The organism is Mesorhizobium sp. LNHC252B00, assembly GCF_000502955.1.
Lineage (GTDB): Bacteria > Pseudomonadota > Alphaproteobacteria > Rhizobiales > Rhizobiaceae > Mesorhizobium.
This window is the reverse complement of sequence record NZ_AYWO01000016.1, coordinates 57672-115342: the sequence shown is the minus strand read 5'-3', so window position 1 is coordinate 115342 and position 57671 is coordinate 57672. Positions and strand designations below refer to the sequence as shown.

The following is a 57671-nucleotide window of genomic DNA, read 5'->3' as shown; positions in this document are numbered from 1 at the left end:
CAAGCGCTCCTTCCGCTTCATTTCCGGCCCGATCTTCGCCCAGCTGCTGATGGCCGACGAGATCAACCGCGCTTCGCCGCGCACCCAGTCTGCGCTGCTGCAGGCGATGCAGGAGTACCACGTCACCATTGCCGGCGCCCGCTACGACCTGCCGGCGCCCTTCCACGTGCTGGCGACGCAGAACCCGCTGGAGCAGGAAGGCACCTATCCGCTGCCCGAGGCCCAGCTCGACCGCTTCCTGATGCAGGTCGACATCCTCTATCCCGAAATCGAGGCCGAGCGCCGCATTCTGCTGGAAACGACCGGCGTCGAGGACGCGAAAGCCCAGAACGTTCTGCAGCCGGCGCGGCTGAAGGAAATCCAGACACTCATCCGCCGCATGCCGGTACCCGAAAGCGTCGTCGAGGCGATCCTTACGCTGGTGCGCTCAGCGCGTCCGGGCCAGGGCAATGCCGAGACCGACAAGCACGTCGCCTGGGGCCCCGGCCCACGCGCCAGCCAGGCGCTGATGCTGTGCACCAGGGCGCGCGCACTTTACGATGGACGGCTGGCGCCGTCGACCGACGATGTCCGCGCGCTCGCCGAGCCGGTGCTGCAGCATCGCATGGCGCTGACCTTCGCCGCTCGCGCCGAAGGCACCAGCGTGCGCGACGTTGTGGCGAAACTGGCCAAAGGTATCTGATGGCGCATATCGGCGAGGTCCAGGCTCCGGCAGCGACGCGCGACGCGCTCGCCCGTGGCCGGTTGCGGGCCTCTCTTGTGCCCGACCTGCTGGTCGAGGCGCGGCGCATCGTCAACACCGTGATCGCCGGCTGGCACGGCCGCCGCAAGCGCGGCATCGGCGAGAATTTCTGGCAGTTCCGGCCTTATGTCGAAGGCGATTCCTCGCGGATCGACTGGCGCCGCTCTGCGCGAGACGACCACACCTATGTGCGCGACCGCGAATGGGAAGCCGCCCACACGGTCTGGCTATGGGCGGATCCTTCGCCGTCGATGCTCTACAAATCGACCGCCGCCAGCGTCTCCAAGCAATCGCGTGCGCTGGTGCTGGCGCTGGCCATGGCCGAGCTGTTGTCGCGCAGCGGTGAGCGTATTGCCTGGCCCGGTCTCACCGATCCGTTCACCGCCCGCAACGGCGCCGAGCGCATCGCCGCCCAGCTCATGCATGCCGGCGATTTGCCGGCAAAACCCGATCTTTCCGACATCCGCCGCTTCTGCGACATCGTCATTGTCAGCGATTTCCTCGATCCCGTCGAGGAGACGATGGCCTGGCTCGACGTTCTGGCTCGCCACGGCGTGCGCGCCCACCTGATCGAGGTTGCCGACCCGGCCGAGGAAACCTTCCCCTATGCCGGCCGCACCGAATTCACGGACCCCGAGACCGGCGACAAGCTGACCGCCGGGCGCGCCGAAATGCTGGGCGATGAGTATCGCCTGCTCTACACCGCCCGCCGCCACGAATTGGCTGTCTGGTGCAAGCGCCTCGGCTGGAGCTTCACCGTCAACCACACCGATCGGCTGGCTTCCGACGCGCTGGTGCGCCTGCACATGGCGATGACCGCCGATGGCGCCGCTGCCGGAAGGGTCAGCGCATGAGCTGGCTGCCGCTCTCCTTTGGCGCCCCCATGGTGCTGTGGGGTCTGCTGGCACTGCCGGTGATCTGGTGGCTGTTGCGGCTGACACCGCCCAAACCGCAAACCGAGATCTTCCCGCCGCTGAGGATCCTGGCGCGCGTCCTGAAGCGCGAGGAGACGCCGCAACAGAGCCCGTGGTGGCTGACGCTGCTGAGACTGCTGATGGCGGCGCTCATCGTCGCCGCATTGGCCGACCCGGTCTTCAACCCGCGCGAGAAACTGCCGGCCGAGGGTGCTGCCCTGGCCCTGGTTATCGACAATGACTGGGCAAGTGCCGCCGACTGGGGCAAGCGCGTCGCCACCGCCGAGCGGCTGATCAACGATGCTGGCTCGAACGGCGTGCCCGTCATCATCGCCTTCACCGCCGAAAAAGCCAATGCCGAGATCGGCCCGTTCGATGCCGCCGCCGCGCTCGACCGGCTGCGCGCCGCCAAGCCGCGGCCGATTCCGACCGACCGGCCGGCCGTCTATGCTCGCGTCGCCGGCGTGCTGGAAAGCTTGCCCGGCGCCAGTGTTGCCGTGCTTGCCGACGGACTTGCGGCAAAAGGCGACGAAGCCGCCTTCAACACGCTGTTGTCCAGGAATGCCGCCCGTGTTGTTTGGGCAACCGCCGACAGGCTGTCGCTGACCGGCCTGACCGCCGCCGACAATCAGGTTGACGGCTTTGCGCTTACCGCCATTCGCGCGCCGGGCGATCCTGCCCCGGCGCAGGTCACCGCCGGTGCCTTCGACGACAAGGGCCGGCGCATCGCCGATGCGACGCTGACCTTTTCACCTGGCGAAACCACTGCCACTGGCATTATGGCGGTGCCGTTTGAACTGCGCAACGACTTCGCCTCGGTCGCGCTCGACGGCGAGCGCCAGGCCGGCGCGGTGCGCGTCCTCGACGAAAGCTCCAAGCGGCGGCGCGTCGGGCTGTTGTCGCAGGCCGAGGCCGACCAGGCGCAGCCGCTTTTGTCGCCGCTCTATTACATCAGGCGCGCGCTGCAGCCCTTCGCCGATCTGGTCGAGCCCTCAAGTGCCGATCTCGCCGATGCCATCCCGCAGATCCTCGACCAGAAGCCGGCGATGATCGTCATGGCCGACATCGGCACCATTCCCGCGCAAGTCCGGCAGAGGTTGGTCGACTGGGTCGACAATGGCGGCACGCTGGTGCGTTTCGCCGGATCGCGGCTGGCCGCCGCCGGCAATGACGACGACCTGCTGCCGGTCCGTCTGCGCACCGGCGAACGTTCGCTCGGCGGCGCGCTGTCGTGGACGTCGCCGCAGCCGGTCACCGAATTCCCCAAGGCCGGCCCGTTCGCCGATCTTGCGCCGCCGACGGAGGTCACCGTCAGCAGGCAGGTGCTGGCAGAACCAACCCCCGACATCGTCGAGCGCACCTGGGCGGCTCTTGCCGACGGCACGCCGTTGGTCACCGGACTGAAGAAGGGGAAGGGCACGCTGGCGCTGTTCCATGTCACGCCCGAGGCGACCTGGTCGAACCTGCCGATCTCGGGCAGCTTCGTCGAGATGCTGCGCCGCATCGTGCAACTGTCGCGCAACCAGGGCGCGGCGATCGCCAATGCCGAAGCCGCCGCCACCTCGCTGGCGCCCTATCGAATGATTGCAGCCGACGGCTCGCTGGTGCCGCCGACGCCTGACGCACGGCCGCTGGTGCCGGGCGCAGGCGCGTTGCCAGTGACGTTCGAGAACCCGCCCGGGCTCTATGGTTCCGAGACGGGTGTGTTTGCCCACAATCTGCTTCAAGCCGACAGCACGTTTGCGCCGCTGGCGCGGCCGCAGATCACGGTTCCCGTCACATCGATCCAGTATGCCTTCGACGAATCGCGCAATTTGAAGGGCGCGCTGGTCGCGGCTGCCCTGGTGCTGATGCTGCTCGACACGCTGGCGGTGTTCTGGATAGGCGGCCTGTTTACCCGCCGACCGCGCCGCTCAGGCGCCGTGGCAACCACTTCTGCGATCCTGATTGCGCTTGGTGTGCTGTTCGGCCATGCCGACCTCGCTCGCGCCGATGACGCCAAGGCGGGCGACGAGGTTGCAATAGAGGCGATTTCAAAGACCCGCATCGCCTATGTGCTGACCGGGGTGCCGGGCGACGATTCGATCAGCCGCGCCGGGCTCGAAGGCCTGACCCGCTTCCTGATCGAGAAGACGGCTCTCGAACCGGGCGCGCCGACCGGCGTCGACATCTCCAAGGACGAGCTGTCGTTCTATCCGCTGATCTACTGGCCGATCGATCCAGCTGCACCGATGCCGAACCAGGCCGCGATCGCCCGCATCGACGCCTATATGCAACAGGGCGGCACGGTGCTGTTCGATACGCGCGACCAGTTCGCCAACGGCATCGGCGCCGATTCGACCAGCCCGGCGACGGAGCGGCTGCGCGACATCCTCGGCAATCTGAACGTGCCGCCGCTGGAGCCGGTGCCATCCGACCACGTGCTGACCAAATCCTTCTTCATCCTGCCCGAATTTCCCGGCCGCTTCAGTGGCAGCCCGCTCTGGGTCGAGGCTTCGCTCGACGCCAGCAATGTCGAGAACCGGCCGGTGCGCACGGGCGACGGCGTCTCCCCGATCATGATCACCGCCAATGACTTCGCGGGCGCCTGGGCGGTCGACGAGAATGGCGACCCGCTGCTGCCGACCGTACCGGCGGATCCGATGCAGCGCATCTACGCGCTACGCGCCGGCGTCAACATCATGATGTACATGCTGACCGGCAACTACAAATCCGATCAGGTCCACGTGCCGATACTGCTCGAACGGCTGGGGCAGTAAGATGATGTCTTTTGTTGCACCTCCGCGGATCGACCCTCCCAAATGGGAGGGTAAGGAATGAACTGGTCGATCTCCTTCGAACCGCTGATCTCCTGGCTTTGGCTGTTCTTGGCGCTGGTGCCGCTGGCGCTGCTTGCGCTGGTCGGCCTGTGGTTTCGTCAGCGCGGCTCGGTCTTTCGTTTCATCGCTCTGATGGCGCTCGCCGCCGCCCTGTTCAACCCGGTGTTCCTCAACGAGGAGCGCGAGCCCCTGAAAAGCATTGTCGCCCTCGTTGTCGACCGCAGCCAGAGCCAGGATATCGGCGACCGCACGAAACAGACCGACGAGGCGCTGGCCGGGCTGCAGGAGCGTCTTGGCCGCTTCAAGCAGTTCGACGTGCGCGTCGTCGAGGCCGGCAAGTCCGAGGCCGCCGAGGAGCGCACCGAGACACGGCTGTTCAGCGCGCTCGATGGCGCCTTCCGCGATGTGCCGCCGTTACGCATCGGCGGTGCCATCATGATCACCGATGGCGAGGTGCATGATGCGCCTCCGGGCGCCCCCGATTTCAACGCCCCGCTGCATGCGCTGATCACTGGCAACGACCACGAAAAGGATCGCCGCATCCGCTTCGAGAATGCGCCGCGCTTCGGCCTCGTCGGCAAGCCGCTCGACATGACCTACCGCGTCATCTCGACCGAAAACGAGACCGGTCCGGTTGACGTGCGGGTCTCTGTCAATGGCGAGCAGGTCACGGTCGAGCATGCCACCGTCGGCCAGGCGATGCCGCTGCAGGTGACCATTCCCGCTGCCGGCCGCAACATCGTCGAACTCGCCATCGACCGCGAACCGGGCGAACTGACCGACACCAACAACCGCGCCATCGCGCTCATCGATGGCATCCGCGAGAACCTGCGTGTGCTGCTGGTCTCCGGCGAGCCGCATGCCGGCGAGCGCACCTGGCGCAATCTGTTGAAATCCGACGCCTCTGTCGACCTCGTGCATTTCACCATTCTGCGGCCACCGGAAAAGCAGGACGGCACGCCGATCAATGAATTGTCGCTGATCGCCTTCCCGACACGCGAGCTGTTCGTCGAGAAGATCAAGGATTTCGACCTTATCATATTCGACCGCTACCAGCACCGCGACGTGCTGCCGATCCTCTATTACGACTACATCTCCGAATATGTCGAAAAGGGCGGCGCGCTGCTGATCGCGGCCGGCCCCGAATATGCCGGTGAAAGCTCCATCGCGCGCACGCCGCTGATGTCGGCCCTGCCGGCGATGCCGACGGGCGAGGTTGTCGACAAGGCCTTCTATCCCCGCCTCACCGATCTTGGCCAGCGCCATCCGGTGACGCGCGGCCTGGATGGCTCGGCCGCCGAGCCGCCGCACTGGAGCCGCTGGTTCCGCACCATCGGCGTGCAGAACCCGGAAGGCGAGGTGGTGATGAAAGGCGCAGACAACCGGCCCCTGCTGTTGCTCGACCGCAAGGGCGAAGGCCGCGTCGGCATGCTTCTGTCCGACCAGGGCTGGCTGTGGGCGCGCGGCTTCGAAGGCGGCGGCCCGCATGTCCAGCTCTATCGGCGCATCGCGCACTGGCTGATGAAGGAGCCAGAACTCGAGGAGGAGCGGCTGACCGCCGACGGTCGCGGCATGGTGCTGGAAATCCGTCGCCAGACGATGGCCGACGATCCCGGCCCCGCCCAGATCATCACCCCTTCCGGCAAGACCTTGACCGTCAAGCTCGAGAAATCCGAGCCCGGCGTTTTCCTTGGCAGTGTCGAGACAAACGAGATCGGCCTTTATCAGGTTGCCAATGGCGACCTGACCGCGCTCGCCCATGTCGGACCGGTCAACGCACCGGAATTCGCAGATGTCATCTCCACCGAAAACCGGCTGAAGGCGCCGGCGGAAGCCACCGGCGGCAGCGTGCGCCGGCTGGCGTCGTCCTCGACCCTTGGCAGCGACGTGACGCTGCCCTCCATCGTGCCGGTGCGCTCGGCCGGCGCCGCGTCCGGCAGCGACTGGATCGGCCTGCGCACCACGGACGACAGCGTGCTCAAGGCCGTCTCGCGCGTGCCGCTTTTCGGTGGCTTCCTCGGCCTCGGCCTGTTGCTTCTGGCGATGGGTTCGATGTGGTATCGCGAGGGACGGTAGCGCCAAGACGGTTGAGGGGTGCCGGCCGGAATAAGGCGTTGGTGCTTTCTGGAACACCCTCATCCGACCGAGCTTCGCTCGGCCACCTTCTCCCACAGGGAGAGAAAGGAGAGAGCGAGCAGCCCTACTCCTCCGGCTCGGTCGTGAACATCAGCGGATAGCCCTTGGCCTTGCCGGCATCGGTAGCCCGCATCGCCTTGGTCTCGGCGACATCCTTGGTAAAGACGGCGACGACGCAGACGCCGCGCCGATGCGCGGTGATCATCACCCGGTGCGCCTGGTCTTCGCTGAGCTTGAACTCCCCCTTCAGCACCGTCACCACGAATTCGCGCGGGGTGAAATCGTCATTGATGAGGATGACCTTGTAGAGCTTCGGCCGTTCGATCTGCGGCTTGACCTGTACGCGCGGTTTTGTGGTGATTTCAGGCATTGGAACCGACAATTTGCGTAAACGACGTGGCCGCCATTCTGGCACCGGGGAAAGCGGCAGTCCATTTTGATCGCGGCGCCAACCGGTGTCCGCGGGCGCGGCCATTCCTATGTGGGAAACTGTCGGTTGCCGTTCAACGGCCGGGCCGGAAGCGTTTTCCCCCGGCATCCGCCCGACGTTCCAGGAAGGCTGCGATCGGCCAGGCAATGACACAGATCAGGGTCGCGCCGGTCAGCACGATCAGCGACCAGGTCTGTGCCGGCGTGATGTAGTCCCAATTGGTGGAAATAACCGGCGCGAAAAGCGAAGGCTCGGTGCGCCCGCTCGCCGGATCCGGCACCGGGCTGGCGGTGAACAGGATAAGTGCCCTGGAGATACCGGTGGCAACCAGGCCACCAAGCACCAACGAGCGCAGAATGGACGAAAGCCGCTTCTTCATGCGGATTGTCCTACACAACTGGCGTTGCAAACGGGTTAGGCGCGATCGAGATACGCGTTCAGTTTATCGACCATGCACTTGGCAAAAGACCGTCCCAGCCGATTTACGGCTGGAACGGCCTTGCTGGAATTGACCTCGAAGCTGATCAGGGCTTCTTCGGAGCAGCCTTCGGGGCCGCCTTCGAGGGCGCCTTCTTGACCGGGCACTTGTGCGTCTTGGTCACCTTGCAGACAGTCTTCTTGGCGACCTTTTTCGGAGCAGCCTTGGCGGCAGGAGCGGTGGTCGTCGCGGCAGCGGCCGGAGCGGTGGTCGTGGTGGCAGCAGCCGGCGCAGCGGTCGTAGTGGCGGCTGCGTTGCCGAGAACCGGCATCGAGAAGGCGAGAGCGACGGAGAGGCCGAGGGCGGACAGGAGGGACTTTTTCATGGCTTCGTTTCCTTTTTATGCGGGTCGAATTCTGATGTCACTGAACCGGGTCGTTCGGTGTCACTCCAAGCAACTTCAAAGCGTTGGCAAGCATCCGGATGCCCTGTGCCTGTTTCTTGGCGGCGCAGTACCGGTTACCCTTTCTCTGAAGTGCCTTTGCCGCGGTGACCTGCGTTGCCGTGGCATGGGTTTCGAGGGCTTCATCAAATTGGTGGCTGAGATTGGCGCACCGTTCGCTCCGAGTGAGCGGCGCCTTTGCGTCCGATTGTCCGGCAGCGGCGGTGACCAGGCCAAGGCCCAGCAACGCACCCAACAAACTGATCGACAACCTTGGCATTGGTTTATCCGTAAACCCGGAGACTAGCGTCGCAGCCGATGACCTGACCGCCACGAGATCAGTTATGCCTTTGAAATTTTTCAGGAGTTTTTCTGAACTGTAGAATTTTGTTTCTGGATTGTGTCTGAGAAAGCCGGTGTGAACCCATCATCACCACTGGCCAACATATGGCCTGAATTCTATCGTGTGGGTGGCGACAGAACGGCTTGGCAATCAACAACGACAGGGCTCAAGTGAAATCCGACGCGCACATACTGATCGTCGACGACGACAAGGGCATTCGCGACCTGCTGCAGGAATTCTTCCAGAAGCGGGGCCTGCACACCTCGGTTGCCGCCGACGGTGTCGAGATGGAGGCCATCCTGCGCCGCGCGCAAGTCGATCTCATCGTCCTCGACGTGATGCTGCCGGGCAAGAGCGGGCTGGAGCTGTGCCGCGACCTGCGCGCCCAGTATTCGACGCCGATCATCATGCTGACCGCGGTCACCGAGACCACCGATCGCGTCGTCGGCCTGGAAATGGGCGCCGACGACTACGTGCCCAAACCCTTCGATCCGCGCGAGCTTTTGGCGCGCATCCGCGCCGTGCTGCGCCGCAATGGCGGCGCCGAGGCCAAGCGCGCCACCACCAGGCAGATCTACCGCTTCGCCGGCTGGACGATGGATTGCTCGCGGCGCCGGCTGATCGCGCCCGACGATGTCAGGGTCGAACTGACCATGGCCGAATTCAACCTGCTGCAGACCTTCGTCAAGAGTGCGCAGCGCGTGCTGACCCGTGACCAGCTCATCGAACTGTCCGGCGGCGATAGCGACTACTCCTTCGACCGCAGCATCGACATCCTGGTCAGCCGGTTGCGGCGTAAGATGGAAGACGACCCGAAAACGCCCCAGTTCATCCTGACGGTGCGCAGCGGCGGCTACCAGTTTCTGCCTGAGACGACCTCCGAATGAAACGTTTCCTGCCGCAGACCTTGCCTGTCTGGGTGCTGCTGATCGTCATTGCCGGCCTGCTGATCAGTCAGGTCGCTACCCTCTATATCGTGTCGCGCGACCGCGCCGTCGCCAACGGCATCGTCGACCTCTACCGTCTCAACGACCGCGCCTTTTCCCTGGTGCAGCTGATGCATGACGCCACGCCGGAGCAACGCCGGGCGACGGCGACAGGCCTGTTCAATTCCACTTACGCGCTCACTATCTCGGACACGCCGGCGGTCACCTCGTCGATCGCAAGCGACGACGAACTGGCGGAACTCGAAGACATCCTTGTCGGCCGACTGTCGAAGTTCGGCATCACCGATGCGCGCGTGCGGCGCGACCCGGCCACGCGCGAGGCCGACGACGCCGACGGCACGGCGCCGGGGCCCGATATCGGCCAGGTCGAACGCGACCTTCTGGTGCTGGCCGCCAACTTTGCCCAGAGCGAGAAGCTGACGGCGTCGCTGCGTTTCGCCGACGGCCATTGGCTGAACTTCACCGAGCCGATCACGCCCGTCGGCCCGATCCTGAGCTTCGACAGTCTGCCGCTCTATTCGCTGATCGCCGGACTGGTGGTGATCATGTCGATCTGGTCGTTGCGCCGGCTGACAGCGCCCTACCGGATGATGGAAACCGCCGTGAACCGGATCGGCAAGGATCTGAAGAGCCCGCCGATCGCTGAAGGGGGCAGCCGCGAGGTCCGTGCCGCCGCCAAGGCGATCAACGCCATGCAGGCCCGGCTGCGCGAATATGTCGAGGATCGCGAACATCTGGCGGCGGCACTTGCGCATGATCTACGCACGCCGATGACCAGAATGCGCCTGCGCCTGGAGCTATTGCGCAAATCGGCGGTTCGCGAAGCGCTGGCGCATGATCTCGCCGACGTCGAGAGCATTGCCAGCTCGGTGATCGACTTCGCCACCTTCGAGGTGACCGAGGAGAAGAACGAGCGCATCGACTTCTGGTCGCTCGTGGAGTCGATCGCCGACGCCTATCCGGACGTGTCGTTCGAAGATGATACCCGCTCACGCGGGCTCATCTGCATGGCCCGGCCGGTCGCGCTCAAGCGCTGCGTCACCAATCTGCTGCAGAACGCGGTCACCTACGGCAAGAAGGCGCACCTCAGCCTCGGCCGGTCGGACAACACGATCCTGCTCACCATCCGCGATGAGGGACCGGGCATACCTCAGGCGCAGATCGACGCCGTGTTCGGCTCTTTCGTGCGCCTCGAACAATCCCGCAACCGCCAGACCGGCGGTCTCGGGCTCGGCCTGACCATTGCCCGCAACATCGCGCGCGCCGCCGGCGGTGAGGTCAGCCTGTCCAACAACCCGGGCGGTGGCCTGCTGACGCAACTGCGCCTGCCGCTGGCGGCTTAGAACGAGGCGCGCGCTCAATCGCAGCGCCTCGTCGACTTTGGTATCCGACGAACTTTACCGCCGCAGCACCGCGCTCAACACATCGCGGATGCCGATGGCGCCGACAAAGCGCGACTGGTCGTCGAACAGCGCCACGGGGGCTGTCTGCGAGCGGTGCATGGCCAGCATCACGGTTTTCAGCGAGGTGCCGGGATTGGCCCAGAACACTTGCGCTGCTTCCTCTGACTGGGTCTCGACATCCGCGCACGAAACCCACACCGCCGGCTTGCCGTCGCGTTCGGCCGCCGCCACCAGCCCGTGATCGTCGATCTTGAAGCGCGTCGTCTTGCGCCGATCGAGCCAGACCCAGCCATTGTCGCCGTGTTCCAGATCGCGGCGGTCGCGCATCACGTTCCAGGCGGTCAGCACCGACAACGGGTTCACATTGGCGATGAAGTCGCGGACATAGTCGTTGGCGGGCCGCAGCACGATGTCTTCCGGCGCGCCGGTCTGCACGATGCGTCCGCCTTCCATGATGGTGATGTGGCTGCCGATCTTCAGCGCTTCCTCGAGGTCGTGGCTGACGAAGATGATGGTCTTCTTCAACTCGGCCTGCAATTGCAGCAACTCGTCCTGCAGCTTGGTGCGGATCAGCGGGTCGAGCGCCGAGAACGGCTCGTCCATCAGAAGGATCGGCGCCTCGGTTGCGAACGCACGGGCCAGGCCGACGCGCTGTTGCATGCCGCCCGAAAGCTCATGCGCGTATTTCTTCGACCACTGGTCGAGATTGACCAGCTTGAGCTGGCGTTGCACGCGTTCCTTGCGCTCTAGCTCCGGCACGCCAGCGAGTTCGAGGCCCAGGCCGACATTCTCCTCCACCGTGCGCCACGGCAGCAGGCCGAACTGCTGGAACACCATTGCCACCTGCTTCTGGCGCAGGCGCCGCAAGGTCGCCTCATCGCAAGTGACGACATCGACGGTCTTGTCGCCATCCTTGACCAGGACCTGGCCGCGCGACACCACGTTGAGTCGATTGACCGCCCGCAGCAATGTCGACTTGCCCGAACCGGACAGGCCCATCAGCACCGAGATCTCGCCCTCGTTCACGGTCAGGCTGGCGCCGGCGCAGCCAAGCACATTACCGGTCTTTTCGAGGATATCGGCTCGGCTGGCGCCGGCGTCGATCATCGCCAAAGATCCGGCCTGGTCGGCGCCGAAGACGATATCGACGTTCCTGAAATCAACGGCGACGGTCATTTCTTGCCTCCAACGCCGATGCGCGTCATGCGGTCGAGCACGATGGCCAGCACGACGATGGCCAGGCCGGCTTCAAGGCCGAGGTCGATCTTGCGCGAACCGAGCGCCCGGTTGATCTCGGTGCCGAGGCCGCCGGCACCGATGAGAGCCGCGAACACCACCATCGACAGCGACAGCATGATCGACTGGGTAAGACCGGCCATGATGGTCGGCAGGGCCGAGGGCAGTTCCACCTTCCAGAGCAACTGGCTCTTAGTGGCGCCGAATGCCTCGCCTGCCTCGATGATCGACTTCGGCACCGAGACGACGCCCAGATGCGTGAGACGAACCGATGTCGGGATGACGAAGATGATGGTGACGATGAGGCCGGGCGCGTTGCCAAGGCCGAACAGCGTCAGCACTGGGATCAGGTAGACGAAGGTCGGCAACGTCTGCATCAGGTCGAGCACCGGCAGCATGATGCGGTAGACCTTCGGCTTGTGAGCCGCCCAGATACCGAGTGGCACACCGATGGCCATCGACGCGGCGGCGGCGGCAACCACCAGCACCAGCGTCTCCACAGTCTGCTTCCAGAGGTTCTGGTTGAGGATGAACAGCAATCCGAAAAAGACCGCCACAGCCAGGCCTCTCGATCGCTGCAGATAATAGGCAAGCAGCGCAATCAGGGCGATGAGAAGGACGGGCGGTATATGCAGCAGCATATCGACCACGCCGTCGAGCAGGAAATTCAGGCCGCCCGAGAGGCCACGGAAGAAGGTGTTGAAATTGTCGGTGAGGAAGGTGAAGAACGCTTTGCCCCACTCACCGATTGGAATCTTGTAACCGACAAAGAATTTTGAAATCGGATCCATCTAGCCCCTCTTTGGCAGTCGCCGTCCTTGCCGGACAGTCATCTTGTCACAGGATATGAAAAAGGGCAGCCCTTTCTATATGGCTGCCCTCGCTCGGGTCATGTCGGATTCAAAATCGGCTCAGCTCCCGAGTGCGGTCTTTACCGCCGCAGCCGCGTCGCCGCCATCGAAGGTGGTCACGCCGGCGATCCACGGAGCGACCGCGTCCGGATGCTTCTTCAACCAGTCGGTCGCGGCCGTGTTGGCGTCGCCGCCCTTGAGGATCGCGTCCATCATCTCGCCTTCCATATCGAGGTTGAACTTCAGGTTGGCGATGAACTTGCCGGCATTCGGGCACTCGGTGGTATAGCCCTTGCGCACATTGGTATGCACGGTGGCGGCGCCGAAGCCGCTGTCGCCCATGCCATCGAGATAGGTGATCTTCATGGCGCCCATCACCGGATGCGGCGTCCAGCCGAGGAACGCGATCCACTCATTGCTCTTCATCGACTGCTCGGCCTGCGTCAGCATGCCGGCTTCCGAGGATTCGACCAGTTCGAAGCCTTCGAGATTGTCCTTCGGGTTCTTGATCATGTCGAGGATGATGCGGTTGCCATCGTTGCCGGCCTCGATGCCGTAGATCTTGCCGTTGAACTTGTCCTTGAACTTGCCGAGGTCGGTCAGCGTCTTGACGCCGGCGTCCGCCACATAGGTCGGCACGACGATGCCATAGCCGGCGCCGCTGAGGTTTTCGCTGATGGTCTCGACGGAGCCGTCGGCGGTGTAGTCCTTGATGTCGTTGGTCATCGACGGCATCCAGTTGCCGAGGAAGACGTCGAGGTCCTTGTTTTTCAGCGACGCATAGGTCACCGGAACCGATAGCTGGATCACCTGCGGCTCGTAGCCGAGTGCGGTCAGCAGTACGGAAGCGATGCCGGTCGTCGCCTGGATGTCGGTCCACCCGACATCGGAAAGACGCACCGCCTTGCAGCTCGCCGGATCACCGGCGAAGGCAGCGCTCGTGGACAAAAAAGCCGCCAGGCCGAGGCCGGCGACGAAAGAGTTCATACGCGACATAGGTAGTCTCCCATTGTGATTCTTTGGCGAAGCATAGCTACGGTTTCTCTGCCCGCCTTGTTTCGTCAGCCAAACACCATTCTGGTGCGGTTTCAAGCACTAAGGCAATCACGATCAACGGCGCAGACTGGCCAATCAGCGACACGGCTGACGCTTTTGTCTTGCCAGACAGTTTTTCAGGGCCAGACAGTTTTTTCAGGGGCGAGACGGCTTTTTCGGGGAAAGCCTGCCGTGGCCCCTCCCCGTATCAGGCCAAGTCGGCATAAGGTCTGTTTAGATTCAGGTCAGGCCGAGACGAAAATGGTGGACTCCGAGAACCGGAGCGGAGCGTACTTTTGGCTACGTGAGCACCGGAAGCGCAGGAACCGCCATTTGCAGGCCGGCATCACCTGAATATCAACAGACCGTAAAAAGGGCGGCATGGCTAAGCTCTACTTCCACTATGCAACGATGAACGCCGGCAAGACCACGATGCTGTTGCAGGCGTCGTACAATTATCGCGAGCGCGGCATGGGCACGATGCTGTTCGTCGCCGGCCATTACCGCAAGGGCGATACCGGCCTGATCTCGTCGCGCATCGGCCTGGAGACGGAAGCCGACATGTTCCGCGACGGTGACGATCTGTTCGCCCGCGTCGCCGATCACCACGCGCATACATCGGTGCATTGCGTCTTCGTCGACGAGGCACAGTTTCTCGAAGAGGAGCAGGTCTGGCAGCTCGCCCGCATCGCCGACCGGCTGAACATTCCGGTCATGTGTTACGGCTTGCGCACCGATTTCCAGGGCAATCTGTTCTCCGGTTCTCGCGCGCTGCTGGCCATCGCCGACGATTTGCGCGAAGTGCGCACCATCTGCCGCTGCGGCCGCAAGGCGACGATGGTGGTGCGCCTCGGACCTGACGGCAAGGTGGCGCGTCAGGGCGAGCAGGTGGCGATCGGCAAGGACGTCTATGTCTCGCTCTGCCGTCGCCACTGGGAGGAAGAGATGGGCCGCGCCGCGCCCGACGACTTCATCGGCTTTATTAAGGGCTGATCGCCCGGCGACCTTGCCCAGGCCCCGATGCAACCCGATCGGCATCTTCCGCAATCGCGCCATGATGCAGCGTTTGTTAAGGCCTCGGTCCTATAACGCCGCCAGCCAGAGCTCTCCGGAGACAGCCATGTTTCGCGCCGCTTCGTTCGCCAGCATTCTTCTCCTTGCCACCTCGCTTGCCGCTCATGCGGGCGGTGACCCGACCCTTGGCAAGAAGGTCTTCAACCGGTGCATCGCCTGTCATGAAGCAGCCACCGACCGCGACAAGGTCGGTCCGCATTTGATGGGCGTCGTCGGCCGCGCAGCCGGTAGTGCCGAGAGCTTTCTTGGTCATTACTCCGAGGCGATGAAGAGTGCCGGTGGCGCCGGCCTGGTCTGGGACGAAGCCAACCTTGCCGAATATCTCAAAGCACCCCGGCTCAAGGTGCCCGGTAACAAAATGGCGTTTGCCGGCCTGACCAACGACGACGACATCGCCAACGTCATCGCCTATCTGAAGGCCGATCCTAAGCCCTGACCCGCTGCACGCGCGTCTCGGTGACGCCGGCGTTCGCTTCGCATGTCGCCGCCGCTATCGCTGTATTGATTTGCCAACTACAAAGGCATCCCGTGCGCCGTCGTTTTGCGGAATAGAAGTTCAATGGCAGTTGAACTATGACTGACCGGCAGGCTAGTCACGCCGTGACCTCGCTTCCATTGCCTTTCAAGACCGTGACCGAATATTTTGTTTTCGGGGCGGGTCTTGTCTTGCGTCTTTCAATCCCAGGATGCCCCACATATATTCGCCGCTGTTCGCGACCAGCGACGTGATGCCGAAGCGGGAGGCCCCAATGGCGACATTGCAGAATTTCGATGCCGAAATTGCCAAGACCAAGCAGGTCGTGCAGGACATGCGCAGCAAGATCGAGCAGTCCGGCACCGTGCTTGATACGCTCGCGACCGCCGACAAGAAGATCGGCGACGCGAATTTCGACATCGAGAACGCCCGCATCGAGGATGTGCTGAAGCAGCAGAAGGTCATGGAAGGCAACATCGCCGACCTGATCATCGGGCTGGAGGACGCCACCAACGTCTTTGGCGCCGAGTTCGAGAGCATGAAGAACTACACCGGCTGGGAAAAATTCATCGGCGTCTTTTCCAGCCAGAGCAAGCAGCGCATGCGTACCGACCGCGTCCGCAACATGTCGCTGGCGGGCAATCTGCAGGAACTGCTGGTCAAGTCCGACACCATCGTCGGCATCCTGAAGGCCCAGAAAGGGGTCCTCGACCAGCGCTACAAGACTTCCGAGACCAGCCTGTCGCAGGTCATCGAGCGGCGCAAGACCACCATGACCAACCTCGAAGCTGTGCAAAAGCGCATCGAGGAACTCAATCCGATGCTGCTCGACATCGAAAACAAGATCGCCGCCTCGACCAGCCAGAAGGAGCGCACGCAGCTCGAAGGCGAGCGCTCCAAGCTGGCGACGGAATACAATGAAAAGCAAGCCAAGGAACAGGAACTGCTGGCCGAGAGCCAGACGCTCGAGCGCTACACCTCGATGTTCCAGACCTTTGTCGATTCGCTCAACAACCAGATCGCCGCGCAGTCGACGCTGATCAACAAGCTGACCATCGATACCGAGCAACGTATCGTCCTCTACAAGGCGCTCGAAGATTCGCTGAAGACCGCCGCCCAGCAGGACGTCGCGCACAAGATCAACACGCTGGGCAGCCAGGTCGACAACACCGCCGAGGAAACCATGGCCGGCATCGGTGCTGCTTCGCAAAAGCACATCGGCGACCTGCTTGAGATGCACGAGAAGAACATGGTCGCCACTGCCGACATCCAGCGCCGCAAGAAGCTGGCCGACGATGCTTTTGCCCGCCGCTTCGACGAAGTGTTGAAGAAGCACAATTCGGCAAATTACGTGCAGTCCTAGGAGTGGCAGAACTGCCCGCGAGCGTACAGGCATGACCCCCGAAAACGAAGCGGCGGCACGGTATTTCTCTGCCATCACGGCCGCGCTCAGCGGCCTTGAAGTGTTCATGCGCGACGATCGCTCGCCGCTCTACCGGCATGGCATCGTCGCCAAGATCGTCGCCGAATACATCGCCCGGCTCGACAAGTCTTTTTCCTGCTGGCGCAATCGGCTGGGCTTCATGGACACTTTCCGCATTTCGCGCGCCGAGAGCGGATTTCCGGTGTTCCAGAACCTGCTCGAACTGGAAAATGACCGCCGCCAGGCGGACACACGGCTCGCCAACATTCCGCTGGCCGGCGAGTTGCGCGAGGAGATGGCCGACTTCATCCTGCGCCACAAGGAGTTCCCCGAGGCGTTGCAGAAGTCGATGGCCGAACGGCTTTACCTTGAGGACGTGAAAAGCGAAAACACGTTCGGCTCGTTCACACTGGCGCAAACGGCCAAGGTCTCGGTCAACCCGAAGACGGGGCGTCCCTACTATCTCGTCCACTGGGCGACGTTCGACGGCAGCGCCAACCTGCCGCTGGTCTACATGGTGACGGTCGAGGATTCTTCCGAAGACATGGTCCGACAGCTTGTCGACAGAAACGGCAAGCTGAACGAGACGATCGACATCCCTCTGCCGGTCGATGGCCTGCTCAATCCCGAGCTCGCCCATCGTTTCGACGATTTCACCGAGAAGAATTCGGCCTATACGCTGTCGCCAGCGACCATCGCGGTCAACCTCGACAAGGATTTCGAGCCGCTGCACCCCAAGCAGCTGCGCCGCGTCGTGCTCGGTCCATTCTATTCGGCCGGCATTACCGACAACAATTCGACGGTGACCGAGGTGCTCGCCAAGGTGCGCAAGCCGGAAAACGCCTGGCTGCTGACCTGGACCATCCAGGAGGTCTATTCCAAAGCCGAGAAGCCCGGTCGCAAGGGGCTGTTTTCAAGCGAGAAGACGACGCAGGAATTCTTCATCAACACCGACGATCTGGAAGCCGCGCGCCAGGGTGTGTCGAGCTACGAAAACCACGCGCTGATCCCGCACGAAGCTTACCAGGCACTCTACGCCGTCGGCGAGGCGCAGAAGATTTTTGCCGGCTACAAGGTTCACATCCTGTCCAACGGGCAGGTCATCTCAGATGTCTGACCGTCACACCACGGAGCACCCTTCATGGATACCGGCCTGACCACCATCCCGGAAGCTGCGATCGAGAAGCACCGCGCCACCGCGCAGAGCTTCATCACCCGTATTGTCGTGCTGGAGGATCCGTCACGCGAGTCCGGCACGGCACTTGCCGGCACCAATCGCCGCTTCGTCTCGACCGTCTCGGTCGGCTCGGTGCGCCGCACACGCGAGGTCGAGCTGTCGAAGACCGTCGGCGCCGTCCATCCCGACGATCAGTTGCTGACCATCCCGCAGCACACGCTTCTGTTTCGCGCCCGGCGCGGCACGGCGATCGCGCTCGCAATATCGGACGTTTTTGCTGAAGGCTCGGACCTCGAAAGCCTGCAAGCCAGGAACACCCGCGCCCCGCTCGAGGGCGACGAGGCGTCCACCTTCAAGAAGCTTCTGTCGGCCTCGGCCTACGTCTCCGCCTTCAGCCTCGCCTCCTATCTGTTGCAGTTGATCGACAGCGACGGCGAGGCACCCAACGATATCCCCGAGCCGGATTTCCTGTTCGACACGCCGCAAGATGCGGTGAAGTCGATCCTGGCCGGGCTCGACAAGGCGATCTCAGGCTCGTCCGATGATGCCGACTTGATGACCAGGGCGCGGGCCTTTTCCCGCGTCGCCATCGATGGGCTTTTGGCCCGCAAGGGTCGCTTCGACGGCATCGGCCCGTTCGAGGACGCCCATATCCGCATCGATGTCGATGACTTCACCCTCGATGGCTTTGACGTTGCCCCGGGCAAGCGCTCCAAGCCGCTGGTGATGACCTTCAAGAAGCCGGAGGAGGTCGTCGGCAATCACATCGCCAAATACCAGTCGGTCAAGCTCGCCAAGATGCTGATGGCCTACGACTTCGAGCGCGAGATGAACCCGTTCGTCGAGCTCGGCGGCTTCCTGTTCACCTTCATCGGCGACGGCGCGCCCGGCACCGGCAAGACGACGCTGATCCAGATGATCGCCGGCCTCGTCAACGGCTATTGCCAGGTCGCCGGCTATCCCTTCTCCTATGAGAATTTCGGCGTCGACCAGATCTCGTCCTATCAGGGCAAGTCCGGCCAGAACTGCCGTCAGTTCATCAACAATGTCTTGAACCCGCGCGTCATCGGCTTCGGCACCATCGACGACATCGACCAGGTGGCGGCGCGCCGCTCCGACGACCGCGCCTCGGCCGGCCAGCAGGAGATCACCGGCGTCTTGATGGATGCCTTCGCGGGCGCCGCCACCGTGGTGCGCGGCAATTGCTCGTTCGGCATGTTTTCCAACTATCCCGAGAACGTCGACGATGCGCTGCGCCAGCGCGCCGGCGCGCGCTGGCTGGTCGACGGGCCGCAGAGCCGCGACGACTACATCGACATCTTCGTGCTGCTTGCCGGCAAGAACCACAAGATACCGCTCGGCGACCACAAGCTCTACGCCGCGCAGGAGGTCCAGCGCGCCGTGACCGAAGCCTATGAGGAGCATGAGAAGCCGAGGGAAGACGGGCTGATGAAGGTCTACGAGCGCTACATGAAAGAGAACGGCGCGCCGAAATCGATGGCCGACATCGGCACCTATCTGCACCTGATCAAGGATGCCGAGCCGCGCTTCACCGGCCGCGCCATCNTTTCCCTACACGACGCTCTTCCGATCTACGACTGGTTCGAGAAGCCGGAAGTCTTCATGCACAAGGGCTACGACGAGAAGAAAGCGATGATCGAGGAACTGCGCGGGCCGTTCTCGATGGACATGGTCATGCAGGAGATCAACCGCTACGCCGACTCTGAGTTCCGCTACTCCGACAAGTCCGACGACTCAGCGGTGGAAAAACTGCTGCGCGACGCGCGGCTGCGCGAACGGGCTGCACGGGAGATGGAGGAGATGAAAAAGAAGGGGCTTTGGAATGCGTGAGCTGAGCCGTCCTTCCCTTCTCCCCTTGTGGGAGAAGGTGTCGCCAAAGGCGACGGATGAGGGGTGTTCCAGCTTGGCACCAACAGCGCTCCGGCCAACACCCCTCAACCGTCTCGGCGCTTCGCGCCGATCCACCTTCTCCCACAAGGGGAGAAGGAAGATCCGCGCCCCTCATCCGCTCTTCGGGCACCTTCTCCCCGTGAACGGGGAGAAGGGAAGATGACCAAGAAACCCGACCTTCTACGCGACAACGAGCTGATCTACGGCCGGCTGCTGACGGTCGACGAGTCGCACCTGATCCAGCGCTACAACAAGGCGCTCGCCGCATTCGGCTTGAAGCCCACCAAGCTGAAAAGCTTTCAGATTGACCGCACCGGCTTCTCGCCCGAAGTGGCCGAGGAATGCGGCGACTACGATTATCTCGATCCCAACGAGGTCAACCGCCGCTTCATCATCCTGACGCCGTCGCAGATCGACCTGCCGGTGGTGCATACGGCCTTCTCCAACACCTCGCAGCTGATGTTCGAGTTCATGTCCAAGAACCAGCGCGCCATCGACGCGCTGACCATCAAGGACGTGATCTACGGCGAGATCGAGGATTCCATTCCGAAGGTCAACGACATCGAGGATTTGCTGTCGATCAACCAGGTCGAGTTCAAGGTGCTGTCGGCCGAGGATGTGCTAGGCAAGGCCGCCGAGCTCGGCAAGCTCGTCGACCGGCTTAGGCAGGAGCCCGACGCCTGGCGCGACAACGCCATGCTGACCCGCATGGTGGAGCTTGCCAAGATCTGCGGTGACATCCGCGAAAACGCGCTGGTGCCAGACCAGGTGATCTTCCGCCACAGCGCCTATTGGACCAGCCATTTCGGCGGCCTCTACGTGTTCGTCGACCCTGATATGACGACCGTGATCAGCGATCCGGCGGCTCCCGGTTTCCGCCGTTCGCGACCGTGGCAAGTGAGCTACATCTCGATCAGCGACGCCGACAAGGTGTTCAAATTCCTCGCCACCACCGGGCGGATCGAGCTGCCGCGTGCCTCCTGGGTCGAGACATCGGGCTATCTCGAGCACCGGGCCGAGATGGTGGTGCGCGCGCTGATCCGCGACGCCGACCCGAACCGCAACCTGACCGACGTCGACAAGGTCTGGCTGCAGACCTGGATCCAGAGCCATGCCGACCTGATCACCGAAGACGGCAACTTTCCCTTTCTCAACGCCGCCAAGCGCGAGATCGCCCAGCTCGGCCACCTCAAGATCGAGGATGTCTCCCCGCAGCAGCGCTTCCTGGTGATCCGCGCCAAATCAGAACATCCCGACGCCTGGCTGACCAACCGGCTGATCTCGGATTTCGTGCCGTCGGATTTCGTCTCGCGCTACATCTTCAACAAGGACGGCTTCTACAGGGACTATGACGGCTTCAGCGACGCCTGGCGCTCGCATGTTGTAGACGTTCTCAAAACCACATATTTGAAGGACAAGGTGGCGTTTCGCACACGCCTCTATGGCTTGACCGACTAGAACGAAATGAACTGTCACTTCGTTCTAACTTACTGTTTTGGCGCATGATGTTATCCAAACAGTCTGCAACTTTTTGGCATCATGCTTTGAGGGGATAACATTGCCATGCTCGATCCGATCGTGAACTTCTTCACCCGGATTTTCCAGTGGATCGGCCGCGGCATTGGGCTTGTGATCGGCGCGATCCTGTGGCCGTTCCTGTGGGCCGGGCGCTGGTACACGCAACGTGGCTGGATCCTAAAGGCGGCGCTCGGCCTGGCTTTGCTGGTGCTGATCGGCCTCTACGCCAATTTCTTCTACGCCACCCAGTGGTGGAACAATTTCAACCCGAACTACCCCGACACATACACTTTCGAGAAACGCAACGTCTCCGCCGGCGAACAGGTCTCGGCGGGCTCCGGCACCGACACTGCCAAGACCTGCGGCAACTCCGGCATCGCCCAGGTGGCGGCCGACCTGACCGATTTCAACGTCAACCAGAATGCCTGGATCTCGTCGATGATCCTCTACAAGCTCGGCCTGTTCGGGATCGACTGGGATAACACGCCGTGGATGGACAACAAGGCCTCGTTCCAGCGCGGCATCAACCAGGCGGTGCGGCGCACCGCAACCGAACTCGCCGACAATCTCGGCCGTGTGCGCACCACCTCGCAGATCGACAGCGATCTGCAGAATGCTCGCGGCAATCTGCAGTTCGATGAGGAGACCTGGTATTTCGGCCTGAACCCGTTCGGCCCCAAGACGCCGACACCAAGCTACTATCGCGACGCCGTCCGCATGCTGCGTTCCTTCAACGCTCGCCTTGCCACCTGCCAGGCGACGTTCGACGCCCGCGCCGACAATTTGAAACAATATATCGACCGTATCTCGTCCGACATCGGCTCGACCTCGGCGATCCTCAAGGAACGCGCTGAAAACCACAACAATGGCTGGTTCGATTTCCGCGCCGACGACCGTTTCTGGTTCGCCTATGGCCAACTCTATGGCTATTACGGGCTGATGAAGGGTGCCCAGGCCGACTTCGACGACGTCATCAAGGAAAAGCATCTGCAGAACCTGTGGGACACGATGGACTCGCAGTTCGTTTCGGCGCTGCGCATCCAGCCCTTTATCATCGCCAACGGCCGCGAGGACGGCTGGATCCTGCCAACGCACCTGACGACAATGGGCTTCTACGTGCTCAGGGTGCGCTCCAACATGGTCGAAATCAGCAACGTGCTGACTCAGTAGCGCTGTTCCGTTGGGCACCACGCGATGGCGAATTTGCGCCGTCGCCTCTGTCGCATTCCGTGCATTGTGCGGCTGTTTTGAGACGGCGGCGCGACGCGTCCTCTGGCTTGTATACGGCGCGGCAACGGAGCCAGGAAGAACCGATGACAGGTCGGCCGGTCCGCAGAGGAATTTTCTCTATAGGAAACATAGTTGCATGCAAGTTGACGCCGCGGCAGCGAGAGGGTTAGAACATGCCCGCGCCCGGTTCCAACCTGCTTGCGAGTGACATCAAACCCGTCCCCTCCACCGTCCAATCCAGAGGAAAGCCGTCATGGCCGAAGTGAAGTCCGACATCGAGATCGCGCGCGGCGCCAGGAAAAAGCAGATCCAGGAGATCGGCCAGAAGATCGGCATCCCGACCGAACATCTGCTGCCCTATGGCCACGACAAGGCCAAGATCTCCGCCGAGTTCATAAAGTCGGTGAAGGGCAACAAGGATGGCAAGCTGATCCTCGTCACCGCCATCAACCCGACGCCGGCCGGCGAAGGCAAGACGACGACCACGGTCGGCCTCGGCGACGGCCTGAACCGCATCGGCAGGAAGGCGATCGTCTGCATCCGCGAGGCCTCGCTCGGCCCGAACTTCGGCGTCAAGGGCGGCGCTGCCGGCGGCGGTTACGCGCAGGTCGTGCCGATGGAGGACATGAACCTCCACTTCACCGGTGACTTCCACGCCATCACCACGGCGCACAACTTGCTTTCGGCGCTCATCGACAACCACATCTACTGGGGCAATGAGCTCGGCATCGACACCCGCCGCGTCGTCTGGCGCCGCGTTATGGACATGAACGACCGTGCGCTGCGCGAGATGATCTGCTCGCTCGGCGGCGTCGCCAACGGTTTTCCGCGCGAGGGCGGCTTCGACATCACCGTCGCCTCGGAAGTCATGGCGATCCTTTGCCTGTCGACCGACCTGAAGGACCTTGAAAAGCGCCTTGGCGACATCATCGTCGCCTATCGCCGCGACAAGTCGGCGGTCTATGCGCGCGACCTCAAGGCCGACGGCGCCATGGCCGTTCTGCTGAAGGACGCCATGCAGCCGAACCTGGTGCAGACGCTGGAGAACAACCCGGCCTTCGTGCATGGCGGCCCGTTCGCCAACATCGCGCATGGCTGCAACTCGGTCGTCGCCACCACGACGGCGCTCAAGCTTGCCGACTACGTCGTCACCGAAGCCGGCTTCGGCGCCGATCTCGGCGCGGAAAAGTTCTTCGACATCAAGTGCCGCAAGGCTGGGCTGAAGCCGGCAGCAGCCGTCATTGTCGCCACCGTGCGCGCCATGAAGATGAATGGCGGCGTCAAGAAGGAAGACCTCGGCAAGGAAAATGTCGAAGCGGTGAAGAAGGGCTGCGCCAACCTTGGCCGCCACATCGAGAACATCAGGCAGTTCGGCGTGCCGGCGGTGGTCGCCATCAATCACTTCTATTCCGACACCGACGCCGAGATCCAGGCGATGAAGGACTATGTCGCCTCGATGGGTGAGGAAGCCATCCTGTGCAAGCACTGGGCCCACGGCTCGGCCGGCATCGAAGACCTCGCCAACAAGGTGGTGGCGCTGGCCGAATCCGGCGCTTCGCAGTTCGCGCCGCTCTATCCCGATGCCATGCCGCTGTTCGAGAAGATCAACACCATCGTCCAGCGCATCTATCGCGGCTCGGAGGCGATTGCCGACAAGTCGGTGCGCGACCAGCTGCACGCCTGGGAGCAGGCCGGCTATGGCCACCTGCCGGTATGCATGGCCAAGACCCAGTACTCGTTCTCGACCGACCCGAACCTGCGCGGTGCGCCGACCGGTCACACCGTGCCGGTGCGCGAGGTCAGGCTTTCGGCCGGTGCCGGCTTCGTCGTCATCATCTGCGGCGAGGTTATGACTATGCCCGGCCTGCCCAAGGCTCCGTCCTCGGAGAAGATCTTCCTCAACGAAATGGGCCAGATCGAAGGCCTGTTCTGAGACTTAAGTCTCGACATATCAAAAGGGCGCCGCAGCGATGCGGCGCCCTTTGCATTTTCCGCTGATGCTTATGCGGCGCTCCGCGACAGCGCCCGCTGGTTGGAGCCGACGATCGTGTCACGCTCCGGCAGCGCTCCTGTCTTCAGGCACTCGACCCATTCGGCGGTCTTGAGCACGGCGGCGAAGCGCGACTGCAGGATGATCGTGACCACGCGGTGGATCTCCTCAGCCGAGGCGTAGCCGGCGCTGTTGGCGTATGGCACCGAGCCGGTGGCGTCGGACAGGAACTCGACGGCGAAGCCCATATGGACGGCGTGGATGATGGTCGACAGGTCGCAATTATGCGTCATGTAGCCGACCACCGTGATCGTATCGATGGCGTTGGCATGCAGCCAGTCCTCGAGGTCGGTTCCGGTGAAGGCGGAGGGCAGGTTCTTTTCGACATAATGGTCGCGACTGCGCCTGGCGATTTCGGGATGCAGTTCGCCGCCATGGCTGCCCTTGGCGAAGATCGGCGATGTCTCGGGCGCCATCTGCTTGACGACCGCCACCTTGATGCCGGCGGCTGCGGCGGCATCCATGGCCCGGGCGACGTTGACCACGCTGTCGCGGAATGGCGGATGCTGGATGGCAAGATTGCCGCCGTCATAGTCGTTCTGGACATCGATGACGATCAGCGCCCGGCGTGGCGTGGCGTTGGCTGGGTCAGACATTGTGTTTTCCTTTCCGGCTTGAATGCGATCGTCCGAAAATAGGCAGGCTGCCAAGCCATCGAAAGTGTCCCGATTGACATCATTCGAAAGAATTGGGACAATATACACTCACTCGCTGGAGGCATCCATGACCGACCCGATCGTTGCCGTCCTCGCCTTCGACGGCATCAGCCCCTTCCATCTCTCCGTGCCGTGCCTGGTCTTCGGCGAGGACAGGACGGCACTTGGGCTACCGCGCTTCGACTTCCGCATCTGCGCGGTCAAGGCCGGCCCAATCCACACCGAGGCCGGCTTGACCGCCGCCGCCCCGCATGGGCTCGAAGGTTTTGACGCTGCCGACATTGTCATCATCCCAAGCTGGCATCGTCTCGGCGAGCCGCCGGCGCCGTTGCTGATGGAGGCGCTGCGCAAGGCACACCGGCGCGGCGCCTTGATTGTCGGACTGTGCCTGGGAACCTTTGCCATAGCCGCAGCCGGGCTATTGTCGGGCCGCCGTGCCGCCACGCACTGGGCCTATTGCGAACAGTTGCAAACACTCCACCCCGATGTCGCCGTCGACGCCACGGTGCTCTATGTCGACAATGGCGATGTCGTTACGTCGGCCGGCGTCGCCGCCGGCCTCGACTGCTGTCTCCACATCGTGCGTGGCCGCTATGGCGCGGAAGCGGCACTGCGGCTGGCCCGCCAGATTGTGCTTTCCCCGCATCGGCAGGGCGGGCAGGCGCAATTCATCGAGCATCCGGTGGCGAGGAGCGCTGATGCCGACCGTTTCGCCCAAGCCCTCGACGCGGTTCGTGCAACGCTCGGCGAGGCGCATAGTCTGGACAGCGTCGCCGAGGCCGCCGGCCTGACCCGGCGCACCTTCACCCGCCGCTTCCAGAAATCGATCGGCACCAGTTTCGGCGAATGGCTGACCGGCCAGCGGGTCGAACTGGCGCAGCGGCTGCTGGAAGCCACGGAGAAACCGATGGATATCGTGGCGTTCGAGGCCGGCTTCGGCAGCGCCACCTCGCTGCGCCAGCATTTCGCCGCTCGGCTCAGGACATCACCGGCGCAATACCGGCGCGAATTTTCCAGGCGGGCCGATCAGAGGGACGAACGTATGGCGCTGTCCTTCTGAGACAGAACGCCGAGGGCGCCGCATCGCGCGGCGCCCTCGGAATTTTGCCGGTTTCTAACTCAGGCAACGTCTTGCGGCGAAGGCGCACGCTTGCGGCCGGTGAGCATGGCGCGAACCAGATTCTCATGATGACGAACGCTGGCCAGCAGCACGCCGCCGACATGAAGTCCGACCAGCACGAGAATTCCATTGCCCAGGATCTTGTGCGTGTCCTCCACCCAGGCCACGCCCCACCAGGCGTCGGTGGTCTGCATCCAGCCGGTAAGCGCAATTCCCGCTACGCAAGCCAGAAGTGCCAGCACCATGGCGCCTCCAGCCGGATTATGGCCGAGATGACGCCTCTCGCGGCCCTTTGCCACGTCGGCGAGATACAGGCTGACGGTTTGCGGTCCGCGCACGAATTGACGAAAGCGCGTATACCCCGAACCCGCAAGCCCGGCGATCAGCCTTGAGGCAATCAGAACCCCAGCGCCATAGCCGGCCAGTTCATGCACCTTCATGATCTCTCCGGAGGAAAGCCAAGCCACCGCAACGCACAGGACCAAGGACCAGTGAAAGAGGCGGACATAGGGGCTCCACACCCTGATCAGGTTTTCTCGTGTCGACTCGACCGAGACTTCTCGTGTCGAATCGACCGAGGCTTCTCGTGTCGAAAAGGTGGCGTTCATGGCGGTCAGCCGTCGTCGGAATCGGCGCCGACCGACTCGAGCGTCTTGGGGTTGAAGACGGCTTCCAGCTTCTTGCCCTTGGCGTCGAGCGCCTTGGCTTCATAGCAGCCGTTTTCCGTCTTGATGCTGCGAACCTTCCAGCCTTCGCTTTCAAGCTTCTTTTGCAGCGCCTCGCGCGGCTGCCACTGGTCGGTCGGCACATCACACTTGTCGGCGGCAAAGGCCGGCCCGGCAAGAGCCATCACCAGCGCGGTCAAGGTCAAGGTCTTCATCTTCTTTTCTCCATCGGCCAATTCCGATGTCACGGACCCTGACCGTGAAACCTGACAGCTGCCTGAACACGCCCGGCGTCGCCCAAAAAGCCGCAGTTGGCTTTCATTCAGCTTCCTGTCAGCCTCATCCCGCATAGACGGGCGGGTTGCTGAACACGGAGGCGAAGTGCGCGTTCTGCTGATCGAGGACGATCCTGTACTGGGCGAAGCGGTGCGCGATCACGTTGCCGCCGACGGCCACGCGGTGGATTGGAGCAGGTCGCTTGGTGAAGCCGGCGATCACCTTCGCGTCGTCTCCTATGAACTCGTTCTCCTCGATCTCCATCTGCCGGATGGCAAGGGGCTCCAATTCCTGAAGCTGCTGCGCCGCGAGAGCAACGACACACCAGTCATCATCCTGACCGCCCGCGACCAGCTCTCCGATCGTATAGAGGGGCTGAACTCCGGAGCGGACGACTATCTGGTCAAGCCGTTTGATCTTGGCGAATTGTCCGCGCGCCTCGCCGCCGTCTCGCGCCGCTATGCGGGAAACCCCAATCCCTTGATCCGTTTCGGGTCTGTCGAGATCGACCAGGCCGCCCGCCGCGTTGTCGTCGGAGGGACGGAGGCGATGCTGACATCGCGCGAATGGGCGGTGCTGGAGCAATTCTTGCGCCGGCCCGGCATGACTGTCGGCAAGAACCAGATCGAGGACGCGCTCTATGCCTTCGGCACGGAGATCGAAAGCAATACTGTCGAAGTGTATGTCAGTCGTCTGCGCAAGAAGATCGGGCGCGACGCCGTCACGACGGTAAGAGGGCTTGGCTACCGCCTGGCATCCTCATGAGACTGCTCAGCAGCCTTGCCGGTCGCCTCGTCGCTTCGCTGATCCTGGTCACGGTCGCCTTCGGCCTGGTCGCCGCCGGCACGGGAAGCATCACGCTGCATCGTGAAATCAACGAAGCCATGGACAGCTCGATGCAGGAAGCGGCGCGCCGGCTGCTGCCGCTGGTGATCGACGATCTTTTCGGACGCGAGGCGTCGCAATCGCCCCGCAGGCTGGCGGAGGCCGTTTCGGACGATGACGGCGGGCGTCTCATTTTCCAGGTGCGCGACGCCACCGGTCACGTTCTCATTCATTCTTACAACGCTCCGGCCGAGCCGCTCACGGCCGAGCTTGTTCAGGGTTTCTCGGAGGCATCGGGATGGCGCATCTACACAGAGCCCACGGTCAGCGGCACGGTTCTCATCCAGGTCGCCGAGCTTGATGCACGACGCAACGAGGAAACCCTCGAAGCCGCCACCGGCTTCCTGATACCAATGGTCATCCTGATCCCCTTGAGCGCACTTTTCGCATGGCTGACCCTGGCGCGTTTCCTGAGGCCTATCGAAACACTGCGCGGCGAGATCAGCGCCCGTCATGGCGACAATCTCGCTCCGATCCGAACCGAGGACTTGCCCTCAGAACTCGCCGCTATCGCCAAGTCGGTCAACAGCCTGATGCGGCGCCTGCACATGGCGCTTGATGCAGAAAAGGAATTCACAGCAAACGCCGCGCATGAATTGCGCACGCCGATTGCCGGCGCGCTGGCACAGACGGAGCGGCTGATTGCTGAAGCTCCGGACGAGGCGGCAAGAAAACGCCCGCGTCAGATCAAGGTGGCGTTGGGCGAGCTTGCCAGCCTGTCTGAAAAGCTGATGCAGTTGGCGCGCGCTGACGCCGGAGTGGCCGTTGCCGGCAACCCCGCCGACCTCGCCGCGGTCGCTGCACTGGTGGTGGAAGACTTCGAACAGCGCAGCGAAAACAAGGGCCGCCTTCGCCTCGAAACGCCTGACAAAGGCAAGGCGATGGCCGCGATCGACACGGATGCACTGGCCATCGTCCTGCGCAACCTCATCGAGAATGCCTTGCGGCATGGCACCGAAGGCGGAGCGGTGGTCGTGCACATAGACGAGGACGCCCGACTCAGCGTGGTCAGCCAAGGCCCGGTGGTTTCCGCGCCTGCTGGCCTGATCAGGCGGTTCGAACGCGGCGCAACACGTGCCGAGGGATCGGGCCTCGGCCTGGCGATCGTCAACCGGATCCTGCAACAGATCGATGCGTCACTGGCGCTGAATTCACCCGCATCAGGCCGACAAGACGGATTTGAAGCGACGATCCGGTTTCCCAAGGCATAGCATCAGCTGCGCCTGACCGCCCGTGCCGGATTGCCGACCACGGTGGTATTGTCGGGCACGTCGCGCGTCACCACCGCACCGGCGCCGCCACTTGATGGCCAGTACNCCAGTCCCGCTTGCCGCCCACTGGCCTCTTTGTGATGCTCGGCGCAGTAGATTTGCACATGGGGGCCGAGTAGCGTTCCCCTGCCGATGCGTATGCTTGCCGTGTCGAGGATGGTGCAGCCGGCATTGAGAAAGACGCCGTCGCCGAGAAAGATGTTGAAGCCATAGGCGCAGTGGAACGGCGCCTCGATGCGGGCGCCCTCACCGGCCTTGCCGAGCAACGCCTTCAGGCTTGGCCCGAGATTGCCGCGCTGCCGCGGCGGCAGGCAATTGTGCTCGAACACCGCGTCGCGCGTTGTCGCCCGCAACGCCTCGAGTTCGTCGTCGAGGCACGTGTACCATTGGCCGGCCGCCATCTTTGCGCGCTCGCTTTCAGCCATGACGGTGTCTCCAGTTGACGTCTTTGCCAAAGCACAATTGCAATGGACGGGAAAGTGCCAATGCCTCTGCAACACCGGGCGCAAAAACCATTCCAATTTTCGAAGTCATGCGCTGGCCAAATGCCGGACCTATGCTAGCCTGCTCTTGCCGGAGAGATCGAGGGGATCAACAATGCTCTATATTCTCGCACTCCTGATCGGCGTCATTGCCGGTCTTCGCGCCATGACCGCGCCAGCCGCCGTCGCCTGGGGCGCCTGGCTCGGCTGGCTGCCGGTTGCCGGCACCTGGGCGAGCTTCATGAGCCATTGGGCGGCCGTCGGCATTTTCACCATCCTGGCCATCGTCGAGATGGTCACCGACCAATTGCCGTCGACGCCAAGCCGCAAGGTACCGCAGCAATTCGGCGCCCGCATCATCATGGGTGCCTTCACCGGCGCGGTCATCGGCGCGACAGGCGGCGCCACCATCGGCGGCCTGATCGCCGGCGCCATCGGCGCGGTCATCGGCACGCTGGGCGGCGCCGAGGCGCGCGGCCGGCTCCCCCCCNGCTCGCCGCCGCCTTCGGCAAGGATCCGCCCGCCGCCTTCATCGAGGATGCGGTGGCGATCATCGGCGGCCTCCTGATCGTGGCGGCGGTGGCATGACGGCCAAGACGTTCGACGCTATCGTCATCGGCGCCGGACAGGCCGGGCCGCCATTGGCGGGCCAACTGACGGAAGCCGGCATGAGCGTGGCGCTGATCGAGCGCAAGCTGGTCGGCGGCACCTGCGTCAACACCGGCTGCATGCCGACCAAGACCATGGTCGCCAGTGCCTATGCCGCGCAGCTGGCGCGGCGTGCGGCCGACTATGGCGTCACGCTCGGCGGCCCCGTCGGCGTCGACTATGCCAGGATCAAGGCGCGCAAGGACAAGGTGACGATCGACGCCCGCAGCAATCTGGAGAGTTGGATCGGCGGAATGAAGGGCTGCACGCTCTACCGTGGCCATGCGCGTTTCGAATCCTCCAACACGGTGCGCGTCGGCAACGAGCTTCTGACCGCCGAAAAAATCTTCCTCAACACCGGCGGCCGCGCCTCGGTGCCGGATTTGCCCGGCATTCACGACATCGACTATCTGACCAATTCGTCGATGATGGATCTCGACGTGCTGCCGCGCCATCTCGTCGTCGTCGGCGGCAGCTATGTCTCGCTCGAATTCGCGCAGATGTTCCGCCGCTTCGGCAGCGAAGTCACCGTCATCGAGAAGAGCCCCCGCCTGACCGGCCGCGAGGACGAGGATGTCTCGGCCGCCATCCTGTCGATCCTCGAAAACGAAGACATTACAGTCCATGTCGGTGCCGACGACATCAGCTTCGCCAAGCAGGGCAAGGACATCGCAGTGACCTTCTCGGCCGGCAAACCGCCGGCGGTCGGCTCGCATGTACTGCTGGCCCTCGGACGGACGCCCAACACCGACGACCTCGGCCTCGATAGAGCAGGCGTCGAGGTCGACCGGCGCGGCTTCGTCATTGTCGATGACCAACTGCGCACCAGCGTGCCCGGTATCTGGGCGATGGGCGACTGCAACGGCAAGGGTGCCTTCACCCACACCTCCTACAACGACTACGAGATCGTCGCCGCCAACCTGCTCGACAACGATCCGCGCAAGGTCAGCGACCGCATCGAAGCTTATGCGCTCTACATCGACCCCCCGCTCGGCCGCTGCGGCATGACCGAGGCCGCGGTGAAGAAATCCGGCCGTCGCGCACTGGTCGGCCAGCGGCCGATGAGCCGAGTCGGCCGCGCTGTCGAAAAGGGCGAGACGCAAGGCTTCATGAAGATCCTGGTCGATGCACATACCAGGGAAATCCTCGGCTGCTCGGTGCTCGGCCCCGGCGGCGACGAGGCGGTGCATTGCGTGCTTGACCTGATGTACGCCAAGGCGCCCGTCGACACGCTCGCGCGCGCCGTGCACATCCATCCCAACGTCTCGGAATTGCTGCCGACCATTGCCCAGGAGTTGAAGCCGCTGGTTTGAGAGCGCCTGCGGCAACCCATAAGGCCCTTCTTCTTCTGCATTGCTGGATGTGACCGCACGCGTCTTCACCGCCTTCGGCCATGGCGCAGCACTTGCCCTGCTGGCGGTCACCGTCGCTGAGGCTCCCGCAGAGTAACCTCTTGCGCCCATAGCGCGGCCGGCTGGACCAATCGACATCGGCGTCTTCAAACGGGCATGTCTCATACTCTTGATGGAGGACGTCATGCAGAAATCGATCGAGCGCATCGCCGGTGAAAGCGAGGGCGTTTCCTACGAATTCCCGCTGTTCCGCTTTGCGGGCGCGGACAAGGCTGCCCCTTCGGCCTATCTGCAGGCAGCGCTCCATGCCGGTGAATTGCCGGGCGTCGTCGCCATCGACGCGCTGATGCCGATGCTCAACAAGGCGGAGGCTGAAGGCCGCATCAAGGGCAACCTCACCATCGTGCCCTGGGCCAACCCGATCGGTCGCGCGCAGTATCATTTCGGCGAGCATCAAGGCCGCTTCCATCTGGGCACCCGCACCAATTTCAACCGCGGCTTTCCATTGCTCGCCGCGCCAGACATAGCCCTCTTGCACGACACCGCACTTGGGACGGCCGACCAGCGGCTGAAGAGCCGGCTGGTGCAGCTGTCGCTCGGCCATGACATCGTTCTCGACCTGCACTGCGACGACGAGGGCCTCGCCTATCTCTACGTCCACACCAGCCTTTGGCCCGCAATGGCCGATTGCGCCGCCGCCATGGGCGTCGATGCGGTCGTGCTGTGGAGCGAGGACACCGATGGCACCTTCGAAGGCGCGTCGATCATGCCCTACCAAAACGTTCCAGATGATGTGGCCAAGCTCGGCCGCCGCGTCGCCACCACGGTCGAATATCGCGGCATCCTCGATGTCGACGGTGCCCTGGCCGCCTCCGACGCCGAAGGGCTCTACCGGCTGCTGGTGGCGCGCGGCGTGATCGCCGATGCCACGCTGCCCGCGCCTGGCTCGTTCAAAGGGGTCGTCGCGCCGCTGGAAAACATCGATATGATGCCGGCGCCCCGAGCCGGTGCCGTGCTCTATGACGTGAAGCCCGGCGACCGCGTCGCCAAGGGTGCACGCCTTGCCATCATCCTCCATACACCGGGCGAAGCCGATGGCCGCACGGAGGTCTTCGCGCCGCAGGACGGCATCATCCTGACCCGCCGATCGCGGCGCATCATCCGCGCCGGCGAGGATCTGCTGAAGCTGGTCGGTGACAGGAAGAGCGCCGACGCCCGGTCAGGGACGCTGGAAGATTGATCTAGCCAGAAATGGCCTGCCGCGCCTTCGCCTCCAGCCATTCTGCCATCTGCCGGTAGGGCACCGGCCCGTGGCTGATGCGGGCGACGCCGAGTTCGGCCAGCCGCTGGCGCGGCGGCACATGCGCCAGCGCGATGATGTTGACCGGCAACGCGATTGCCTTGCAGAGCGCCTCGATGAGGCCCTCATCACCAAGGCCCGGCGCGAAAAAGCCGCTCGCTCCGGCCTTTTCATAGGCTCGCGCCCGTTCGATCGCCTGATCGAGCAGCGCCTTGTCGTGCGCATCCGGCTTGGCCTTGAGGAAGATATCGGTTCGGGCATTGAGGAAGGCCGGGATGCCGGAGGCCTTGACGGCAGCCGCTGCGGCTTCGATCCGCTTTGCCTGGACAGTGATGTCGTGCAGGCCAGTGCCGCCGACAATCTGGTCCTCGAAATTGAAACCGATGGCACCGGCCTGCAAGGCAAGCGTCACGGTGCGGGCGACGATGTCCGGGTCGACGCCATAACCGCCTTCAAGGTCCATGGTCACCGGCAGGTCGACCGACCCGACGATGCGCCTGATGTTGTCGAGTGCCAGCTCCAGCGGGATCTTCTCGCCATCGGCGTATCCGAACGCGGCCGCCACCGGCCAGCTTCCGGTGGCGATCGCCTTGGCGCCTGCTTTCTCGACGATCTTGGCCGAGCCCGGATCCCATGCATTGTAGAGGACGATTGGGTTTCCCTTGAGGTGGAGGGAATGGAACGTGCGCGCGCGCTCGATTTGCTCGGTCATCGGTGTTTCCCATGTTCCTGCTGTTGGATGACAATCTAGGCCGCGCTGTCGGCTCTGGCGATGTGCCATGAGATGCAGAAGCTGCGGCCACCGGACAGGCTTTTCAAACCTGTTGCGTATCCTCCCTTTCGCAGCTATGGATTTCGCCATGAACATGCGTTCGACCAAGACCATTTGGTGGTGGGCCTGCTGACAGCGGCCTGTTCGAACGCGCGTGCGCGAAAAGAGAGGGTGGCCGCAACGGAAAGTCCGGGCGGCCATTTGTTTTTTCCAAGCCATTCCCGGGTCCGTTGCCCCAAATAAGCTGATGGAGACGGCAATGACGATGAAGGTTCTGGATAACGGGGCGGAAAGTTTCGTGACCGCGGGTGGCGTGACCATCACCCGCGAGCGCCACGACCGGCCCTATGCGGGCGCGATCGACGCTTACGTCGACGGTCTGAATTCGCGCCGCGGCGCCGTGTTTTCCTCGAACTACGAATATCCCGGTCGCTACACGCGCTGGGACACCGCCATCATCGATCCGCCGCTGGTCATCTCGGCACGCGGCCGCGCCATGCGCATTGAGGCGCTGAACCGCCGTGGCGAAGCGCTGTTACCGGTCATCGGCAACGCGCTGGGTGGGCTCGCCGACGTCACCATCGCCGAGACATCGAAAAAGCTCATCCGCCTCGACGTCGCCAAGCCCGGCCGCGTCTTCACCGAGGAGGAGCGCAGCCGCGTTCCTTCGGTGTTCACCGTCCTGCGCGCCATCACTGCCTTGTTCAAGACCGAGGAAGACGCCAATCTCGGTCTCTACGGTGCTTTCGGCTACGACCTCGCCTTCCAGTTCGACCCGGTCGACTACAAGCTCGAGCGCAAGCAAAATCAACGCGACCTGGTGCTGTTCCTGCCCGACGAGATCCTGGTCGTCGACCATTATTCGGCTAAGGCCTGGACCGACCGCTACGACTATGCCGGCGACGGGTTTTCGACGGAGGGATTGCCGCGCGACGAAATCGCCGATCCGTTCAAGAGCCCCGACCGCATCCCGCCGCGCGGCGACCATGAGCCCGGCGAATACGCCAATCTGGTGCGCAAGGCGATGGACAGTTTCAAGCGCGGCGACCTGTTCGAGGTCGTCCCCGGACAGATGTTCTACGAGCGCTGCGAGACGCAGCCATCCGAGATTTCGCGCAAACTGAAGTCGATCAACCCCTCGCCCTATTCCTTCTTCATCAATCTGGGCGAAGGCGAATATCTGATCGGCGCCTCGCCCGAAATGTTCGTGCGCGTCAACGGCCGCCGTGTCGAGACCTGCCCGATCTCGGGCACCATCAAGCGCGGCGACGATGCCATCTCCGACTCCGAGCAGATCCTGAAACTGCTGAACTCCAAGAAGGACGAATCCGAACTGACCATGTGCTCGGACGTCGACCGCAACGACAAGTCGCGGGTCTGCGAGCCGGGTTCGGTGCGCGTTATCGGCCGCCGCCAGATCGAGATGTATTCGCGCCTGATCCACACCGTCGATCACATCGAAGGTCGGCTGCGCGAAGGCATGGATGCCTTCGACGCGTTTCTGTCGCATGCCTGGGCGGTCACCGTCACCGGCGCGCCGAAACTGTGGGCCATGCGCTTCATCGAACAGAACGAAAAGAGCCCGCGCGCCTGGTATGGTGGCGCGATCGGCATGGTCAATTTCAACGGCGACATGAACACCGGCCTCACGCTTCGCACCATCCGCATCAAGGACGGCATTGCCGAAGTGCGCGCCGGCGCCACATTACTCTTCGACAGCGTTCCCGAGGAAGAAGAGGCCGAAACCGAACTGAAGGCATCCGCCATGCTCTCCGCCATTCGCGACGCCAAGACAGGCAATTCCGCCAGCACCGAGCGCACCACCGCGCGCGTTGGCGACGGCGTCAACATCCTGCTTGTCGACCACGAGGACTCGTTCGTCCACACGCTGGCCAATTATTTCCGCCAGACCGGAGCCAATGTCTCGACCGTGCGCACGCCGGTGCCGGAGGAAGTGTTCGACCGGCTGAAGCCCGACCTCGTCGTGCTGTCGCCAGGACCGGGCACGCCGAAGGACTTCGATTGCGCCGCAACCATCAGACGAGCCCGCACCCGCGACCTGCCGATCTTCGGCGTCTGCCTTGGCCTGCAAGCCCTGGCCGAGGCCTATGGCGGCGAACTGCGGCAACTGCACATACCGATGCACGGCAAGCCGTCGCGCATCCGCGTCTCCAAGCCCGGCATCATCTTCTCCGGCCTGCCCAAGGAAGTCACCGTCGGCCGCTATCACTCGATCTTTGCCGACCCGGTGCGGCTGCCCGACGATTTCATCGTCACGGCGGAAACCGAAGATGGCGTCATCATGGCCTTCGAACACCGCAAGGAACCGATCGCGGCGGTGCAGTTCCACCCGGAATCGATCATGACGCTCGGCCACAATGCCGGGATGCGCATCATCGAGAACATAGTCGCCCACCTGCCGCGCAAGGCCAAGGAAAAGGCCGCCTGACAATCATGGCCGAAACCGAGGACACAATGGCGATCGCGGCCAAGGCGGCCGCGAAGCGCAAGGTCGCCAACCTTGCGTTCTGGTCGATCATCATTGCGGCAATCGTGCTCGGCTTGAAGCTCGTCGCCTGGTACGTCACCGGCTCGGTCGCGCTCTATTCGGACGCGCTGGAATCGATCGTCAACGTCATTGCGTCGATCGCCGCTTTCTGGGCGATCCAGGTCAGCTACAGGCCGGCCGATCAAGACCATCCCTTCGGCCACCACAAGGCGGAGTATTTCTCGGCGGTGCTGGAAGGCGTGCTGATCGTGCTCGCCGCACTTTTGATCCTCAACGAGGTCTGGCGCTCCTGGCAGACCCCGGCACCGCTCGAACAGCCCTGGGAAGGTCTTTCCGTCAACGGCGTCGCTACCGTTATCAATGCCTTCTGGGCGTGGACGTTGATCCGCGCCGGCAGGGCGGAGAAGTCACCGGCGCTGGTCGCCGACGGCAACCATATCATGACCGACGTGGTCACCTCGATCGGTGTCTTCGGCGGCCTGGTCGGTGCGGTCCTGACCGGCTGGCAGATCCTCGATCCAGCACTTGCCGTCCTCGTGGCGCTGAACATCCTGTGGCAGGGCTGGCACGTCATCGGCTCGTCGATGAACGGCCTGATGGACCGCGCCGTCGACACGCAGGAACACATGCGCATCCGCGACGTCATCTCGGCCAATTGCAAGGGCGCGATCGAGGTCCACGACCTCAAGACCCGCATCGCCGGCCGCGCCACCTTCATCGAATTCCATCTGGTCGTCGATGCCGACATGTCGGTCGGCGCCAGCCATGTCATCTGCGACCGCATCGAGGACGCCCTGAAGGCCGAAATCCCCTCCGTGCGGGTCACCATCCACGTCGAGCCCGACGACGAAGCCAAGCTGCCCAAGGGCACGACGGCGGTGCCGTTCGCGTGAGGCGGTTCACCAGGTCTCGATTGAGAGATCTTTGATACGCTCGAATTCCCGGACATTGCGGGTCATCAGTGTGAGGTTTCGAGCGCGCGCCTGCCCGCCGATCAACGCATCGTAGGGACCGATCGGAGTTCCCAACGTCGCAAGCGTTGCCCGAATCTCGCCGGCATGTCTCGCGTCTTCCCGGTCAAATTCGAGGACGGGGAACTGCAGAGCTTCTATGCGTGCCAAATTTTCGGGCCTTCGCTGGCTCTTTTCAGCACCATAGTACAATTCGTGCACCACTATCGCCGAGAGGGCAAAGTCCTGCGGCGTGTGCTGTTTGAGTAATGTCAGCAGACCCTCATCGCCCTTGATAACCGCGATAATGGCATTGGTGTCGAGCAGGTAGATCACTTGAAGACGTCATCCAAGGCGGGTCGATCCTGGCCGTCCTGACGTTCCAGCGCTGCCTCGGCGAAATCATTATCAAGCGGTCCGATCACTTGGTCGAGCCACGCCCAATCCTGCGCAAGCGGTTCCAGGATGACGGTTTGCCCGTGACGGCGAATCGAAACCTCATCTGTTTCGAAACGGAACTCCTTGGGCAGACGCACAGCTTGTGACCGGCCCGACCAGAACACTTTTGCCTTGTCCATCATGCTATCCTCAAATGAGATATAGCAAAGATATATCCCTTCATGACGACGTAGACAAGTCCGAACTCAAGGCGCGCAGGCCGATTGCGGCATTGGCTGCAGCCGATAGACCTTGTCGTCGGATTTGGTCTTGCCGTCGGCGGCCTTCGAACACAGGTCGACGATCGCGAGTGCGCTGTTGGGGTTGGCCAGCATCATCGTGCCGTCGGCGCCTCGCTTGAGAAAAATCTCCTTCTGCGCGATATCGCAGGAGAAATTGCTCATCTTCGAGCTCGCCGCGCAGCGCCATTGGTCGGCCTCGCCCTGACAGGAATAGGTCTGCGTCACCTCAGCCGATTTCTGCCGCGTGGTAACCGAGACGGCAATGTCGGCGCCATCAGGCCAGTTGGCTGCATCGCTCCCTGAAGCAAACGACGCCAGTTCGACCGGCCCGCGGAAAACCCGGATCGACTGCGTCAGTTGATCGGGATGCGAGCCGAGATGCGCTGCATCGTAGTCGCGCCCATAGCAGAACGCCTGGTCCGGCTTCAGCCGCTCGCGCAGAGGCAGCCCAAGCGCGGGGTCGACTGGATCGATGCGCGCGAACTCCGCCTTGCAGATCGCGGCCGGCATTGGGTCGAGGCGGAAATTGTCGTCCTCCGAACCCAGCGCCTGCCTGTCATATTCCGCTGCGCCCAACTCCTCTTCCGAATCGGCATCGAGATAGATGTCGGGCTGCAGATCCGAGAGGAGCAGCCGGCCCTTGTCGTCGACCTTCAGCGATGCAAGCGTCCGGTCGCACTCCATACCGCAATGGATGGCGCCTGCCTTGCCGTCCTCCGACGCATGATTGCACCAGCCGCCGGCCCATTCCGGCGCCTTGGCGCCGCGCACGGAGGTGGCGATGAAGGCATTGTAGGAAGTGTCGGAATTCACGGTCGGCTCTTCATTCGGCCGGCTGACCGGATCATGGCCGTAGTAGAAGAAGATCCGCGCCACCTTCTGCTTCGGGTGCGCCTTCAGATGCGCCGCATCATAGACGCGGCCGAAACAGGCATCAGTGTGGCTGGGACTGAGTTCGGTGAGCTTGAGCGCATCGTCCGCGGAGGCCGATCCTGCAAGCACGCCAAGCAGCGCCGCGCCAAACCCGGCGCCGGCGACTGTCTTCCATTCCCCTGCCCTGACCGCCATGTAATCTCTCCCCCGCATCGACAGGACGCAATGTCAATTTATGCTAGTATTGCGGCTGGAGTCACGCAATTCGCGGTGAGCCGCCAAGCGGGGGAGGATGCCATGCGCCGGCGCGATATGTTCCGCGCGATTCTTGCCGGAACCGGAACGGTTCTTGGTCTGCGGGCGGTGCAGGCCGCAGCGGTAACGGAGCCGGCCCGGCAAAAGGTCGCCTATCACTTGAGCGACGTCGACAAGGTCAACTTCGTGCTCGGCAACATCAAGAACCACTATGATGGCACCGGCGGCAATGTCGACATCGTGCTGGTCGTGCATGGTCCTGCGCTCGCCGCCTTCAAGTCGAAAGGCATATCGGCCGCGATTTCCGGGCGCTTCGCCGGCCTGGTGCAGCAGGGGCTGGAACCGCATGCCTGCGCCAACACCATGCAGGGCATGGATATTTCGCTCGCCGACCTGCTCGCCGGCTTCCATGCCGCCGACAAGGGCGGCGTCGTCAAACTCGCCGAACTGCAAGGCCAGGGTTACGCCTATCTGCGCCCGTGAGGCTTGAACACCGGGGTGGCAAGGGCCTACGAAGGGCAGGCAGACATCCCGGAGGAAGAACCGTGCCAGCCACCACACTCAGCATACCCGATCTCGCCGGCAAGGCGGTGCTGGTCACCGGTGCGTCGACCGGTATCGGCGCTGCGCTGGCGCTGGCTTATGCAGCGCAGAAATGCAAGGTGGCGCTGCACTACAATTCGAGCCGCGACGCCGCCGAAAGGCTCGGGTTGACGATCGCCGACAAGGGCGGCGAGGTGTTTCTCGTCCAGGGCGATTTTTCCGTTGCCGCCGATGTCGAACACGTCGTCGAAGAGAGCGCGCAGTATTTCGGCCGCCTCGACGGCCTGATCAACAATGCCGGCGGCATGCTTGGCCGCGTGCCCTACGCAGAGCAGACCGAGGCGCATTACGACGCGGTGATGGACCTCAATGCGCGTTCGGTATTGACCGCCTCGCGCAGGGCGATCCCGTGGCTGAAGAAACAGGGCGGCTTCATCGTCAACACCTCGTCGATCGCCGCGCGCAATGGAGCGGGCGGCGGCGCCGGACTTTACGGCTCGGCCAAGGCATTCGTCTCCAATGTGACGCGCGGCATGGCCAAGGAGCTGATCGGCTTCGGCATCCGCGTCAACGCGGTGGCGCCCGGCACCATTCTGACGCCGTTCCACGAGCGCTATTCGACCGACGACCAGATGAAAGGCATGATCGCCACCATTCCGCAGGGGCGTGCCGGCACGGCTGAGGATTGCGTCGGCGCCTATCTGTTCCTCTCTTCCGATCTTTTGAGCGGCTACATCACCGGCCAGGTGATCGAGGTGAATGGCGGCCAGTTGATGCCTTGAGCGGCTATCGGCATACTGGCTATCTGCATGTTCTTGTCGACAACCTCAAACGGAGACAACGGAATGTACGGACTGATCGGCAAGATGCGGGCGGCGCGCGGCCAGCGTGACGCGGTCATCGACCTCCTGCGCGCCAGCACCGGCGCCCTGCCGGGTTGCCTCAACTACATCATCGCCCGCGACCCCGCGGATGCCGATGCTATCTGGGTCACCGAAGTGTGGATCGACGCCGAAAGTCACAAGGCATCGCTGCAGCTTCCGGAAGTCCAGGCGACGATCGCCAAGGCCCGGCCGTTCATCGCCGGCTTTGAATTCCAGGTCGAAACCCATCCTGTCGGCGGCTTCGGGCTGGCCGACGCCAAGACCGGCTGACCAGGACAGACGGCAAAGCCGCCGCCCCAGAAGCTCAAAACCAAATCGGTCGAATCCGTCAGCAGTGCCGCTCTGCAACAGCCCATGTCAGCTTGGGCCGCTGCGGGAAAAAATACTTGACTCCCATACTCATATTTGAGAACGCGGGGACGCAATCAAGCATGAGACGGTGGAGACGAGTTGATGCGAACAAGGCTGACGACATGGCGCCTGTGGATCTCATTGTTGGGCGGCGCGGCAATGCTCGGCCAGTCCGGCGCTGCACATGCGCAGGACAGCGAAACGTCCACCATGCTCGGCAACATCGAGGTCACCGCGCAGAGCAACGAAATCCTGAAGCAGGATGGCTATGTCGCCAAGAAGGATCGCATCGGCACCAAGACCGACACGCCGCTGGCCAGGATTCCGCAGGCCGTTTCAGTGGTGACGCAGGCGCAGATCGAGGACCAGAAGCCGCGTACGCTGAACGAAACGCTCGGCTACACTGCCAGCGCCAACCCCAACAGTTTCGGCTTCGACACCCGCTACGATGCGTTCTTCCTGCGCGGCTTCCAGGCCTTCTACAACGGCATGTTCCGCGACGGGCTGCGCCAGTACAATGGGCCTTCGGCCTGGTTCAGGACCGAGCCCTACGGGATCGAGGGCGTGACAATCCTGAAAGGCCCGGCATCGTCGCTCTATGGTGTCAGCGGCCCAGGCGGCATCGTCAATGTCGTCACCAAGCGCCCCAAGGATGAGCCGTTCCGCGAGATCGAACTGCTCGCAGGCGAGCACAACCGGTTTCAGGCGGGCCTTGACGCATCCGGACCCGTGAACGAGGACGGCACCGTCCTCTATCGCTTCACCAGCCTCGGCCGCAAAAGCGATACCGAATTGCCTAGCTATCCCGACGACAAAGTCTATCTGGCGCCGGCTGTCACCTTCAAACCGGACGAGGACACCAAGCTCACCATTCTTGGCGAATATTCGAAATCGGTCACCGGTGGCACGGCCGCCTTCTACAATTCAGGCTATGGCGTGCTGTCCAATGTCTATGAGGGCGATCCGGCCTGGAACGATTTCACCCAGAGCCAGGGCCGCATCGGCTACGAGTTCGAGCATCGTTTCAACGATGTGCTGACGGTGCGCCAGAACCTGCGCTACAACGCCGTCGACACCGACATCGAGTACAGCGGCCACTATCCGGACGGTGCCGACTTGAAGCGCTACTGGGGCCACTACACCGAGACCATGAAGAACTTCGTCGTCGACAATATGGCGCAGTTCGAGTTCGACACCGGCGCGGTCAGGCACACCGCCGTCGGCGGCATCGACTATGCCTGGTCGGACTACGACGCCGGCAGCGGTCTGTCCTATGTCTCGGTCGACGACATCAAGGCGATGCCGGTTCCCCACTCCGGCGGACAGGAGATGAACCAGCTCGGCGTCTATCTGCACGACCAGATGGAGTGGAACGATTTCACCCTGTTCACCAGCGGCCGCTACGACTGGGTCGACACAACCTCCACCGCCGCCGACTACAGCACGTCGAAGCAGAAGGACAGCGCCTTTTCCGGCCGTCTCGGCCTGTCCTACCAGACCGAATGGGGCATCACGCCCTACGTCAACTATTCGACCTCGTTCTCGCCCAATATCGGCTTCGTGTATGACGACGTCACCAGCCCTGTCGGCCGTGTCGCCCGGCCGACCATCGCGACGCAGAAGGAGATCGGCGTCAAATACGAGATCCCGAATTACAATGCGACCGTCAGCGCCGCGCTGTTCGACATCGACCAGAAGGACGGCGTCGTCTTCGACGCCTCGACAGGCATCAACAAGCAGCGCCAGCTCGACCTGAATTCGCGCGGTGTCGAACTGGAAGCCAATGCCTCGCTCGACAACGGCTTCAGCTTCATCGCTTCCTATACCTATCTGCGCGTCAGGATCGAGCGTGGCGCCGAAGGAACCGATGGCAAGGAGCTATCAGCGACGCCGAACCACATCCTGTCGCTGTGGGGCCACTACCAGTTCGAGAACGGCACGCTGGAGGGGCTGGGGCTCGGCACTGGAGTGCGCGTCGCCGGCTCGAGCTATGGCGACGACACCAACACTTTCAAGAACAGCGCACGCGCCTTCGTCGACGCCTCGCTCTCCTATGATTTCGGCTATCGCAATCCGAAGTTGGAAGGCGTCAAGCTGCAGGTCAACGCCAAGAACCTGTTCGACAGCCAGAAGACCATCTGCTCGGCGGGCTATTGCTACCGCGACGAGGGCCGCTCACTGTTCGCCGGCCTGCGCTACCGCTTCTGACGAGAGCCTAGCCCGCCCTCGGATGGTGGCAGGCGACGAAGTGGTTCTTGTCGACGAGCGAAAGTACCGGACGCTCGTGGCGGCAGACCGAAGTCGCCGCCACGCAACGCGTATGGAAACGGCAGCCCGACGGCGGGTCGAGCGGGCTCGGCAGATCGCCCTTGAGCATGATCCGCTGGCCTGGCCGGTTGTCGACGTCGGGTACCGGCACTGCCGAGCGAAGCGCTATGGTGTAGTGATGCCGTGGCGCAGAAAAGACAGCGTCGACAGGCCCCGTTTCGACGATCGAACCCATATACATCACCGCCACCCGCGACGAGAACTGCCTGACCACCGAGAGATCGTGGGCGATGAACACATAGGTCAGGTTGAATTCGTCACGCAGGTCGCAGAGCAGGTTGATGATCTGCGCCTGGATCGACACGTCCAGAGCCGACACCGGTTCGTCGGCAACGATCAGCCGCGGCCGCAGCGCCAGCGCGCGGGCGATGCCGATCCGCTGGCGCTGTCCGCCGGAGAATTCATGCGGGAAGCGCTGGGCATGCTCGGGAAGCAGTTCGACGCGGACCAGCAATTCCTCGACGCGATCCGCCATTTCCGATCGCGCCAGTCTTTCATGCACGCGGAACGGGTCCGCCAGCAGATCGCCGACGCGGCGGCGCGGATTGAGCGAAGCGGCGGGATCCTGAAACACCATCTGCATCTGGCGCCGTATCGGCCGAAGCTGCCGTTGCGAGGCTTTGGTGATATCGCGGCCTTCGAATTCCAGTGATCCGGAACTGATTTCCGTGAGCCGGACGAGGCAGCGCCCCAGCGTCGATTTTCCGCAGCCGGACTCGCCGACGATGCCAAGCGTCTCGCCCGCGAAGATGTCGAGCGAGATCTGCTCCACCGCGTGGACGATCCGCCGCTGAAAGGGCGAGCGCCCGACCGGATAGTGTTTCGACAGATCGCTGGTCCGCACCAGCGGTTTCGGCCTGGTTTCGCTCATGCCGGCACGGCTCTGCCAGCCAGCGTCGGCCGCAGATCCTGTCGGCCGTCCCGCGGAAGAAAGCATGCCGACCGGTGCCCGCCCGCCCCACCAAGCGCAGGCTGGGCGGCACAGGCTTCGTGGCGGAATGTGCACCGCGGCCCGAACGCGCAGCCCTGCGGCATCTGGCTCAGTTTCGGCGGGCTGCCGGGAATGGCCGTCAGTCGCGCGGGACGCGGACCTTGCATCGGCGGGATCGAGCCGAAAAGCCCCCACGCGTAAGGGTGAAGCGGCTCGCGGAAGAGCTGCCCCTTGCTGCCCTCCTCGACAACCCGCCCGGCATACATCACCAGCACGCGGTCGGCGACTTCGGCGACCACGCCGAGATCATGGGTGACCAGGATGACGGCGGATCCGAACTCGTTGCGCAATCGGCCGATCAGCTCCAGGATTTGCGCCTGCACCGTCACGTCGAGCGCCGTCGTCGGCTCATCGGCGATCAGCAGTGCCGGATTGCACGACAGCGCCATGGCGATAACGGCGCGCTGGCGCATGCCGCCGGACAGCTGGTGGGGATAGCGGTCGACCGCGTTGTCGGGGCTCGGCAATCCAACCGCGTCGAGCAAGTCCACCGCCCGCTTGCGCGCAGCAGCGCGCGACACCCGCTCATGCGCGCGGATCTGCTCGATGATCTGGTCGCCGATCGTATGTACGGGCGTCAGCGCCGTCATCGGATCCTGGAAGATCATCCCGATCTGCCGGCCGCGAATGGCATCGAGGGCTCGGCGCTTGAGACCCAGCAACTCCTGGCCGAGAAAACGCACCGACCCGGTGACGACGACATTGGGACTGCTGATCAAGCCCAGAATGGCGAGCAAGGTCTGGCTCTTGCCCGAACCGCTTTCACCCACGACGCCGAGGATCTCGCGCTGCGCGAGCGAGAACGAGACGCCGCTGACGGCAGGCACCACACCGCCCTCGGTGCGGAACGAGACGCACAGATTCTCAACGACCAGCAGCGGCCTGTCGGGGGGCATCTTGTCAATGGGCATCTCTAACCCTCGGATCGATGAAGACAAAGACAACGTCGACGATGAAATTCGCCATCACCACGAAGAACGAGGCGTAGATGACCGTCGCCAGGATCATCGGCAGATCGAGCGTCTGCAAGGCGCCGTAGGTGAGCTTGCCGACCCCTTGCAGGCCGAACACCACCTCCGTCAGCAAGGCGCCGCCGCCGACCAAGGCTCCAAAATCCAGCCCGAACATGGTGACGAAGGCGACGAGCGAGGTTCTTAGGCCGTGATGCAGCAGCACCCGCCGCTCGCCGATGCCCTTGGCGCGCGCGGTGCGGATGAAATCCTCCTGCATGGTCTCGATGATCGAGGCCCGAAGCACGCGGCCGTAAAGTCCGATATAGAGCGTGGCGAGCGTGAACCAGGGAATGACAAGTGCCTTGAACCAGCCCCAGGGATCCTCGGTGAAAGGGATATAGCCGAGCGGCGGCACCCATGAGAACAGCCAGCTGTCATGCCAGCGGCTTTGCGTGACCAGATTGGCGACCTCGCCCAGCCAGAAGACCGGTATCGACACGCCGATCAGGCTGAGGATCATCAGCGTCCGGTCGAGCCACGTACCGCGCGTCGCGCCGGCGACAACACCGACGATCAACCCGCCGAGAACCCAGAAGACGGCAGCGCCAAGCACCAGCGACAGAGTGATCGGGATCGCCTCGAGCACCGTTGGAACGACCTTCTGGCCGCGATTGACGAAGGAGGTGAGGTCGCGGCTGATGAAGAGCCGCTTCATCATCAGCGCGTATCGCACAGGCAGCGGCCGGTCGAGGCCGAAATCGTGCCGCACCTGGGCCAGCGTTTCCTGTGATGCGTTGCGCCCGGCGATGCGCGCCGACGGGTCGGCGCCCGGGGTGGCGAAAAAGATCAAGAAGGCGACGACGCTGATGCCGAACATCACCAGCACCATCTGGCCGAGCCTGGAAATGAGCGCCGTCAGCATCAGACGACCCTGATCGACGACTTCGGGTCGAGCGCGTCGCGCACGCCGTCGCCCAATATGTTCAGTGCCAGCACCGTGATGACGATCGCCAACCCCGGCGCCAGGGCGACGATTGGACGTGAATAGAGAAGCCCCTGCCCGTCCTGGATGATGGTACCCCAGCTCGCATCGGGCGGCTGCACGCCGATGGACAGGAATGACAGCGAGGATTCGGTCATCATGTTCAGCGCCAGGATGAGCGGCACGAAGACGATGACCCGGGTGATCACATTGGGGAGGATATCGTAGAGCAGGATACGCCAGGGCGATGCGCCAATGCCGATCGCGGCCGTGACGAACTCGGCCTGCATCAACGACAGGACATGACCGCGAATGGGCCTGGCGACGTAAGGCACGTAGACGATGCCGATGATGAAGATCGGCAGCCAGAGACTGCCGGAGCGGATTTCGATCGGGCCGATGATGATGCTTTGGGTGATCAGGACGATCGACAGCGAAATCGCCAGCAGGAAGACGGGAAACGCCCACAGCACATCGAGAATGCGCGACAGCAAGATGTCGACCAGACCGCCGAAAAAGCCGGAGACGACGCCGAGCAATGTCGCCAGGCCAAGGCATATCAACGCCGCGGCGCCGGCGATCAGCAACGAATTACGACCGCCGTAAAGCAGGCGAGCGGCAACGTCGCGGCCCTGATTGTCAGCACCCAGCATATAGGGTCCGAAATCCCAGGTCGGGCCAAGCGGCGTGAACCCTAGGCCAAGGCCTTCGGTCGAAGGCTCCAGCACCTGCCTGGTCTGACCGTCTATGACGATCTCGCCATTGAGGTTGGTAGCGAAAGGATCGGTCTGCGCCACATGGCGGGCGTAGAGAGGGGCTGCCAGCGAAGCGGCGGTGATCAGCACCAGAACGCCGAACGCCATGATGGCAGCCCGGTCGGCCCTGAGCTTGCGCCATGCCGTCCGCCATGGCCCCTCGGCGCCCCGGCGGGTCCGAACCAGCACTTGCCCGCCAATGGAATTGTCCATGATGAGTATGAATTTCAGATCGGCGGGAAAAGCAACCGCGGCGGAGGATTGCGCATCGTTCCGCCGCGGATCGGACAGGGCCTGATCACTCAACCACTGATCACTCGACCCACGACTGACTCATGATCCAGTAGAATTGCGGGCTGAAGACGAAATTCTTCAGCCGCGGTGAGATCAGGTCGACGCGCTTCGGCGTGAACAGCACGGCCACGGGCGCGGCGTCGGTGACTGCCTTGTCGACGGCGGTCCACAGTTGCGCGCCCTTGGCAGGATCGGCGATCGTGGCGGCCTGAGCCTCGCCCATCTTCTTGTCGATCGACTTGTCGCAGAAGCCGGAAATGTTGATCGAGGCGTCCGAGCCGGGTGTGAACGAGGCGCAGCTGAACAGCACCTGCAGGAAGTCCGAAGGCGCGGGATAGTCCTGGAACCACTGCGAGATGGAAATCTGCACCTTATTGTTGGTGTTCTGGATGTAGGTGAACTGGATGTTCTGCGAGATCGGCTTGATCGAGGTCTTGTAGCCCAGCCCGTTCAGCACATCCTGCAGGTACACGCCGATCGACTTCGACACTTCGGTGTCCTCGGTGATGATCGTCACCTCCTGTCCGGCTGTTCCCGAGGCGGCGACCAACGCTTTGGCTTTCTCCAGGTCAGGCGCCGACCACTTTTCGCCGGGATTGGCCGTGAACGGGCAATAAGGCGCGTAGGACGGGAAATCCGGCGGCAGGATCTGGCAGGAAGGCTGCGCCAGATTGCTGCCGCCGAACAGCTTGACGATGGCCGCCCGGTCGATGGCGTAGTTGACCGCCTGCCGCACCCGGATGTCGTTGAACGGCGCGAGATTGGTGTTCATCGGCACATACCACATCGCCGTCAGAGGATGGACGGACACCTGCTTGGCATATTTCGTGCCCAGTTCCGCCAACCGGTCCGCCGGCGGTGGATCGAACATCCAATCAGCCTGGCCGTTTTCCACGGCGGTGACCGCCGCCTCGTCGGTGAGACCGAAGCTATAGTCTATCTCGTCGGGATAGCCGGCCGGCTGCGCCTCCTTGCTCCATTCCTTGAAATGCGGATTGCGCACCATCTTGAGCAGGCTGTTGGGATCGTAGCTGGCGATCATGTAGGGCCCGGTGCCCGGAATGGGCGCGGTCCCCGAATCCTTGAGGGGCGCCTCGGCGGGCAGGATCGCGGCGTGCGGGATCGAGATCTTCTGCAGGAAGTCCGGATCGGGCGCCACCAGATTGAAGGTGACGGTGCTCGCCGCCTCATCGGCGACGACCCCGCCCTCGAGCGTGCAGGTCGCCGGCGTCTTGAGGCATGTGTCGGCGCCGACAATGCCATTGTAGAGCGTGCCCGTCGTCGGGCCGCTGATCTTGAACATGCGCTGGAACGACGCCACGACATCGGCCGTCGTCAGGTCCGATCCGTCGGCGAACTTGATGCCCTTGCGCAGCTTGAAGACATATTTCTTGCCGCCGTCTTCCGGCTTGGGCAAGCTCTCGGCCAGGTCCGCCACCACCTCGAAACCGGTCTTGTCGCCGGTCTTGCGGAAGGTCACCAGCCCATCATAGAGGACATAGTTGATCTGGAAATATTGCAGCGTGTAGTTGATGTGCGGATCGATCGTGCCGGCAGCGGCGTTGGCGAGAAGCTTCAGCGTCCCGCCAGCCTTGCCTTCTTGCGCGGCCGCGCCTGTCACGGGTGCCATCAGCATCAGGCCAGCCAGGCCGACACCGGCCATCATTGCGCTAAAAACATTCCGGGACCGCATCGTCTTGCTCCTCTGGGGAAGTGGGTGATTGCAAACCACGATGTGCGCCAGGTGGCACACGCCGGACCGCGATCCATTGTACACAGCGTATGGCGCACGAAACCCGCCGGGATAGCTGTGAATTAAGATAGTTTTGGCCGTCCAGATGCGTCGCGAGCAACAAGCCGTGATCGTGCTGTGCTCATTTGTTGAGCATTTTTCGAACATGCCCGTTTGACAAACATTGGCTAGCGGGTAAGCTTTTGCTCATGCAAGGCGTATCCGGCGATTTCGAGAGCGAATTTCACACAGGCATGGGAATCGACGCCGCCATGGCGGCGGCGATGCGCGTGCTTGCGCCCGCCGGTTTCACCTCGCTGATCTACGACTACACGCCGGTCCCGGTCAGCCATGACGGCGAGTTGATCACGCCTTCGCTCATGGCCCTCGCCAACGTGCCGCCCGACATGCAGGACCTGTGGTGCAAGGGTGGCTACTATCAACTCGATCCGGTGCAGGAGGCTGCACTCGCGGTGTCGCGACCATTTCTGTGGTCGCACAAAGGGTCGCAGAGCCCGGTCATGCGACGCATCCTGCAGCGCAAGCATGACCCGGTGATAGGCTATCTCTTGGACACCAAGATGACATGCGGCGTGACGGTACCGATCCGCTTCGACGGCGGCGATCTCGCCACCTTCACCGCCATCCGCCTTGATCCGGAGCCGAATTTCGAAGCCGAGGCACAAGGGATGCTGCCCGGCATAGGCGACCTCGGTCACCTGTTCCACGATTGCGTCTATGCCGGGTTCGATCAGCGCACCAGGACAAGCCAGTATTTCCACCTGACATCACGGGAACGCCAGTGTCTGAGCCTCGCGGCTTGCGGATTGACGGCCAAGCAGATCGCCAATGAAATCTGCCGCAGCGTGCCGACCGCGACGCTGCATCTCAACGCCGCCAGCCGCAAACTCGGCGCCCGCAACCGCTTCCACGCCATCGCCCTGGCGGCACACTACCGGTTGCTCGGGCCGATCAGCCAGGGCCAGGACCTGTCCCGCCGGCAGCATCAAAACTAACGTTATTGCTAGCTGGTCGCTTGCCGGTCCGCCTCTATACCCTTTGCCACGAACACCGTCGGAGACCGCTGATGAGCGGCCGCCGCCGAGCCAGCCAGGCAGAGGACACGATGGACGAGCTTGCAATATCGGAAGGGTTCAGCGCCTACGGGCCATACAGGACCTGGTACCGCGTGACGGGAGACCTGGCGTCGGGCAGGCTGCCGCTGGTCGTTGCTCATGGTGGTCCCGGTTGCACCCACGACTATGTCGACAGCTTCAAGGACATTGCCGGCTTCGGCCGCGCGGTGGTCCACTACGACCAGATCGGCAACGGACGATCCACCCATCTGCCGCACAAGGGCGGCGACTTCTGGACGGTCGAATTCTTCCTTGGCGAACTGGATGCGCTGCTTGCCCATCTCGGCATCCAGCAGCGTTACGCCCTGCTCGGGCAATCCTGGGGCGGCATGCTCGGTGCCGAGCATGCGGTGCGCCGGCCTGCGGGCCTCAAGGCACTGGTGCTCGCCAACTCGCTCGCCTCGATGAAGCTGTGGGTCGAAGGCGCGAGGCAACTGCGTGCGGAGCTGCCGGCAACGGTGCGACAGGCGCTCGATCGCCACGAAGCGGACGGGACGACGGACCATCCCGACTACCTCGCGGCGACCCGCGCATTCTACGACCGGCACGTCTGCCGCGTCGTGCCCTGGCCGGCGGAGGTGGCGCGCACCTTTGCCGCCATCGATGCCGATCCCACCGTCTACCACACGATGAACGGCCCCAATGAATTCCACGTTGTCGGCACCATGCGCGACTGGACTGTTATCGATCGCCTGCCGCTGATCGAAGCGCCGACACTGGCCTTTCGCGGCCTTTTCGATGAAGCCACGCCAGCCTGTGTCCAGCCCTTCCTCGACCATATTCCCACGGTCGAAGGCCATGTCTTCCCACTCTCGAGCCACATGCCGCATGTCGAGGAAAGGCAGGATTGCATGGCTGTCACCGAAGCGTTTCTGGCCCGCCACGACTAACCGTCGCTTCGCGCGGTAGCGAACGTCGATAGGAGATCGACAGTTACTCGTCGTCGCCCACGCTGCGAGCGTCCCGGCGCCAGTAGGCCGTGACCAGGTGCTGGTCGCGCGACAGGCTCCATTGCTTGCGCACGATCTTGCGGATCTCCCGGAAATCGCCGAATTCGCATCCGGCCCAGACATAAAGGCCGTCGGCAAGCGCCATGTGGCTGCGCTCCCGCAAGGCGGCCGGCAGCAGGCCGGCGGTGCCGGCTTCACGGCCGAGCCGGTAAAGCCAGGTGATGTCGATATTGTCGCCTTGCGCCAGCGCGATCCGGTCATCCGGGCCATCGACTTCGACCAGTGCTTCGGCGCGGGTTGACGGCGGCAGATGCTCGAGGATCCTGCCGATGGCGGGCAGCGCGGTGTCATCGCCGAGCAGAAGCAGGGTCTGAGCTACCGGGGCATCGCCGCCGCCGGGTCCGATCATGCCGATGACGTCCCCCGCCTGTGCGTTTTGCGCAAAAGTGGCGGCGGGCGTGTCCTGGCCAGGGTGCAGCACGAAATCGACATCGAGCCAGCCGCTTGCGGCATCCACCGCCCGGATCGTGTAGACCCGTATGGTCAGGGCATCGTCGCCCGCGGGCCAGACAAGCAGCCCGTCGGCACCTATCGTGGGCCAGACCGGCCGCCGCCCATGCGGCGGCAGCAGCAGCCGCATGTGCAGGCCGCCATGGGTAAACCGGACGAGATCCTTGCCGGCGAAGCGCAGGCGCTGCATATGCGCCGAGATCCGCGTCGACGCCAACACTGTGATCTCACGGAAGAAGACCGGCGTGCCGGCGTCTACGCCGTCGCCTTGCCAGCGCACTCCGCTGGCCGTGCCAAGATGTTCGGCGACATGGCCGGCAACCGTCATCTTCATGTAGGACAGGCAGGTTTCGTCCATCGCCGCGACACGGATCAGCATGCCGTCATCCTCGAGCGTGGCGCTCAACGAGCCGTAATGCAGGCGAAGCTCCCACCGATGGGCAACGCCGGTTTCGATCTCGAATTCGCCGTGCTCGGCACGCAGCCGCTCTATCGCCGACCTGGTTGCCTCATCGCTGATACGGGTCTGCGCGCTCAGTTGGTCCATCACCCAAGTCCTTCGAAACGATAGGGACAAGACACCGCGGCGCCTCGCCGCAACCGCCATGCCACAGCCGCTCCGGTATTTCCACCAAAACATGATTATAGGAGTCATATTTTTCTGGAACGTCTAGGAGCCGCTTGCCGCCGCTGCAACCTGGCCAAAGCATCCGGAACCGGCCACGGCCAGGTCGGATGTGCTCATCCGACTGCGCAGCGAGGTGGGTCCAGAGTCAGGCCGAGCAACGCACCTCAATCCAGCCTGTGCATCAGGTCTTCATCCAGCCAGCGACCGAAGAAATAGACCAGTTGCTTGTGCCACCACGGCCAGTCGTGGCTGACATCGCCACCCCAATAGTCGACCCAGGCGGGAATGGACTTGTCACGCAGGATCTGTTCCAGCCGGCGCGTCTCGACCAGCATCCGCTCCTCCCACGCGCCCTGCCCGCAGCAGAAGATCAGCCGCAGCGCCTTCAGGCGAGCAAGCAGCTTGGGATCGACGATGCCGGGCAGATAGTCGAGCGGCGAATTGTAGAAGATGTCGCCTTCAAGCGCCTTGCCGAAAAAGTCGCCGGCCGAATAGACGCCCGACAGCGCGATGACGCCACTGGCAAGCTCGGGAAAGCGGAAGACGAAGTTCGACGAGTGGTAGCCGCCCATCGAGCAGCCCGAGAACAGCGGCTTCAGCTTGCGCCCGCCATTGGCTTGCTCGGCTGTCGACAGGAATTCCGGCAGCGCCTCCTCGCGCACATAGCGGAAATAGGCCTCGTGGCGAGCGATACGATGCGCGGCGTCCGCATGATTGTCGAAGAAGGATTCCGAATCGACGCCGTCGACGGTGAACAGCTGGATGCGGCCGGTGTCGATGAATTCGGCCAGTGCGCCTACGCCGCCGGAATCCTCGAACTGGTAGAAGCGCCCCTGCGAGGTCGGAAACACCACCACCGGCCGGCCGGCGTGGCCGTAGCGCTTGTATTCCATGTCGCGGCCGAGCTTGTCCGAGAAACTCTTGTGATAGGAGATGTCCATCGCCTCACACCTTTTCCGCGTGGATGTAGGCGACCGCCTTGCGCAGCGCCGCTTCGTCCTTCGAGCGCATCTGGTAGGCGTAATTTCCCATGGCGCGGCTGAAAACCTCTTCGATGGCCTGATGGTGGACGATCTTGTCGCCATGGGCGGCTAACACGTCCTCATGGCTGTGCAAATAGCTGAGGCGTCGCTTGCGGCTGGCGTAGGCGGTGAAATACTTGCCCTCATAGGGCCCGCCGGCGGCATCCCTGACCACCATCTCGGCCCATGCCGCATAGACGTCGATGTCGAAGGTGTAGTTGATGGCATCGGTCATCCAGGCGCCGGGCGGGCGCATGTTGACCTCCAGCGCGATGACCCGGTCGTCCTTGGTCTCGAACAACTCGATGTGAAAGAAGCGCTCGCGCACGTCGAACGCTTTCAGGATCTTGCGGCCGGCCTCCTCGACTGCCGGGCTGATCCTGGGAAAGCAAACGTAGCTCATGTGGCGATCCTTGTTGACCACCTCCATGACGCTCTGGTCGTAACGATGGCTCGCCGCCAGCACCACCTCGCCGTCGCGATTGACCAGCCCGTCGAAGGTCACCACCAGCCCCTCGATGAACTGCTCCATGACGAACGTCACGTCCTCGGGCTTGACCCTGAAGAACTGGTCGAGCTCCCTGGCGTTGGAGATCTTGAAGGTGTTCGAGGCGCCCGAGCCGCTGTCCGGCTTGACCACCACCGGATAGCCGACGCGGCGGATGAAGGTCATGGCCCCAGCGCGGTCGGAGCATTTGCGCTGCGCTATCGTGTCGACACCGCTCTTGCGGAAGAAGGCACGCATGCGGCTCTTGCGCTTCAGATTCTTCACGAAATCGAGCTTGGTGCCATAGATGTTGAAGTCGGTGCGGATGTTGGCTTCCAGCTCCAGCCAGTGCTCGTTGAGCGATTCGAAACGGTCGATGCGGCCCCATTTGTGGATGAAATGGCCCATCGCCCGGAACACCGGATCGTAGTCTTCCATGTCGGCGACACGGTAATATTCCGAAAGCGCCGCCTTCAGCTTGGCGTCGAGTGCCTCATAGGGTGCGTCGCCGATGCCCAGCACCCTTGCTCCAGCCTTCTTCAAACGGTCGCAGAAATCCGCGCCATTGGCGGGAAAATGCGGCGAGAAGAACACGAAATTCATGGATGACCCCTCCCAGCGACAGGACATCGCAACCCCGTCGACGCCCAAGTCTGGCGCATTTGCCGCGCCTGGGGAAGAGCACGTGCGTTAGAGATTCCCCCCGCCATGCCAGGGCAACGAACTCGGGTTAACGGGTTCCTTCGGCGCCTTCGCCGGCGCGTAGGCTGACGGAAACGAAAAACCCGCCTGCGCGGCGGGTCACTGGCGCAAATCAGCACCATGGGCGAATATGTACCATAGCTGAGGTCACGAAATCAAGAAAAAATTCCTATCCTGCTACCGGCACAAAAGCTGCCGACACCGCCGAACTGGCTGTCGTCAGGTCTTTTGTCAACTTGAGTCCCACTTGCCTCCCACAAGCTGCTCCTATATGAGATCAGCCATGAACACGCGCGCCATCAACGCTTCCCGTCCGACCGGTTTTTCCGGCGAGGCCGTGCGCGCGCTGGCGTCGACCCTGCTTCTTCTCGGCCTTATCGGCGATCGCCGGGTTCGCTGAAGGAGCGCCCGGCGGTCGAACCGCCGCGCAAGCGCATGCTCCTTGGCAGTCACATCAAGCGAACGAAATTCCGGTAAAGGCGCCGCTCGCCATCAATCCACCTGAGGGTGGATCCATGAGCCGCCGGGAGAAACGACAATGAACGCACGAGAAGAGGTCCGCTCCGACGCCGCGGTAGCAGGCAAGGGTGTGGAAAGAAGCATCCAGAACGGGGGCATGCCTGACGCGGCCCGCAAATACCAGCCATATCCGACCGTCGGCCTCACCGACCGCACCTGGCCCTCGAAGGTCATCGACAAGGCGCCGATCTGGTGTTCGGTCGACCTGCGCGACGGCAACCAGGCGCTGATCGACCCCATGGGCCACGAGCGCAAGGCGCGCATGTTCGGCCTGCTGCTCGACATGGGCTTCAAGGAGATCGAGATCGGTTTCCCGTCGGCCTCGCAGACCGATTTCGACTTCGCCCGCTGGTGCATCGAGCAAGGCAACGTACCCGCCGACGTCTCGCTGCAGGTGCTGGTGCAGTGCCGGCCCGAACTGATCACCCGCACCTTCGAGGCGCTGAAGGGCGCCACCAACCCGATCGTGCATTTCTACAATTCGACCAGCGAATTGCAGCGCCGCGTCGTCTTCGAAAAAGACGTCGGCGGCATCAAGCGCATCGCCACCGATGCGGCCAAGATGATCACCGACATGGCGGCCAAGGCCGGCGGCGGGTTTCGCTTCGAATATTCGCCGGAGAGTTTTACCGGCACCGAACTCGAAGTGGCGCTGGAGATCTGCAACGCCGTCACCGAGATCGTCAGGCCGACGCCGGATAACAAGCTGATCGTCAACCTGCCGTCGACGGTCGAGATGTCGACACCCAACATCTATGCCGACCGCATCGAATGGATGTGCCGCAACCTCGACAACCGGGAGAACCTGCTGGTCTCGCTGCATCCGCACAATGACCGCGGCACCGGCATCGCCACCACCGAACTCGGCCTGATGGCCGGCGCCGACCGCGTCGAGGGGACGCTGTTCGGCAATGGCGAGCGCACCGGCAATGTCGACATCGTCACGCTGGCGCTCAACATGTACACGCAAGGCGTCGATCCGGGGATCGACTGTTCCGACATCAACCGGATGAAGGATGTCTACGAATATTCGAACCAGTTGAAGATCCCCGAGCGCCATCCCTATGTCGGGGAACTCGTCTACACCGCCTTTTCCGGGTCGCACCAGGATGCCATCAACAAGGGCATGAAGGCGTTGAAGAAGGCCAACACGAGCCTGTGGGAAGTGCCCTATCTGCCGATCGATCCGGCCGATGTCGGACGCAGCTATGAAGCTATCATCCGCATCAACTCGCAGTCCGGCAAGGGCGGCATCGCCTATGTGCTGCAGGCCGATTACGGCCTCAACCTGCCGCGCAATCTGCAGATCGAATTCAGCCAGGAAATCCAGGCGATCACCGATGCCGAGGGCAAGGAAGTGCCGGTAAGGCGCATCTACGAACGCTTTCTCGAGACCTATGTCGATCAATCCGGCGCGCGGTTGAAATTCCTCGATCACCACACCTATCCCAGCACCGAAATCAAGGGCCGGCGCGTTGTCGAGGCTGTCATCCTCGACAATGGCAAGGAAGTGACGATATCGGGCACCGGCACCGGTCCGATCGACGGCTTCGTCGATGCGCTGTCGCGCCATCTCGGCGTCGAGATGTCGGTGCTCGACTATTCCGAGCACTCGTTGCAGCGCGGTTCGAACGCGTCGGCCATTTCCTATGTCGAGATGGAATATCCTGACGGTAAGCTGTTCGGCGCTGGCATCAACACCAACATCGTCGCCGCCTCGCTGGAAGCGGTGATGTCCGCCGCCAACCGGATAATTGGCAAGAAAGCCGGCTGACGCACGACCAGAGCAGATCGGGACCGCCGCAAGCTGGTGATCGGTTCCGATCTTTCGGGACATTAACCACCGAACAATTATCCGGTGGGGTACGTGATCACATAATGGTTGTATACTTGTGTGGCGGTGCGGGACCTATATGATCGCGCCTCAACCTGTGCCGACTTCGAGAGGATCGACACTTGCAGCATGCCACGCCTGCCGCCCCCGCAGTGCGCGAGACACTTGAGCGACTGCTTGCCAGCCAAACGTTCGGACGATCCGAACGTGCGCGCAAGCTGCTTCGTTATCTTGTCGAACGTGAACAAGCCGGAGAAGCCGACAGGCTCAAAGGCTTCTCCATCGCCATGGATGTTTTCGGCAAGGATGGCGATTTCGATCCGTCCACCGATGCCGTCGTGCGGGTGCAGGCAGGCAGACTGCGCGAGCTTCTGCAGCACTATTTTGCCAATGAGGGCGTTGCCGAGCCTGTCCGCATCGCCATTCCGCGCGGCGGCTATGTTCCTGCCTATGAATTGAACGCCATAAGGCTGCCGGATCTGAAGCAGGACGGCGCTGCATCCGCCGATCGGCCCGACGACGCCAGCGTGCCGGATGCGGCATTGCTGGCTACCGAGACGCCATCACCCACGCCCTTGGTGGTACGCCATCTCCGCTTCTTCTGGATGGCGATGGTCCTGGTCATCGCCATGCTGGGCATACTGATCCTTCGTCAGGGCAGCAGTGCCTTGCTGGCAGGCGGCGACATGTCGGCAACGATCGAGACCGCCGGCACAACCGGAAGCATCGCGTCATCGGCAATGGCTGATGCCCTGCCGCAAGTCTATATCGGCCTCAAGGCTGAAGGCGCGTACGCCAACCG

At 63.0% G+C, this 57671-nt stretch carries 51 protein-coding genes and 1 pseudogene (2 of these 52 cut by a window edge); 29 read left to right on the top strand and 23 right to left on the bottom strand.

Translation table 11 applies throughout. The features are described from left to right. The 4 genes in view from X744_RS150480 to X744_RS150495 are tightly spaced (at most 57 nt apart) and all read left to right on the top strand, a layout consistent with a single transcriptional unit that may run on beyond the window. A protein-coding gene (locus tag X744_RS150480; protein ID WP_023760702.1) for a MoxR family ATPase crosses the window boundary here: on the top strand, window positions 1-682 show its 3' portion. Its footprint begins 323 nt before the window's first position; 682 of the gene's 1005 nt are visible here — the last part of the coding sequence; its start codon lies off the left edge, out of view; it ends in the stop codon at window positions 680-682. Then, window positions 682-1596 (top strand): DUF58 domain-containing protein, encoded by a 915-nt coding sequence (locus tag X744_RS150485; RefSeq protein WP_023760701.1) that lies wholly within the window; start codon window positions 682-684, stop codon window positions 1594-1596. Before X744_RS150480 ends, X744_RS150485 begins: the two co-directional genes overlap by 1 nt. After that, window positions 1593-4415 (top strand): DUF4159 domain-containing protein, encoded by a 2823-nt coding sequence (locus X744_RS150490; protein WP_023760700.1) that lies wholly within the window; start codon window positions 1593-1595, stop codon window positions 4413-4415. The genes X744_RS150485 and X744_RS150490 overlap by 4 nt, the downstream gene beginning before the upstream one ends. Window positions 4416-4472: 57 nt before the next feature. Further along, a complete protein-coding gene (locus X744_RS150495; protein WP_023760699.1) occupies window positions 4473-6551 on the top strand; it encodes a membrane protein in 2079 nt (692 codons plus the stop codon). A gap of 124 nt (window positions 6552-6675) precedes the next feature. Here the strand turns inward: X744_RS150495 and clpS are convergent, their stop codons facing one another. From clpS to X744_RS150515, 4 genes are all read right to left on the bottom strand, one after another. After that, window positions 6676-6981, bottom strand: coding sequence for an ATP-dependent Clp protease adapter ClpS (gene clpS, locus X744_RS150500; protein WP_023760698.1), 306 nt, complete (start codon window positions 6979-6981; stop codon window positions 6676-6678). A 133-nt stretch (window positions 6982-7114) separates the two neighbouring features. Then, the gene (locus X744_RS150505; RefSeq protein ID WP_023760697.1) at window positions 7115-7420 is read right to left on the bottom strand and encodes a hypothetical protein; all 306 of its coding nucleotides are present in this window, start codon (window positions 7418-7420) and stop codon (window positions 7115-7117) included. A gap of 145 nt (window positions 7421-7565) precedes the next feature. Then, on the bottom strand, window positions 7566-7844 hold the full coding sequence (locus tag X744_RS150510) for a hypothetical protein (RefSeq protein WP_023760696.1): 279 nt from the start codon (window positions 7842-7844) through the stop codon (window positions 7566-7568). Window positions 7845-7881: 37 nt separating this feature from the next. Then, a complete protein-coding gene (locus X744_RS150515; RefSeq protein WP_023760695.1) occupies window positions 7882-8181 on the bottom strand; it encodes a hypothetical protein in 300 nt (99 codons plus the stop codon). A 233-nt stretch (window positions 8182-8414) separates the two neighbouring features. On the opposite strand from X744_RS150515, the gene X744_RS150520 reads away from it, so the two are divergent. Further along, entirely contained in the window at window positions 8415-9131 is a 717-nt protein-coding gene (locus X744_RS150520; RefSeq protein ID WP_023760694.1) for a response regulator transcription factor, read from the top strand. After that, window positions 9128-10534 (top strand): ATP-binding protein, encoded by a 1407-nt coding sequence (locus X744_RS150525; RefSeq protein ID WP_023760693.1) that lies wholly within the window; start codon window positions 9128-9130, stop codon window positions 10532-10534. The genes X744_RS150520 and X744_RS150525 overlap by 4 nt, the downstream gene beginning before the upstream one ends. A 54-nt stretch (window positions 10535-10588) precedes the next feature. On the opposite strand, the gene choV is transcribed toward X744_RS150525, so the two are convergent. The 3 genes from choV to X744_RS150540 form a co-directional block, all read right to left on the bottom strand. Further along, entirely contained in the window at window positions 10589-11770 is a 1182-nt protein-coding gene (choV, locus tag X744_RS150530; protein ID WP_023760692.1) for a choline ABC transporter ATP-binding protein, read from the bottom strand. Continuing rightward, window positions 11767-12621 (bottom strand): choline ABC transporter permease subunit, encoded by an 855-nt coding sequence (gene choW / locus X744_RS150535; RefSeq protein WP_023760691.1) that lies wholly within the window; start codon window positions 12619-12621, stop codon window positions 11767-11769. Before choW ends, choV begins: the two co-directional genes overlap by 4 nt. Window positions 12622-12741: 120 nt before the next feature. After that, entirely contained in the window at window positions 12742-13677 is a 936-nt protein-coding gene (locus X744_RS150540; protein ID WP_023760690.1) for a choline ABC transporter substrate-binding protein, read from the bottom strand. Window positions 13678-14097: 420 nt separating this feature from the next. On the opposite strand from X744_RS150540, the gene X744_RS150545 reads away from it, so the two are divergent. The 7 genes from X744_RS150545 (at window position 14098) to X744_RS150580 (ending at window position 24457) form a co-directional block, all read left to right on the top strand. Then, complete coding sequence (locus X744_RS150545; RefSeq protein ID WP_023760689.1) at window positions 14098-14709, top strand: thymidine kinase; 612 nt, start codon at window positions 14098-14100, stop codon at window positions 14707-14709. Window positions 14710-14836: 127 nt separating this feature from the next. Then, window positions 14837-15226, top strand: a complete 390-nt coding sequence (locus X744_RS150550) for a cytochrome c family protein (protein WP_023760688.1) — start codon at window positions 14837-14839, stop codon at window positions 15224-15226. A 313-nt stretch (window positions 15227-15539) separates the two neighbouring features. After that, a complete protein-coding gene (locus tag X744_RS150555; protein WP_023760687.1) occupies window positions 15540-16628 on the top strand; it encodes a hypothetical protein in 1089 nt (362 codons plus the stop codon). 31 nt (window positions 16629-16659) lie between these two features. Next, window positions 16660-17805 carry a hypothetical protein gene (locus X744_RS150560; RefSeq protein WP_023760686.1) on the top strand — a complete coding sequence of 382 codons (1146 nt, stop codon included), beginning with the start codon at window positions 16660-16662 and terminating at the stop codon, window positions 17803-17805. 2130 nt (window positions 17806-19935) lie between these two features. Next, window positions 19936-21234 (top strand): DUF6638 family protein, encoded by a 1299-nt coding sequence (locus X744_RS150570; protein ID WP_023760684.1) that lies wholly within the window; start codon window positions 19936-19938, stop codon window positions 21232-21234. A 105-nt stretch (window positions 21235-21339) separates the two neighbouring features. After that, entirely contained in the window at window positions 21340-22464 is a 1125-nt protein-coding gene (locus tag X744_RS150575; RefSeq protein ID WP_023760683.1) for a DUF2333 family protein, read from the top strand. A 313-nt stretch (window positions 22465-22777) separates the two neighbouring features. Further along, on the top strand, window positions 22778-24457 hold the full coding sequence (locus X744_RS150580) for a formate--tetrahydrofolate ligase (protein WP_023760682.1): 1680 nt from the start codon (window positions 22778-22780) through the stop codon (window positions 24455-24457). Window positions 24458-24525: 68 nt separating this feature from the next. Here the strand turns inward: X744_RS150580 and X744_RS150585 are convergent, their stop codons facing one another. Continuing rightward, window positions 24526-25170, bottom strand: a complete 645-nt coding sequence (locus X744_RS150585) for a cysteine hydrolase family protein (protein WP_023760681.1) — start codon at window positions 25168-25170, stop codon at window positions 24526-24528. Between the two features lie 127 nt (window positions 25171-25297). On the opposite strand from X744_RS150585, the gene X744_RS150590 reads away from it, so the two are divergent. Next, window positions 25298-26290 (top strand): helix-turn-helix domain-containing protein, encoded by a 993-nt coding sequence (locus X744_RS150590; RefSeq protein ID WP_023760680.1) that lies wholly within the window; start codon window positions 25298-25300, stop codon window positions 26288-26290. A 59-nt stretch (window positions 26291-26349) separates the two neighbouring features. Here the strand turns inward: X744_RS150590 and X744_RS150595 are convergent, their stop codons facing one another. Beyond that, window positions 26350-26958, bottom strand: a complete 609-nt coding sequence (locus X744_RS150595) for a cytochrome b/b6 domain-containing protein (RefSeq protein WP_084025525.1) — start codon at window positions 26956-26958, stop codon at window positions 26350-26352. 5 nt (window positions 26959-26963) lie between these two features. Then, window positions 26964-27230, bottom strand: a complete 267-nt coding sequence (locus X744_RS150600) for a PepSY domain-containing protein (RefSeq protein ID WP_023760678.1) — start codon at window positions 27228-27230, stop codon at window positions 26964-26966. A 166-nt stretch (window positions 27231-27396) separates the two neighbouring features. On the opposite strand from X744_RS150600, the gene X744_RS150605 reads away from it, so the two are divergent. Together X744_RS150605 and X744_RS150610 are read left to right on the top strand one after the other, a co-directional pair. Further along, window positions 27397-28056, top strand: coding sequence for a response regulator transcription factor (locus tag X744_RS150605; RefSeq protein ID WP_023760677.1), 660 nt, complete (start codon window positions 27397-27399; stop codon window positions 28054-28056). Further along, entirely contained in the window at window positions 28053-29387 is a 1335-nt protein-coding gene (locus X744_RS150610) for an ATP-binding protein (RefSeq protein WP_023760676.1), read from the top strand. The genes X744_RS150605 and X744_RS150610 overlap by 4 nt, the downstream gene beginning before the upstream one ends. A 2-nt stretch (window positions 29388-29389) precedes the next feature. Here X744_RS150610 and X744_RS150615 read toward each other — a convergent pair whose 3' ends face one another. Next, entirely contained in the window at window positions 29390-29872 is a 483-nt protein-coding gene (locus X744_RS150615; protein WP_023760675.1) for a sugar O-acetyltransferase, read from the bottom strand. Between the two features lie 172 nt (window positions 29873-30044). On the opposite strand from X744_RS150615, the pseudogene X744_RS01000000169980 reads away from it, so the two are divergent. The 3 genes and pseudogenes from X744_RS01000000169980 to X744_RS150625 all read left to right on the top strand — a co-directional run bounded on the left by X744_RS01000000169980 (window position 30045) and on the right by X744_RS150625 (window position 33169). Next, window positions 30045-30517: pseudogene (locus X744_RS01000000169980) on the top strand (DUF4126 domain-containing protein). After that, complete coding sequence (locus X744_RS150620) at window positions 30514-31890, top strand: FAD-containing oxidoreductase (RefSeq protein ID WP_023760674.1); 1377 nt, start codon at window positions 30514-30516, stop codon at window positions 31888-31890. The pseudogene X744_RS01000000169980 and the gene X744_RS150620 overlap by 4 nt, the downstream one beginning before the upstream one ends. Window positions 31891-32113: 223 nt before the next feature. Beyond that, window positions 32114-33169, top strand: a complete 1056-nt coding sequence (locus tag X744_RS150625; protein ID WP_023760672.1) for a succinylglutamate desuccinylase/aspartoacylase family protein — start codon at window positions 32114-32116, stop codon at window positions 33167-33169. A 1-nt stretch (window position 33170) separates the two neighbouring features. Here the strand turns inward: X744_RS150625 and X744_RS150630 are convergent, their stop codons facing one another. Beyond that, complete coding sequence (locus tag X744_RS150630; RefSeq protein ID WP_023760671.1) at window positions 33171-33941, bottom strand: isocitrate lyase/phosphoenolpyruvate mutase family protein; 771 nt, start codon at window positions 33939-33941, stop codon at window positions 33171-33173. Window positions 33942-34260: 319 nt separating this feature from the next. Here X744_RS150630 and X744_RS150635 point away from each other — a divergent pair, with 319 nt between their 5' ends. Both X744_RS150635 and X744_RS150640 read left to right on the top strand, forming a co-directional pair. Continuing rightward, window positions 34261-36450, top strand: coding sequence for an anthranilate synthase (locus X744_RS150635; RefSeq protein ID WP_023760670.1), 2190 nt, complete (start codon window positions 34261-34263; stop codon window positions 36448-36450). A 5-nt stretch (window positions 36451-36455) separates the two neighbouring features. After that, complete coding sequence (locus X744_RS150640) at window positions 36456-37403, top strand: cation diffusion facilitator family transporter (protein ID WP_023760669.1); 948 nt, start codon at window positions 36456-36458, stop codon at window positions 37401-37403. Window positions 37404-37409: 6 nt separating this feature from the next. Here the strand turns inward: X744_RS150640 and X744_RS150645 are convergent, their stop codons facing one another. From X744_RS150645 to X744_RS150655, 3 genes are all read right to left on the bottom strand, one after another. Continuing rightward, window positions 37410-37796 (bottom strand): type II toxin-antitoxin system VapC family toxin, encoded by a 387-nt coding sequence (locus X744_RS150645; protein WP_023760668.1) that lies wholly within the window; start codon window positions 37794-37796, stop codon window positions 37410-37412. Then, complete coding sequence (gene vapB, locus X744_RS150650; RefSeq protein ID WP_023760667.1) at window positions 37793-38038, bottom strand: type II toxin-antitoxin system VapB family antitoxin; 246 nt, start codon at window positions 38036-38038, stop codon at window positions 37793-37795. The genes X744_RS150645 and vapB overlap by 4 nt, the downstream gene beginning before the upstream one ends. A 66-nt stretch (window positions 38039-38104) precedes the next feature. After that, window positions 38105-39208, bottom strand: coding sequence for a hypothetical protein (locus tag X744_RS150655; RefSeq protein WP_023760666.1), 1104 nt, complete (start codon window positions 39206-39208; stop codon window positions 38105-38107). Window positions 39209-39310: 102 nt separating this feature from the next. Here X744_RS150655 and X744_RS150660 point away from each other — a divergent pair, with 102 nt between their 5' ends. From X744_RS150660 to X744_RS150675, 4 genes are all read left to right on the top strand, one after another. Continuing rightward, entirely contained in the window at window positions 39311-39751 is a 441-nt protein-coding gene (locus tag X744_RS150660; protein WP_023760665.1) for a DsrE family protein, read from the top strand. Between the two features lie 62 nt (window positions 39752-39813). Beyond that, the gene (locus X744_RS150665; protein WP_023760664.1) at window positions 39814-40593 is read left to right on the top strand and encodes an SDR family oxidoreductase; all 780 of its coding nucleotides are present in this window, start codon (window positions 39814-39816) and stop codon (window positions 40591-40593) included. Window positions 40594-40656: 63 nt separating this feature from the next. Then, a complete protein-coding gene (locus X744_RS150670) occupies window positions 40657-40965 on the top strand; it encodes a putative quinol monooxygenase (protein ID WP_023760663.1) in 309 nt (102 codons plus the stop codon). Window positions 40966-41148: 183 nt separating this feature from the next. Then, the gene (locus X744_RS150675) at window positions 41149-43254 is read left to right on the top strand and encodes a TonB-dependent siderophore receptor (protein ID WP_023760662.1); all 2106 of its coding nucleotides are present in this window, start codon (window positions 41149-41151) and stop codon (window positions 43252-43254) included. Window positions 43255-43261: 7 nt separating this feature from the next. Here X744_RS150675 and X744_RS150680 read toward each other — a convergent pair whose 3' ends face one another. The 5 genes from X744_RS150680 to X744_RS150700 all read right to left on the bottom strand — a co-directional run bounded on the left by X744_RS150680 (window position 43262) and on the right by X744_RS150700 (window position 49042). Then, entirely contained in the window at window positions 43262-44245 is a 984-nt protein-coding gene (locus tag X744_RS150680; protein WP_023760661.1) for an oligopeptide/dipeptide ABC transporter ATP-binding protein, read from the bottom strand. Continuing rightward, entirely contained in the window at window positions 44242-45261 is a 1020-nt protein-coding gene (locus X744_RS150685) for an ABC transporter ATP-binding protein (RefSeq protein WP_023760660.1), read from the bottom strand. Before X744_RS150685 ends, X744_RS150680 begins: the two co-directional genes overlap by 4 nt. 4 nt (window positions 45262-45265) lie before the next feature. Beyond that, window positions 45266-46240, bottom strand: a complete 975-nt coding sequence (locus tag X744_RS150690) for an ABC transporter permease (RefSeq protein WP_023760659.1) — start codon at window positions 46238-46240, stop codon at window positions 45266-45268. Beyond that, window positions 46240-47268, bottom strand: coding sequence for an ABC transporter permease (locus tag X744_RS150695; protein ID WP_032907773.1), 1029 nt, complete (start codon window positions 47266-47268; stop codon window positions 46240-46242). Before X744_RS150695 ends, X744_RS150690 begins: the two co-directional genes overlap by 1 nt. A gap of 100 nt (window positions 47269-47368) precedes the next feature. Then, complete coding sequence (locus X744_RS150700) at window positions 47369-49042, bottom strand: ABC transporter substrate-binding protein (protein WP_023760657.1); 1674 nt, start codon at window positions 49040-49042, stop codon at window positions 47369-47371. A gap of 248 nt (window positions 49043-49290) precedes the next feature. Here X744_RS150700 and X744_RS150705 point away from each other — a divergent pair, with 248 nt between their 5' ends. Next, window positions 49291-50097, top strand: a complete 807-nt coding sequence (locus X744_RS150705) for a LuxR family transcriptional regulator (RefSeq protein WP_023760656.1) — start codon at window positions 49291-49293, stop codon at window positions 50095-50097. A 110-nt stretch (window positions 50098-50207) separates the two neighbouring features. Continuing rightward, complete coding sequence (locus tag X744_RS150710) at window positions 50208-51107, top strand: proline iminopeptidase-family hydrolase (protein ID WP_023760655.1); 900 nt, start codon at window positions 50208-50210, stop codon at window positions 51105-51107. Window positions 51108-51150: 43 nt separating this feature from the next. Here the strand turns inward: X744_RS150710 and X744_RS150715 are convergent, their stop codons facing one another. The 3 genes from X744_RS150715 to X744_RS150725 all read right to left on the bottom strand — a co-directional run bounded on the left by X744_RS150715 (window position 51151) and on the right by X744_RS150725 (window position 54417). After that, entirely contained in the window at window positions 51151-52224 is a 1074-nt protein-coding gene (locus tag X744_RS150715; RefSeq protein WP_023760654.1) for a siderophore-interacting protein, read from the bottom strand. 245 nt (window positions 52225-52469) lie between these two features. Next, window positions 52470-53246, bottom strand: a complete 777-nt coding sequence (locus X744_RS150720; RefSeq protein ID WP_023760653.1) for an esterase family protein — start codon at window positions 53244-53246, stop codon at window positions 52470-52472. Window positions 53247-53250: 4 nt separating this feature from the next. After that, window positions 53251-54417 carry an ATP-grasp domain-containing protein gene (locus X744_RS150725; protein WP_023760652.1) on the bottom strand — a complete coding sequence of 389 codons (1167 nt, stop codon included), beginning with the start codon at window positions 54415-54417 and terminating at the stop codon, window positions 53251-53253. Between the two features lie 715 nt (window positions 54418-55132). Between X744_RS150725 and leuA the strand changes: the two genes are divergently transcribed. After that, entirely contained in the window at window positions 55133-56809 is a 1677-nt protein-coding gene (leuA, locus tag X744_RS150730; protein WP_023760650.1) for a 2-isopropylmalate synthase, read from the top strand. A gap of 182 nt (window positions 56810-56991) precedes the next feature. After that, window positions 56992-57671, top strand: partial view of a hypothetical protein gene (locus X744_RS150735; protein WP_023760649.1) — the 5' portion only. 1069 nt of this gene lie beyond the right edge of the window; the window shows 680 of its 1749 coding nt (coding positions 1-680); its start codon is at window positions 56992-56994; its stop codon lies beyond the right edge, outside the window.

What these genes read in the sequence shown, in the direction of transcription:
- X744_RS150690 (WP_023760659.1), bottom strand. Translation starts at nt 46,240, where the DNA reads ATGCTGACGGCGCTCATTTCCAGGCTCGGCCAGATGGTGCTGGTGATG.
- X744_RS150625 (WP_023760672.1), top strand. Translation starts at nt 32,114, where the DNA reads ATGCAGAAATCGATCGAGCGCATCGCCGGTGAAAGCGAGGGCGTTTCC.
- X744_RS150485 (WP_023760701.1), top strand. Translation starts at nt 682, where the DNA reads ATGGCGCATATCGGCGAGGTCCAGGCTCCGGCAGCGACGCGCGACGCG.
- X744_RS150505 (WP_023760697.1), bottom strand. Translation starts at nt 7,420, where the DNA reads ATGAAGAAGCGGCTTTCGTCCATTCTGCGCTCGTTGGTGCTTGGTGGC.
- X744_RS150525 (WP_023760693.1), top strand. Translation starts at nt 9,128, where the DNA reads ATGAAACGTTTCCTGCCGCAGACCTTGCCTGTCTGGGTGCTGCTGATC.
- X744_RS150705 (WP_023760656.1), top strand. Translation starts at nt 49,291, where the DNA reads ATGCAAGGCGTATCCGGCGATTTCGAGAGCGAATTTCACACAGGCATG.
- X744_RS150510 (WP_023760696.1), bottom strand. Translation starts at nt 7,844, where the DNA reads ATGAAAAAGTCCCTCCTGTCCGCCCTCGGCCTCTCCGTCGCTCTCGCC.
- X744_RS150680 (WP_023760661.1), bottom strand. Translation starts at nt 44,245, where the DNA reads ATGAGCGAAACCAGGCCGAAACCGCTGGTGCGGACCAGCGATCTGTCG.
- X744_RS150720 (WP_023760653.1), bottom strand. Translation starts at nt 53,246, where the DNA reads ATGGACATCTCCTATCACAAGAGTTTCTCGGACAAGCTCGGCCGCGAC.
- X744_RS150610 (WP_023760676.1), top strand. Translation starts at nt 28,053, where the DNA reads ATGAGACTGCTCAGCAGCCTTGCCGGTCGCCTCGTCGCTTCGCTGATC.
- X744_RS150545 (WP_023760689.1), top strand. Translation starts at nt 14,098, where the DNA reads ATGGCTAAGCTCTACTTCCACTATGCAACGATGAACGCCGGCAAGACC.
- X744_RS150620 (WP_023760674.1), top strand. Translation starts at nt 30,514, where the DNA reads ATGACGGCCAAGACGTTCGACGCTATCGTCATCGGCGCCGGACAGGCC.
- X744_RS150515 (WP_023760695.1), bottom strand. Translation starts at nt 8,181, where the DNA reads ATGCCAAGGTTGTCGATCAGTTTGTTGGGTGCGTTGCTGGGCCTTGGC.
- X744_RS150660 (WP_023760665.1), top strand. Translation starts at nt 39,311, where the DNA reads ATGCGCCGGCGCGATATGTTCCGCGCGATTCTTGCCGGAACCGGAACG.
- X744_RS150655 (WP_023760666.1), bottom strand. Translation starts at nt 39,208, where the DNA reads ATGGCGGTCAGGGCAGGGGAATGGAAGACAGTCGCCGGCGCCGGGTTT.
- X744_RS150555 (WP_023760687.1), top strand. Translation starts at nt 15,540, where the DNA reads ATGGCGACATTGCAGAATTTCGATGCCGAAATTGCCAAGACCAAGCAG.
- X744_RS150640 (WP_023760669.1), top strand. Translation starts at nt 36,456, where the DNA reads ATGGCCGAAACCGAGGACACAATGGCGATCGCGGCCAAGGCGGCCGCG.
- choV (WP_023760692.1), bottom strand. Translation starts at nt 11,770, where the DNA reads ATGACCGTCGCCGTTGATTTCAGGAACGTCGATATCGTCTTCGGCGCC.
- X744_RS150490 (WP_023760700.1), top strand. Translation starts at nt 1,593, where the DNA reads ATGAGCTGGCTGCCGCTCTCCTTTGGCGCCCCCATGGTGCTGTGGGGT.
- X744_RS150560 (WP_023760686.1), top strand. Translation starts at nt 16,660, where the DNA reads ATGACCCCCGAAAACGAAGCGGCGGCACGGTATTTCTCTGCCATCACG.
- X744_RS150580 (WP_023760682.1), top strand. Translation starts at nt 22,778, where the DNA reads ATGGCCGAAGTGAAGTCCGACATCGAGATCGCGCGCGGCGCCAGGAAA.
- X744_RS150675 (WP_023760662.1), top strand. Translation starts at nt 41,149, where the DNA reads ATGCGAACAAGGCTGACGACATGGCGCCTGTGGATCTCATTGTTGGGC.
- X744_RS150630 (WP_023760671.1), bottom strand. Translation starts at nt 33,941, where the DNA reads ATGACCGAGCAAATCGAGCGCGCGCGCACGTTCCATTCCCTCCACCTC.
- X744_RS150575 (WP_023760683.1), top strand. Translation starts at nt 21,340, where the DNA reads ATGCTCGATCCGATCGTGAACTTCTTCACCCGGATTTTCCAGTGGATC.
- X744_RS150600 (WP_023760678.1), bottom strand. Translation starts at nt 27,230, where the DNA reads ATGAAGACCTTGACCTTGACCGCGCTGGTGATGGCTCTTGCCGGGCCG.
- X744_RS150685 (WP_023760660.1), bottom strand. Translation starts at nt 45,261, where the DNA reads ATGCCCCCCGACAGGCCGCTGCTGGTCGTTGAGAATCTGTGCGTCTCG.
- X744_RS150540 (WP_023760690.1), bottom strand. Translation starts at nt 13,677, where the DNA reads ATGTCGCGTATGAACTCTTTCGTCGCCGGCCTCGGCCTGGCGGCTTTT.
- X744_RS150585 (WP_023760681.1), bottom strand. Translation starts at nt 25,170, where the DNA reads ATGTCTGACCCAGCCAACGCCACGCCACGCCGGGCGCTGATCGTCATC.
- vapB (WP_023760667.1), bottom strand. Translation starts at nt 38,038, where the DNA reads ATGGACAAGGCAAAAGTGTTCTGGTCGGGCCGGTCACAAGCTGTGCGT.
- X744_RS150695 (WP_032907773.1), bottom strand. Translation starts at nt 47,268, where the DNA reads ATGGACAATTCCATTGGCGGGCAAGTGCTGGTTCGGACCCGCCGGGGC.
- X744_RS150715 (WP_023760654.1), bottom strand. Translation starts at nt 52,224, where the DNA reads ATGGACCAACTGAGCGCGCAGACCCGTATCAGCGATGAGGCAACCAGG.
- choW (WP_023760691.1), bottom strand. Translation starts at nt 12,621, where the DNA reads ATGGATCCGATTTCAAAATTCTTTGTCGGTTACAAGATTCCAATCGGT.
- leuA (WP_023760650.1), top strand. Translation starts at nt 55,133, where the DNA reads ATGCCTGACGCGGCCCGCAAATACCAGCCATATCCGACCGTCGGCCTC.
- X744_RS150590 (WP_023760680.1), top strand. Translation starts at nt 25,298, where the DNA reads ATGACCGACCCGATCGTTGCCGTCCTCGCCTTCGACGGCATCAGCCCC.
- X744_RS150550 (WP_023760688.1), top strand. Translation starts at nt 14,837, where the DNA reads ATGTTTCGCGCCGCTTCGTTCGCCAGCATTCTTCTCCTTGCCACCTCG.
- X744_RS150595 (WP_084025525.1), bottom strand. Translation starts at nt 26,958, where the DNA reads ATGAACGCCACCTTTTCGACACGAGAAGCCTCGGTCGATTCGACACGA.
- X744_RS150495 (WP_023760699.1), top strand. Translation starts at nt 4,473, where the DNA reads ATGAACTGGTCGATCTCCTTCGAACCGCTGATCTCCTGGCTTTGGCTG.
- X744_RS150710 (WP_023760655.1), top strand. Translation starts at nt 50,208, where the DNA reads ATGGACGAGCTTGCAATATCGGAAGGGTTCAGCGCCTACGGGCCATAC.
- X744_RS150670 (WP_023760663.1), top strand. Translation starts at nt 40,657, where the DNA reads ATGTACGGACTGATCGGCAAGATGCGGGCGGCGCGCGGCCAGCGTGAC.
- clpS (WP_023760698.1), bottom strand. Translation starts at nt 6,981, where the DNA reads ATGCCTGAAATCACCACAAAACCGCGCGTACAGGTCAAGCCGCAGATC.
- X744_RS150570 (WP_023760684.1), top strand. Translation starts at nt 19,936, where the DNA reads ATGACCAAGAAACCCGACCTTCTACGCGACAACGAGCTGATCTACGGC.
- X744_RS150725 (WP_023760652.1), bottom strand. Translation starts at nt 54,417, where the DNA reads ATGAATTTCGTGTTCTTCTCGCCGCATTTTCCCGCCAATGGCGCGGAT.
- X744_RS150635 (WP_023760670.1), top strand. Translation starts at nt 34,261, where the DNA reads ATGACGATGAAGGTTCTGGATAACGGGGCGGAAAGTTTCGTGACCGCG.
- X744_RS150700 (WP_023760657.1), bottom strand. Translation starts at nt 49,042, where the DNA reads ATGCGGTCCCGGAATGTTTTTAGCGCAATGATGGCCGGTGTCGGCCTG.